This is a genomic window from Prauserella alba, from assembly GCF_024171735.1.
Lineage (GTDB): Bacteria > Actinomycetota > Actinomycetes > Mycobacteriales > Pseudonocardiaceae > Prauserella > Prauserella alba.
In genome coordinates this window covers 1896286-1953956 of sequence record NZ_JAMTCH010000003.1, presented here as the reverse complement: position 1 = coordinate 1953956, position 57671 = coordinate 1896286, and the positions used below count along the sequence as shown (strand labels likewise).

The window sequence follows — 57671 nt, the reverse complement described above, 5'->3', positions numbered from 1 at the left end:
CAGCAGGCGCTGGACCGCGCCGGACTGGCCGACTCGGTGGAGAACAAGGGACGGGAGGCCACCGTCGCCGCGCTGACCACGGCGGGCGTGCTGCGTGGCCTGCGCCAGCCGTGGACCGAACGGGGCTTCGTGTGAACGCGGGTGACCAGATGACCGCAGACTCCGGCAACGGCGTGACCGGCGACGACGTGGTCGTGGCCCGGCCGCGGCGGACCGCGTGGATGGGCATCGCCCTCGGTGTCGCACTGCTGGCCGTGTTCACGGTCGTGGCCGTGTTGCTGCGCGGATCCGACAGCGGGGCGATCTTCCACCTCAGCGACCAGATCGCGATGGTGTTCGTGGGTCTGTTGCTGGGGCTGGCGTGCGCGTCGTTCGGCACACCCAAGGTGCGCGCCGACTCCCGCGGGATCGACGTGCGCAACGTCGGCACCACCCGGCATTTCGACTGGGATCAGGTGCTGTCGGTGAGTTTTCCCGACGGTGCCTCGTTCGCCCGCCTGGAACTGCCCGACGACGAGTACTACCCGTTGCTGGCTGTCCAGGCCGTCGACCGGCACCGCGCCGTGACGGCCGTACGCGGGCTGCGCCGACTGCACCGAAACGCCTGGGAGGACTGACCCGCGGCGGGCCGCCCGTGGGGCGACCGGCCGCGGGGACGACCCGCCGGGGTCAGAGTTCGACGTCGACCACGACGGGTGCGTGGTCGGACGGGCTCTTGCCCTTGCGTTCCTCACGGTCGACGTAGGCGTCCGTGACGGCGCCGGCGAACGCGGCGTCGGCGTGGACCAGGTCGATCCGCATGCCCTTGTTCTTGGGGAACGCGAGCTGGCGGTAGTCCCAGTAGGTGTACGGGTGGTCGTACTTCAGCGGCCGGGGCACGACGTCGGTCAGGCCGGCGTCCCGCAGCGTGGCGAGGGCTTTGCGCTCGGGCTCGGTAACGTGCGTCGATTCGGCGAACAGGGCGATGTCCCACACGTCGTCGTCGGTGGGGGCGATGTTGAAGTCGCCGAGGACGGCCAGCGGCCGGGCCGGATCCGCCGCGCTGTCGGCCACGACGGTGTCGTGCAGGGCGGCGAGCCAGTCGAGTTTGTAGTCGTAGTGCGCGTGGCCGGGTTCGCGGCCGTTGGGGACGTACACCGACCAGACGCGCACGCCACCGCACGTGGCACCGACCGCGCGGGGCTCGACGGCGTCGTCGTAGGCGGGCTGGCGGGGCAGATCGCGCACGACGTCGTCGAGGCCGACCTTGGACAGGATCGCCACGCCGTTCCAGCGGCCGGTGCCGTGGGAGGCGACGTCGTAGCCGAGCTCGCGCACCTGCTCGGCGGGGAACGCGTCGTCGGTGCACTTGAGTTCCTGCAGGCACAGCACGTCCGGCCGGGCCGAGTCGAGCCAGGCGAGCAGCCGGGGGAGGCGGGCGGTGACCGAGTTGACGTTCCAGGTGGCGATCCGCATGCGGGCAGCCTCGCACAACGAGATAAACGTATAACGACCTATACGGCATCGCCGTGGTCATCGCCTCGCTTTCTCTCTCCCCTCTCGCTCGCGTCGAAAAAGCCGCTCGGACGAAGGGAGCGGCGGCCCCGGGCGGGTCGTCACCGGGTACCGGTCCGGCGGCGGCCCGGGACGTCGCCGCGGGTGTCGCCGGCTACAGGGCCAACAGGCCCGCCACCACCTCGTCGACCCGGTTCGCCACGACGTGGGGACGTTCGGCCAGGGGAGTGAGGCCGCCTTCGAGCCGCGAGGCGAACCCCGCCAGCAGTCCGGCCTTCACCGCACCGTGCGTGTCCCACGAGTGCACGGCCACCAGTGCGGTGTCGCCGGGTGCGGCTCCGGCCTGTTCGCACGCCCAGTGATACACGCGTGCAGGCGGTTTGAACGAGTGCAGGGCCTCGGTGGACAGGACACCGCGCACCTTACCGCTCGACCCGTGTCTGTCGAGAATGGACTCGAGAACGCCTGCGCCGCCGTGGGTGAAGCCGTAGGCGGGCACGTCCGCCTCGGCGAGCAGCGTGAACGCGGTTTCCGCCTCGGGATGCAGTGGCAGGTCCGCGAAGCCGTCGAGAATGTGGGCGATCGCGTTGTCGCTCAGCGTGTGCCCGGACGTGATCGCCAGCTGTGCCGCCGCGATCGTACGGAACGGCGGTGCGTCGCCGGCGAGCGTGTAGGCCATGCCGTCGCGCAGGGTGCGCGCGAAGAACAGCTCCAGTTCGTGTCCCGGCCTGCCGGCCTCGACGAACCGCTCGCGCAGCGGCTCCAGCTGCACGAGTGTCTCGAACACGTCGAACAGCACGACCGACGGCCGCCTCGGCGCAGCGCGTGTCATGCCGGCCAGCGTACGTCGCGGGAACGGGCCGGGCATCCGGTTCGGCCCGCGTTCGGGTTCCGACGTTCGGCCCGCGTTCGGGCCGGGAGCGCGGGCCCGACGTTCGGGTCACGCCGACGCGTGGCCCCTGACCAGGGTGTCGGCGGTCCGCCATACAGTGGTGACCGTGGCTGACCCGTCGACCTACCGGCCCGCGCCCGGCAGCATTCCGGACGAACCGGGTGTGTACAAGTTCCGCGACGACCGTCGCCGCGTCATCTACGTCGGCAAGGCGAAAAGCCTGCGCAGCAGGCTGAACTCGTACTTCGCCGACCTCGCGGGACTGCACCCGCGCACCCGGCAGATGGTCACCACGGCCGCGAACGTCGAATGGACCGTGGTCTCCACGGAGGTCGAGGCGCTCCAGCTCGAATACAACTGGATCAAGGAGTTCGACCCGCGGTTCAACGTCCGCTACCGCGACGACAAGAGCTACCCGGTCCTGGCGGTGACGCTGCACGAGGAGTTCCCGCGGCTGCACGTCTACCGCGGTCCGCGGAAGAAGGGCGTGCGGTACTTCGGCCCGTACGCCCACGCGTGGGCCATCCGCGAGACGCTCGACCTGCTGCTCCGCGTGTTCCCGGCCCGTACCTGCTCGAACGGGGTGTTCCGGCGGCACGCTCAGATCGGCAGGCCCTGTCTGCTCGGCTACATCGACAAGTGCTCCGCTCCGTGCGTCGGCCGGGTCACAGCCGACGAGCACCGCGCGATCGTCGACGATTTCTGCGACTTCCTCGCCGGCAGCACCGACAAGATGGTGCGCAGGCTCGAGAAGGCGATGGCGGAGGCCTCGGACGAGCTGGAGTTCGAACGCGCCGCGCGACTGCGCGACGATCTCTCCGCACTGCGCCGGGCGATGGAGAAGCAGGCGGTCGTGTTGGGCGACGGCACCGACGCCGACGTCGTCGCGTTCGCCCACGACGAGCTGGAGGCGGCCGTCCAGATCTTCCACGTCCGCGGCGGCAGGGTGCGCGGGCAGCGCGGCTGGGTCATCGACAAGGTAGAGGAGATGGACGTCGCAGCGCTGGTCGAACAGTTCCTCAGCCAGTTCTACGCCGAACAGCTCGACCTGGCCCGTGAGGCGCCGGGTGGCGGCGGGCCGACGGTGCCGCGCGAGGTGCTGGTGCCCGAACTGCCCGCGGACGCCGAGGCCATGACCGACTGGCTGTCGGAGCTGCGGGGTTCGCGGGTTCGCCTGCGGGTGCCGCAGCGCGGTGACAAACGTGCGCTCGCCGACACGGTGGAGCGGAACGCGAAGGAGGCGTTCGCGCAGCACAAACTCCGCAGGGCGGGGGACCTCACCGCGCGGTCGGCGGCGCTGCAGGAGCTGCAGGAACACCTCGCCCTCGACACGGCGCCGCTGCGGATCGAATGCGTCGACATCAGCCACACGCAGGGCACCGACGTCGTCGCATCGCTGGTCGTGTTCGAGGACGGCGTGCCGCGCAAGAACGAGTACCGCAGGTTCGCGTTGCGAGAGGCCGCCGACGAGGGCGATGTCGCCGCGATCGCCGAGGTCGTGCGGCGCCGCTTCGCCCGCTACCTCAAGGAGACCGCAGGCAACGGCGAGGCGTACGGCGGCGGCGAGGCATCCGGCGACGCGGCAGGCGCGGACGCGGCAGGCGGCGCCGGCGGGAACGCGGGCCCACCGGCGGAGCTCGCCACCGGTGCCGTGTCCGGGGACTCCGACGGCCCGCCGGGGATCGACCCGGAGACGGGCAAGCCGAAGAAGTTCGCCTACCCGCCGAACCTGCTGGTCGTCGACGGTGCCGGACCTCAGGCGACCGCGGCGGCCGACGTACTCGCCGAACTCGGCATCACCGACGTGGCCGTCGTCGGCCTGGCGAAACGCCTCGAAGAGGTCTGGCTGCCGTCCGACGACGAGCCGGTCATCCTGCCGAGGACCTCGGACGCGCTGTACCTTCTGCAGCGGGTGCGCGACGAGGCACACCGGTTCGCCGTCCGGTATCACCGGGAGAAGCGCGGTAAACGGGTGCAGGCCTCCGAGCTGGACGGCGTGCCGGGACTCGGGCAGACGAGGAAGTCGGCCCTGATCAAGCACTTCGGTTCGGTGAAGAAGCTCAAGCAGGCCAGCGTCGACGACATCGCGCAGGTGCCGGGCTTCGGGAAGCGGACCGCCGAGGCCGTGCACACGGCGCTCGCAGGGGGACAGAGTACGGAGCGAGGGGAGTCAGACCAGTGAACAGTGCCGCAGCCGACAGAGCCGATGCGGCCGACGAGGACGGCCGGGGCTCGGGCATGGAGGTCGCGGTCGTCACCGGGTTGTCCGGGGCGGGCAGGAGCACGGCGGCGAAATGCCTGGAGGACCTGGGCTGGTTCGTCGTGGACAACCTGCCGCCGGAACTGATCTCGACCATGGTCGAGCTCGGTGCGCAGTCGAGGGGGGCGATCACGAAGGTCGCGGTCGTGATGGACGTGCGCTCGCGGGCGTTCACCGACGATCTGGCCTCGGTCATCAAGGGTCTGGACATGCGGGGGTACAAACCGCGGGTCCTGTTCCTCGAAGCGACCGACGCGGTCCTGATCCGGCGGTTCGACCAGGTGCGGCGGGGACACCCGATGCAGGGCGACGGCAGGCTCGTCGACGGCATCGGCGCCGAGCGGGCACTGCTGGAACCACTGCGTGCCGAGGCGGACCTGCTGCTGGACACCTCGTCGCTGTCGGTGCACGACCTGCGCGCCAAGATCGAGGACGCGTTCGGCAGCGAGGCGTCGGCGCAAACCCGGGTGACGGTGCTCTCGTTCGGCTACAAGTACGGTCTGCCGATGGACTCCGACCTCGTGATGGACGTGCGGTTCCTGCCGAACCCGTTCTGGATCCCCGAGCTGCGGGACAACAGCGGCCTGGACACCGAGGTGCGCAACTACGTGCTCGGTCAGGAGGGTGCGGAGGAGTTCCTCGACCGCTACCAGGACCTGCTCCGGCTGATCGGTGCCGGCTACAAGCGTGAGGGCAAGCGCTACCTGACGCTCGCGATCGGCTGCACCGGTGGTAAGCACCGCAGCGTGGCGATCTCGGAGGAACTCGCGAACCGGTTGTCCAAAGAGGATGGCACGGCCGTGAAGGTGGTGCACCGGGACCTGGGCCGGGAGTGAACACGGAGATGCGCGCGGTCGCCCTGGGCGGGGGTCACGGTCTGCACGCCACGTTGACGGCGTTGCGGCGGCTCACCGACGACGTCACGGCGGTCGTCACGGTCGCCGACGACGGCGGATCCTCGGGCAGGCTGCGCCGCGAGCTCGGCCTCCTGCCACCGGGCGACCTGCGGAAGGCCCTGGCCGCACTGGCCGCGGCGGACGACGGTGGCGCGCGGTGGGCCGACGTGTTCCAGCACCGGTTCGGCGGCAGCGGTGCGCTGACGGGGCACGCGGTCGGCAACCTGCTGCTGGCCGGGTTGTTCGAGGTGCTCGGTGATCCGGTCGCCGGGCTCGACGAGGCGGCCCGGCTGCTCGGCGTCTCCGGTCGAGTGCTGCCGATGTCGACCGACCCGCTCGACATCGAGGCCGAGGTCACCGGCCTCGAACCCGACGGGGCGGTGAGCCGTATCCGCGGGCAGGTCGCCGTCGCCAGCACCCCGGGGCAGGTCCAGCGCATCACCCTGCACAGCGTGGTGCCTGCCGACAGCCCGGGAGCGGGTGCCGGCGTGACGCCCGCGGTGACGCCGCCGCAGGCGTGCCGGGAGGCCGTCGAGGCCGTGCTGTCCGCCGACGTGGTGTTCCTCGGTCCCGGATCGTGGTTCACGAGCGTGCTGCCGCACCTGCTCGTGCCCGAGCTGCACGACGCGCTCGTGAAGACGTCCGCGACGAAGATCGTCATTCTCAACCTGGTGCCGCAGCCGGGGGAGACGGCGGGCTTCTCACCCGAACAGCACCTGGACGTACTCTTCCAGCACGCTCCCCGGCTCGGGGTGGACGCCGTGATCGCCGACCGCGACTCGGTGCCGACGCCGGCGCGGCTGCATTCGGCGGCCGCGGCGCTGGGCGGGCGTGCGCATCTGGCGTCGATCGCCACCCCCGGAGCGGTGGGGCGGCACGATCCGGATGCGCTGGCCGGTTGTGTGCGAGACGCGCTCGGTGCGACGAGTGCGAAGGAGGGGCTCTCATGGCGATGACCGCTGCGGTCAAGGACGAACTCAGCCGGCTCGAGCTGACCAAGGTGAGCCCACGGCGGTCCGAGGTGGCGGCCATGCTGCGGTTCGCGGGCGGACTGCACATCGTGGCGGGCCGGGTCGTCGTCGAAGCGGAGCTCGACACCGGCTCGGTGGCCCGCAGGCTCCGCAAAGAGGTTCACGAGCTGTACGGGCATCAGGCCGAGGTGCACATGATCACCTCGGGTGGGCTGCGCAAGGGCAACCGCTACGTGGTGCGCGTGGTCAAGGACGGGGAAGGGCTCGCGAGGCAGACCGGCCTGATCGATCAGCGAGGGCGCCCGGTGCGCGGACTGCCTGCGCCCGTGGTGTCGGGCGGGATCGCCGACGCCGAGGCGGCCTGGCGCGGGGCCTTCCTGGCGCACGGCTCGCTGACCGAACCGGGGCGCTCGTCGTCGCTCGAGGTCACCTGCCCCGGGCCGGAGGCGGCACTGGCGCTCGTCGGCGCGGCCCGCAGGCTCGGCATCCAGGCCAAGTCGAGGGAGGTGCGGGGAGCCGACCGGGTCGTGGTCAGGGACGGCGACGCCATCGGCGCGCTGCTGACCCGCCTGGGTGCACATTCGAGCGTGCTGGCGTGGGAGGAGCGGCGCATGCGCCGTGAGGTGCGCGCGACCGCGAACCGCCTCGCCAACTTCGACGACGCCAACCTGCGCCGGTCGGCACGGGCCGCCGTGGCCGCGGCCGCGCGGGTGGAGCGGGCCATGGAGATCCTCGGCGAGGACGCCCCCGACCACCTGCTCACCGCGGGCAGGCTGCGGGTGTCCAACCGGCAGGCCTCACTCGAAGAACTCGGCCAGCTCTCCGACCCGCCGATGACGAAGGACGCCGTCGCGGGCCGGATCCGCAGGCTCCTCGCCATGGCGGATAAGAAGGCGGCCGATCTGGGTATCCCCGACACGGAGTCGGCCGTGACCGCGGAGATGCTCGACGAGGAAGTGTGAATTCGGTGACGTTACCCGGGCCCCGCGACGACCGTGATCTCGTAACGTAGCGGTTGCACGGTCGCGCTACGGCCGGAAACGCGGCGCCCCGACGCTCGGGGGCGAACGGTTCGTACCTCATCCCGGGAATCCGCCTGCCGCGGAACACGATCGGGTTCGACGAAAGGGGGCATCACGTGCACGCGACCGGGACCGGCGCCGACAGCACCGAACTGGCCGTCTCGCCCGAACTCGGGACGTGGCTGGAACACCGCTCCGGACGAGCAGGCGACTGGACGGCGGCGGACCTCGTGGCCGCCAAACGCGGGCGCACCGTGAGCGTGGTCATCCCGGCCAGGGACGAGGAGGAGACGGTCGGTGCGATCGTGCGGACGATCCGTGCCGCGCTCGTCGAGCGGGACCCGCTCGTCGACGAGATCCTCGTCGTCGACTCGCACTCGCAGGACGCGACGGCCCACGTCGCCGCGGAGGCGGGTGCCGCCGTGGTCGCGCAGGACGACGTGCTGCCCACGCTGCCGCAACACCGTGGCAAGGGAGAGGCGCTGTGGAAGGGCCTCGCGGCCACCAGCGGCGACCTGGTGGTGTTCGTCGACGGCGACCTCTACGACTTCACCGCCGGTTACGTGACCGGACTGCTGGGCCCGCTGCTGACGCGCTCGGACGTCGACTACGTGAAGGGCTTCTACCACCGTCCCCTCGCCGGGGAAGGGGGCCGCGAGGTCGACGGCGGCGGCCGCGTCACCGAGCTGGTCGCGCGGCCGCTGCTGAACATGTTCTGGCCGGAACTGTCCGGGTTCGTGCAGCCGTTGGCGGGCGAGTACGCGGGCAGGCGTGCGGTCCTGGAAGCCATTCCGTTCGTCACGCACTACGGCGTCGAGGTCGGTCATCTCATCGACCTGGTCGAATGGCGAGGACTCGATGCGCTGGCACAGGTGGATCTGGGCGTCCGCACGCACCGGCACCAGACCACGCAGGCGCTGGGCCGCATGTCCGCGCAGATCATCCTGACGATGCTGGACCGGTTGAAACGGTACGGCAGGCTGTCGATGGCGGTACCGCCTGCGACGTTGCTGGCCCAGTTCCAGCGCAGCGTGGCGGGCCCGGACACCGGTGTCGAACGGGACCTGGTGCTGACCGATCTGACCCTCGAGGAGCGCGATCCGCTCGCGGGCGTCGTCCACGACACCGGCGACGGTGCGGACTCCGGCACGGCGCCTGCCGTGTCGGAATCCGGCCGTGCCCTGCGCAGGACGGCCTGACCCGCGGGCCGGATGACCGGCTCCCGAGCTCCGGACACACCAGTGGGTCGGCGGCACGCCCGGGGGCCTGCACGAGACACCGGGGCCGGGTTGCTAGCTTCCTGACGTGCTCGCTCCCGCGCTGTTGAAGCGCCGTGCTCTCGACCTCGGCCGCCACCACTGGCTCTTCCTCGTCGTGTTCGTCGCCGGCCTCGGGCTGCGCGCCGCCGCGTGGCTGGCGTACCCGCCCGCGTTGCTGTACGGCGACTCGTTCCGCTACCTCGACAACGTCGGCACCCACAACCCGACGGGTCTGCACCCGATCGGCTACGACCTGTTCGTCCTCGAACCGGTGCTCGCGGTCGGCGGACTGGGACTCGTGTCGTTCCTGCAGCACGTCGCGGGACTGGCCTGCGGTATCGCGCTCTACGCACTGGCACGCCGGCTGGGCGTGCGCCGGAACTGGCTGGCCGCGCTGGCCGCGGCACCGGTCCTGCTCGACGCCTACGAGGTGCAGATCGAGCAGATGATCATGTCGGACGTCTGGTTCCAGGTCATCCTGGTCGCGCTGCTGTGGCTGCTGCTCGGCACGAAGCGCGGTGGACAGCCGCCGGTGTGGGCGACGGCCGTGGCGGGTGTGCTGTTCGGCGTCGCCGTCGTGTTCCGCATGGTCGCGTTGCCGCTCGCGCTGCCCGCCGTGGTGTTCCTGCTCATCGCGGGTGGTGTCTGGCGGCGCTGGGGCACGTGGGCGGCGTGGCGGACGATTCTGGTCAGGGTTGCCACGCTGCTGCTGCCGTTCGCCCTCGTCGTCGTGGGCTACGGCGCGTACTACGCGAGCTGGGCCGGCCACTTCGCGCTGAGCCCGTCGACCGGCAACGTGCTCTACGCCCGCGGTGCCGTCGTGGCCGACTGCCAGAACCTGGAGCTCTCGGAGCGGCTGCGCACGGCGTGCCCCGACGAGCCGCTGGGCGAGCGGCTCGGCAGCGACCAGTACGCGCACATGGGCGCCAACGCCGAGTGGCGAGCGCAGTGGCCGGAGGGCACGAACATCGTCGCGATCCAGCAGGACTTCGGCAAGGAGGTCATCCGGCAGCAGCCGTTCGACGTCGCCGTCGCCGTCATGACCGACTTCCTCAAGGGCTTCCGGGGCTGGCGGGTCGACACGCCGGGTGACGTGTCGGTCACACGGTGGCACTTCCAGCCGACGTACCAGTTCTACAACCACGAGGAGAAGAGCCGGGAGTACGCACTCCGTTACAGCGGCGAGGAACCGGAGTCCCGGCCGACGCTGGGGCGGGCGCTGCGCTGGTACCAGCTGTTCGGCGGCTTCACCCCGGGCAACGTGCTGGGCGTGGCGCTGCTGCTCGCACTGGCCGCCGGGTTCGGGGTGACCCGCAGGGCGCGGGCCAGTGGCCTGCGGTCGGCGATGCTGTTGCCCGCGGGCATGGCGCTCGTGTCACTCGGCGGTGCCGCGGCGTTCGAGTTCTCGTGGCGCTATCAGCTGCCCGGCATCACGCTGCTGCCGCTGGCGGGCGTGCTCGCACTGACGGCGCTGCTGTGGCACCGGAAGCGGCGTGACGAGGGACCGGTCGGCGCGCCTGCGCCCGACGACGGGCCCGGTCACGGCGCCGGGCAGTGGCATCCCGGCGGCAACGGCCGGGTCGGTCCGGGTGACGGAAGCGGCAACGCGGCCGCGAACGGCAACGGCGCCGTGGACGGCGACGGTGCGGCCGGCGGCAACGGCAACGGCAACGGTCACCGTGAACCGGTGCACGGGGCATCCGGCGAGCCAGGAGGCCCGTCCCCTGCGGGCGGGACCGGCCGTGGCGGCGCTCCAGCCGACAACACTCCAGCCGACGACACTCCCGCAGGCGACGTTCCCGCGGACACCGGCTCCGACCGGGGCGATCCTCCGTCTCCGGAGCGGTCCTCGCCGGTCGGGTAGGCGGCGGCGTTCGGTGGGCACCGGGGCCACGGTTCCCCGCCCGGAACCGTGCGGCCCGGCTGCCTTAACCTCACACCGTGCGAGCTGACGAGACGACCGCCGACGCCGACGAGGGGCTCGCGCGCCGGCTGAAGGCACTCGCGTGCACCGCGCCGCTGCACGACCTGGACGCCCGCAAGTCCAAGCTCGACTGGGCCGACGCGACCGTCTACCAGATGGCGGAGATCGGGCTCCACACGATCGACCAGGTCACGATCGCGATGGACTTCGACACCGGCGCCGACCACCAGCAGGTCACCCGCAGGCTGTTGCCGTTCATCGCGGCCCAGGCACCGGATCGCACGGCCGACGAGCACGCGCGCGTGGCGCGATGGGTGCTCGACAACCTGATCAACGTCGGCACCACCGACCGCGGGTTCCGCCGCGTGTACGGGGCCGTCGACGCCGACGGGGCGTACCGGCGGCGTGCGTTCGACTTCAAGCTGCTCGTCGAGCTGGCCGCATCGGACGGTGAGGTCTACCTCCGCGCGACCGACGAGGCGATCAACGTGCTCGTCGGTGCGCTGGACACCGACGTCGAATCGGCCCACGTCGCCGCCGAGGTCAAACTCGAGAACCTGATCACGCGCGGCAGGCTCGCCGACGCGAAGCTCGCCGCGGAGCAGGCGCGCTACCGCACCGTCCAGTACGGCGAGATCCTGCGCGCCAAGCTCGACGCGACTCGTCGTGACGTGCGTTCGGTCGACTGGGAGCGCGAACTGCCCGAACTGCTCGACTCCGCGCTGACGCACATCGAGTCCCGGTTCCGCGCGGAGACGGCGATCCTGAAGAACATCACGGCAGCCAGGGACGAGGCGGAGGATCCCGACCACAAGCGCCGTGCCGCCGAGCTCGTCGACATCGTGGCGGACTGCATTCGCAGGCACACCCAGCTGCAGAACCGGTTGCAGGCGGCGGGCGCCGTGTTCCGCGCCGAGCAGGACCGGCAGCAGTTCTCCGGACCCGCCCAGCGCTCCGCGGTCGACGTGTTCGGGCAGTTGCTCACGCCGACCCTGGACCTGCCGTTGTCCGATGCCCTCGCGCCGGTCGAGGCCTACTTCCGCGCCGGGGCCGGCACCACGGTGCCGAGCGTGCCGTCACTGCCGTCGCTGGTGTCGCTGCTGCTGCGGCCCGCACCGGAACGCGACCACGTGGTCGGTGAGGTACCCGATCCGGAGCTGCAACCGGCCGACGACGTCGACGCGTTCACCGACGACCAGTGGCGGCAGGCCGATGCGCTGCTGGATCTGCCCGAGGTGCCGCGGCGGCTCTCGGGTCTGCTGGAGGAGGCCCGCACCGCCGATCCGGCGGTCGCGCGGCTGGTCGCACTGCGCGCCGTGCACGCGTACGGCCCCGAGGTCGGCGGCGCGCTGCGGCAGTCGCAGCAGTCGGTGCTGCTGGCCGTCGACGACGGCGCCGAGCTGGACGACCCCGAGATCGGCGGTGCCGACCTGTTGCTGATGTCCGCGGCCGTCGACGGCGACCCCGGCGACCCCGGCGACCCCCGTGGCGAAGAGACCGGTGGCGACACCGGCACCGGAGCCGGTGGACTCGCCGGTGGCGGCGAGGACCCGGTGGCGACCGACGCCGACGGCGTGGAGCGCGCGCCCGACCTGTTCGACGACACCGAGTCCATCGAGGAGGCTGCACTGTGAGCACGGGACATGCGTCGGCCGACGCCGAGGCGGCGGCGCGACTGCTCGCGTTCGGCATGCGGCCCAAGCTCGTGCCGGGACGGGACGTGGTCTACGCCGACCTGGTGCGTCGCTACGGCGAGGACAGCGCGTTCAAACAGCTCACCCACGCCGTGGCCGCCGGGCTGGGCCTGATGGTGCTCGAGGTGAACGCACAGGCCGGTGCGGTGCTGGCCGCCACGGACGAGTCGGTCTTCGAGATCAAGATGGACAGCTACGCGCGGCAGTCGAAGATCAGGGAACGGCGCGACACGGAGAAGGTCCTGCACGGGCTCATCCACCTGGCGACGGCGGCGCTGGGCTATCCGCGGCCCGACGACCTGGCCAACGACACCTACATCGGCAGGGTGAGCGTCGAGCAGGTGGACGGGGTCGTGCGGGAGGCGTGCCGGATCCTCGACGAACGGGCCGCGGCGAACACCGATCCGCTCGCCGACGCGCCCGAGCTGGAACAGGCGTGGCGCGCGTACGCGCGCAGGCCCGCCACCGCGGCGACCAAGGACGGCAGGCTCGCCCCGGACACCACGCGCGGGATGGTGACGCGGGCGCTACGGTTCCTGGCCGAGCAGGGATTCCTCGTCGCGGTGAGTTCCGAGCAGGGCGGGACGTACCGGACGACACCGCGTTACCAGGTGCAGGTGCGCGAGCTGGCGGCCGACGCCGCGTTCGACGAGCTGCTCGCACTCGGGGTCGTCGCGGTTCCGGGGGACGGTTCGACGCTCAGGGCGTCGGCCACCGACACGCTGTAGGGGAGTGGATGTACGAGCTGTCGCGGGTGCGCCTGCACTCGGTGGGCCCGAGTGGCGCGCGGTACCAGGACGTCGTGCTGGACTTCTCCGGCGTCGGGGACGTGGTGGCCACGCCGACGCAGGACGCGCTGTTCGGTGCGGGGATCCACCACGCCGAGGCCGGGCCGCCGCGCCGCCCGTCACCGGCGAGTGTGTTGTTCCTGGAGAACGGCGGCGGGAAGTCGGTGCTGATCAAGCTGATCTTCTCGGTCATGCTGCCGGGCAGGCGGCAGGTCGTCGGCACGACCAACACGCGGGTGCTGGAGAAGTTCGTCGGGTCGAAGGACGTCGCGCACGTCGTGCTCGAATGGCAGCACGTCGAGACCGGCGAGCGGCTGATCACCGGCAAGGTCTCCGAGTGGCGCGGCCACGTGTCGTCGTCGGACCCGGCCAACCTGGTCGACTCGTGGTACTGCTTCCGTCCCGGCGCCGACGTCGGCCTGGAGTCACTGCCGCTGACCGCCGAGGGCAAACTGCTGACCGTGTCCGGTTTCCACGGCCGGATGACGTCGCTGCACGGGGATGTGCCGGAACTGCAGCTGTTCTGGACCCGCAGGCACCACGAGTGGACCGAGCGGCTCGACCAGCTCGGCCTGGACACCGAGCTGTTCCGCTATCAGCGCGCCATGAACGCGGGCGAGGGCGAGGCGGCGGACGCGTTCGCGTTCAACACCGACGAGGCGTTCGTCGAGTTCCTGCTGCGTGCGGTGATCACCGAGGACGAGCCGAAGGACCTCGCCGACGTCGTGGTCACCTACGCGGACAATCTCGCCCAGCGCGGCGAGCTGATGACCGAGCGGGACTTCGTGGCCGGTGCCCTGGATGCGCTCACCCCGCTGATCGACGAGGAGAAGCTCGCGGCCGCGGCGAGGAAACTCGCCGGCGAAGCCCGCGCGGAGCTCGAGACGCTCGCCGGTGACGTGGCGGGCAGGAACGCCGCCGAGGCCGAACGACTCGACACGCTGACCGCGCACGCGCAGGAGGTCGCCGACGCCGAACGGCTCGCCGAGGGCGACCACCGGCGCAAGCAGGCCGTACTGACCGAACTGCGCAGGCAGGTCGCCGCGATGTTGCGGGACGAGGCGCAGACCGAGTCCGAACGCATCGACGCCGAACTCGCGGAGGCGAAGACCGTCGCCGAGGCGTGGCGGGAGACCGGGACCGTGCTGACGCACCTGGGCGCCACCCGGAAGGCCGCCGACATCCGCGAGCTCGTCGGCAGCAGGGAGGAGAAGGCGCGGCCCGCGCTGGAGGCGAAGAACGCCGCGGCGACGGCGCTGGCGCGGGGGCTGCTCGGGTTGGCGCAGGAGGCCGGGCAGCAGGCCGACGAGGCCGACCGGCAGGCCACGGACCTGCAGGCCGAGGCAGAGGACGCACAGCGGGAACGGGACGAGGCCACCTCGACGGCCGCGAACCGGCGTGCCGAGGCCGACGGGCTGACCGCTCGGCTGGAGGAGGTGCGGACGGAGATCGCGCAGGCGACCGCCGACGGGCTGGTGAGCCACGGGGCCGACGTCGCCGAGGCGGCACGGACGGCCGTGGCCGAGGGGGAGGAGGCCACCGCGGAGCTGGCCCGCAGGGAAGCCGAGCTGGAGCGGGTGGCCGAGGAGCTCGGCGCCGCCCAGACCGCCGCGCACGAGGCGCAGCGGGAGACGGCGAGTGCGCGCGACCGTGCCCAGTGGGCCGCCGAGGAACTCACGCGCGCGCATCGCCGCACCGACGCGCTCGCCGCCGAGCCGCGGCTGGCCGAGCTGCTCGGCACCGACACCGTCACGCTGGAGACCGACACGCCGGCGGTGCTGGAACGGCTCGCCGAGGCACGCGGTGAGGCCGAACGCGAGCAGACGACGCTGCGGATGGAGGAGTCGCGGGACGAACGCGCGCTGGGCGCACTCGGCTCGGGCGGCCTGTTGCCCGCGCCCGAGGAGCTGCAGGCCGCGCTCGAGGTCCTCGAACAGGCGGGAATCACGGCGTGGTCGGGGTGGCGCTATCTGTCCACGCTCGACGCGTCGACGCGTGCCGGCGCCGTGCAGCGGGCTCCGCAGCTGGTGTCGGGCGTGCTGCTCAACGACCCGGCGCAGCTCGGCCGTGCCCAGGAGGTGCTGACGGAGCATCGCCTCCTGCCGGGCGCCGCCATCGCCGTCGGCACGACCGCGGCGTTGGCCGACCGCGAGCTCGGTGAGGCACCCGGCGTCGCGTTCCTCGTCCCGCCGAACCCGGCGATGTACGACGAGGACGCCGCCGACGCGGAACGCGAGGCCATCAGCCGCCGCCAGCACGACCGTCAGCGCAGGCTCGCCGACCTGGAGGAGTCGATCGGCCGGGACGCCGCGCTGACCTGGAAGCTCACCGCCTGGCGCGAGGACTACCCGCCCGGAAGCATCGCCGTGCTGGCCGAGCGCGCCCAGGAGGCCGAGACAGCACGGGAGACGGCCGAGCGGGGCGCCGAGGAGGCCGAACAGACCGCCGCACGGCTCACCGAGAAGCGCGACGGGCTGCGGGACCGGATACCGGCGTTGCGGACCGAGGCCCGGCGTGCGGAGGACGCTGCGCGCACCCTCGACGAGCTCGCCGGCCGGGCGGGCCGGATGGCGCAGTGGACCGAGGAGGCACAGCGGGCCACGGAGGCGGCCTCGCTCGCCGAACAGCGGGCCGGGGACGCCGCGGCACGGGCGGCCCGGCTGCGGGACCAGGTGGCGGAACACCGGCGCACGGCCGACGGCCACCGGCGCACCGCGACCACCGCACGCGGCGAGCTGGCGGAGGTGCCCGGCGGCGGGTCGGTGGCTGCCGACGAGCCGGTGCCCGGCGAACCGGTCGACGCCCTGCGCCGGGCGTTCACGTCGGCGGCCGAGGCCTACGCCCGGGTCGAGGTGGGTGGTGACCTGCGGGCCGAACTCGAGCAGGCCGAGACCGCCGAATCGGCGGCCAGGGCGGCGCTGGAGAACCTCGACGAGGACGTGCGCGCCCGCGCGGCCGAACTCCTCGACACGCCCGACGGCTCGGACTCGTCGGCCCGCGCCGCTGCGCAGGCGCGCGCGGCGCGGGCCGTGGAGACCCTGGAGGCCGAACGCACCGAGGTGATCGGCAGGCTCGCCACCAGGAAGGCGGAACTGGAACAGCTGCCGTCGCCGTCGGGGCCGCTGGACACGCTCACCCGCCCGCGCGACGTCGACCACGGCCGTGAGCTCATCGACGAGGCCGCCGACGAGGTGTCGGCCGCCGCGCGGGAGTGGGAGGAGCTGCGGCAGCGGCATGCGGCCGCGCAGGCATCGGCCGACGCCGCGAAGCAGAGCGCGTCCGGGTTCCGGTTGCTGGCCGAGTCGCTCGCGCCGTACGTGCCGGCGGGGGAGCCCGCACGGGCGTTCGACGGTGACGTGGAGGAGGCGCAGGCGCGCGCGACCGAACTCACCGGACGGCTCACCGCGGCGCAGCAGCAGGTCGACGAGGCCGCGGCGCGGGTGAGGGCCGCCGCCGACACGCTGGCCCAGTACGCCACGGAGAAGCGGTTCGAGCAGCTGGACACGCCGGTGCGGCAGCAGGTCGTGTCGGTTCGCCGCGACAGCCTGCCCGAGCACGCCGAGGAGTGGGCCGAGGCGCTACGACCGCGACTGCGGACGCTCACGGACGACCTCGCGCAGATCGACCGTCACCGCTCCGGCATCGTCACGCGGCTGCAGAGCATGGTCGAGGGCGCGATCCGCACGCTGCGCTCGGCGCAGCGGGTGTCGCGCCTGCCCGACGGTCTCGGCGACTGGTCCGGTCAGGAGTTCCTCCGCGTCCGGTTCACCGAGCTCGACGACGCCGACCTGGCCACGGCCCTCGGCGAGGTCGTCGACGAGGCTGCCGCGGGCAAGACCGCCGACGGCAGGGACGTCAAACGCGACGGGCTGTCGCTGCTGCTGCGCGGGGTGCGCGCGGCGGTGCCGAAGGGCTTCCGCGTGGACATGCTCAAACCCGACTCGGTCCTGCGTACCGAACGCCAACGGGTTTCGGAGATCCGCGACGTGTTCTCCGGTGGTCAGCAGCTCACCGCGGCGATCATCCTGTACTGCACCCTCGCGGCGCTGCGCGCCAACAACCGCGGTCGGATGCGGAATCCGCACTCGGGTGTGCTGTTCCTCGACAATCCGATCGGCCGGGCCTCGGCGGGTTATCTGCTGGAGCTGCAGCGCGCCGTGGCGAGCGCACTGGGCGTGCAGCTCGTCTACACGACCGGGCTGTTCGACGCGGGGGCGCTGGCGGAGTTCCCGCTGATCGTGCGGCTGCGCAACGACGCCGACCTGCGTGCGGGCCGCAAGTACCTGTCGGTCGACGCGACGATGCGCAGCCGACTGGACGAGTTGCCCGACCCCGACGGCACGGCCCGGCTGACCTCGACCCGGGTGTACACGAAGTCGGCCGCGGGCTGAGCCGCGGGCCGGTTCCCGTCGGGGACTGCTGGTAGACACGAGCCGTGACTCCGACGATGACCGCGGCCGAGCGGCGGGCCCGCCTGGCGCGGCGGCATGCCCTGAGTGAGCCCGCGGGCAGCGTCGCGGCCGTGGCCGACGGCCTGGTCGCGCTGCACGCCACGGACCCGGCGACCGTGTATCTGTCCGCGGCGGCGCGGCTCGCCGGGCCGGGCACCGGTGGTCACGCCACCGCCGACGCGGTGGACGCCACCGACGCCATCAACGCCGTCGATGCAGCGGACGCCGCCGACACGGCCGACGCCGTCGACGCGGTGGATCGCGCGTTGTACGAGGAGCGTTCGGTACTGCGGATGCTCGGGATGCGCCGCACGATGTTCGTCGTCGGCCGCGGGGTGGCGCCGCTGGTGCAGGCCGGATGTGCCGTCGACATCGAACGCACGCAGCGGAGGCTGCTGTTACGGCACCTCGAACAGACCGGTGTGCCGGACCTCGAACGCTGGTTGGCCGACGTCGAGGGGGCCACCGTCGCGGCCCTCCGGGCGCGGGGTACGGCGCGGGCGGCCCAGCTGGCCGAGGACGAACCCCGCCTGCGCACGGAGATCGTCATGGCGGCGGGCAAGCCCTACGAATCGACCGGTTACATCACCAACCGCGTGCTCTTCCTGCTGGCGGCCGCCGGTCGCATCGTGCGCGGCAGGCCGGGCGGATCGTGGCTGTCGACGCAGTACGAATGGTCGCCGGTCGAGGACTGGTTGCCCGGCGGCATCCCGGCGGCCGACCCGGAGGAGGCGCGCGGTGCGTTGCTGGGCCGCTATCTGCACGCCTACGGGCCCGCGCGGGAGGCCGACATCCGATGGTGGACCGGGTGGACGGCCGCGCAGGTCCGCCGCGCGCTGTCGGCCGTCGGCGCCGCGACGGTGGACGTCGACGGCGCGCCCGCGTTCGTGGCCGCCGACGACGTCGAACCCGCACCCGATCCGCGCCCGTGGGCCGCGCTCCTGCCCGCACTCGATCCGACGCCGATGGGGTGGACGGACCGCGACTGGTTCGTCGGGCCGCACCGCTCGGCGCTGTTCGACCGCAGTGGCAACATCGGCCCCACGATCTGGTGCGACGGCCGCATCGTCGGCGGCTGGGCCCACCGGCGTGGCGACGGGTCGGCCGGGGGTGAGGTGGTGACACGGCTGCTGGAGGACGTCGGCGCCGAACGGGCGGCGCTGGTGGCCACCGAGGCCGAACGGCTCACGCGGCTGCTGCGTGGCCGGCTGCCCGACGCGGTGGTCGTGCCGCGATTCCGGACGCCGCTGGAACGGGAGTTGAGCGCGTGAACGGCGACTTCTGTCCCGTCGGGGTGGCCGGGCGAGGTGACCCGGGCGATCTTGAACGATTTCTGCAAGGTTCAAGGTGCGCGACGTCTCGCACGGGGTATCCGGGTATGGCCTGGTCGCCACGCTAGGGTGTGGTCGTCCCAAGGATGTGCAAGCCGGCCTTCGAGCCGGGTCGAGAACACTGTGAGGAGAGAGCAGACGTGACGGTTCGCGTAGGCGTCAACGGCTTCGGCCGGATCGGCCGCAACTTCTTCCGTGCCGCGGCGGCCAGCGGCCACGACATCGAGGTCGTCGCCTTCAACGATCTCGGTGACGTCTCCACGATGGCCCACCTGCTCAAGTACGACAGCGTGCTCGGCCGTTACCCGGAAGAGGTCACCACGTCCGACGAGGGCATCGTCGTGGGAGGCAAGACCATCAAGGCGCTCGCCGAGCGCGACCCGGCGAAGCTGCCGTGGGGCGAGCTGGGCGTCGACGTGGTCGTCGAGTCCACCGGGTTCTTCACCAACGCCGACGACGCGAAGGCCCACATCGCGGGCGGCGCCAAGAAGGTCCTCGTGTCCGCTCCGGCCAAGGGCGAGGACCTGACGGTCGTGCTGGGCGTCAACGACGACCAGTACGACGGTTCGCAGACGATCATCTCGAACGCGTCCTGCACCACCAACTGCCTCGGTCCGCTCGCCAAGGTGCTGAACGACAACTTCGGCATCGAAGAGGGCCTGATGACGACGGTGCACGCCTACACGGCGGACCAGAACCTGCAGGACGGCCCGCACAAGGACCTGCGCCGCGCCCGCGCCGCCGCGCTGAACATCGTGCCGACCGGCACCGGCGCAGCCAAGGCCATCGGCCTCGTCCTGCCGGAGCTGAACGGCAAGCTCGACGGTTACGCGCTGCGGGTGCCGGTGCCGACCGGCTCGTCGACGGACCTCACGGTCACGCTGTCGAAGAGCGCGAGCGTCGAGGCCATCAACGACGCCTACAAGGCCGCGGCCGAGGGCCCGCTGCAGGGCATCCTGCGCTACAGCGAGGAGCCCATCGTCTCCTCGGACATCGTCACCGACCCGGCGTCGTGCATCTACGACGCGCCGCTGACCAAGGTGATCGGCAATCAGGTCAAGGTCGTCGGCTGGTACGACAACGAGTGGGGTTACTCCAACCGCCTCGCGGACGCCGTGAAGCTCGTCGGCTCGAAGCTGTCCTGAGCCATGGCGGTCAAGTCCCTCGACGATCTGCTGTCCAGTGGGGGAGTCGCCGGGCGGTACGTGCTGGTCCGGTCGGACCTGAACGTGCCGCTCGACGGCGCCACCATCACCGATGACGGCCGGGTCCGCGCCGCACTGCCGACCATCCGCCGCCTCGCCGAGGCGGGTGCGCGGGTGGTCGTCACGGCACACCTGGGCAGGCCGAAGGGTGCGCCCGACGACGCGTACTCGTTGCGGCCCGTCGCCGCGCGGCTGGGCGAGCTGCTCGGCAGCGACGTCCCGCTGGCCGGTGACGTCGTCGGGCGCGAGGCCCGTGACGTCACGGCGAGTCTGGCCGACGGTCAGGTCGCCATGCTGGAGAACGTCCGCTTCGACCCACGGGAGACGAGCAAGGACGCCGACGAGCGTGGCGCCTTGGCCCGGGAGTTCGTCTCGCTGGTGGGTTCCGACGCCGCGTTCGTCTCCGACGGTTTCGGCGTGGTGCACCGCAAACAGGCCTCCGTGTACGACATCGCCCGTGAGCTGCCCGCCTACGCCGGCGGTCTCGTGCTGTCCGAGCTCGAGGTGCTGCGCACGCTGACCGGCGACCCGCAGCGGCCGTACGCCGTCGTGCTCGGCGGCTCGAAGGTGTCCGACAAGCTCGCGGTCATCGAGGCGCTGCTGCCGAAGGTCGACCGGCTGCTGGTCGGCGGCGGCATGTGCTTCACGTTCCTGGCCGCACAGGGCCAGGGCGTGGGCAGCTCGCTGCTGGAAGCCGAGATGGTCGACGTGTGCAAGCGGCTGCTGGACGAGGCGGGCGACAAGCTCGTACTGCCGGTCGACGTGGTCGCCGCCGACGCGTTCTCCGCCGACGCCGCGACCCGTACGGTGGCGGCCGGCGAGATCGAGGACGGCTGGATGGGTCTCGACATCGGCCCGGAGTCGGTGCGTCAGTTCGCCGACGCCGTCGGCTCGGCGAAGACGGTGTTCTGGAACGGCCCGATGGGCGTGTTCGAGATGGAGCCGTTCGCGGGCGGCACCCGCGGCGTCGCGCAGGCCATCGCCGACGGCGACGCCTTCAGCGTCGTCGGCGGCGGCGACTCGGCGGCCGCGGTGCGGCTGCTGGGGCTGCCCGAGGACGGGTTCTCGCACATCTCCACCGGCGGTGGAGCCTCGCTGGAGTACCTGGAGGGCAAGGACCTGCCCGGCGTGGCCGTCCTGAGCGAGTGACACGCGGAACCCGACGCATGCTGATGCGTGCCGAGGGCGCCGTGGCCGCACGGTCCGGTGCCCTCGGCACGGTTGCATCCCCATTCCACTGGTGGTCCACCCCAACACCCCATCGACCCCTGGAGGTGCAGGTATGACGACGCGCAAGCCGCTCGTCGCCGGCAACTGGAAGATGAACCTCAACCACCTCGAGGCCATCGCCCTGGTGCAGAAGATCGCCTTCTCCTTGCCGGAGAAGTACTACTCCAAGGTCGACGTGGCGGTCATCCCGCCGTTCACCGACATCCGCAGCGTGCAGACGCTCGTCGACGGCGACAAGCTGTTGCTCACCTACGGGGCCCAGGACGTGTCGCAGCACGCGTCCGGTGCCTACACCGGCGAGGTGTCGGCGTCGATGCTCGCCAAGCTCGGCTGCACCTACGTGGTGGTCGGGCACTCGGAGCGGCGGGAACACCACGACGAGACCGACGAGGTGGTCGGCAAGAAGGTGCGAGCTGCGCTGAAGAACGACCTGACGCCGATCCTGTGCGTCGGCGAGGCCCTTGAGGTCCGGGAGGCCGGTGATCACATCTCCCACACGACCACCCAGCTCATCGAAGCCCTCAAGGGTCTGAAGACCGAGCAGGTGGCCGACGTCGTGGTGGCGTACGAGCCGGTGTGGGCGATCGGCACGGGCCGGGTCGCGACGCCGGCCGACGCGGAGGAGGTGTGCGCCGCCCTCCGCAGCGCGTTGACCGAGAAGTACGGTGCCGACCTCGCCGCCGGGGTGCGCGTCCTCTACGGTGGTTCGGTGAAGTCGGGCAACATCGCCGAACTCGTCGCCTGTGAGAACGTGGACGGTGCGCTCGTCGGCGGTGCCAGCCTCGACGGCGACGAATTCACGAAACTCTGCGCGATGGCCGCCGGAGGCCCGCTACCCTGACCGCGTGTGGCACCCGCTACTCTGGGTGCCTTCGCCGCCCGCAGTAGACAGAGGATGACATGCAACTGTTCCTGCAAATCTTGTTGGTCGTGACCAGCGTTCTGCTGATCATCGCGGTGTTGCTGCACCGTGGCCGCGGTGGGGGGCTGTCGTCCTTGTTCGGTGGCGGGATGCAGGCCAGCCTGGCCGGCTCGAGCCGGGCCGAGTCGAACCTGGACAAGGTCACGATCGGGCTCGCCGCGGTCTGGCTCATCGCCATCGTCGGACTCGGCCTGCTCCTCAAACTCTGATCGGTCGCGTGCGTAGCGCACGCCGGGTTACTGGTGGGTGAGGTTTGATGGTTGGCGGTAACGCGATCCGGGGGACGCGTATCGGCGCGGCCGGTCCGTCGAGCGAATCCGAGCGTGGCGAGACCGCGCCGCGGAGCGTCGTGTCGTACTGGTGCGCCAACGGGCACGAGTCGCGGCTGTCGTTCGCGCTCGACGCCGAGATCCCGGACGAATGGGACTGTCCGAAGTGCGGCCTGCCGGGTGGGCAGGACGTGCAGAACCCGCCGTCGGCGGGCCGGACGGAGCCGTTCAAGTCGCATCTGGAGTACGTGAAGGAACGGCGCAGCGACGAGGAGGGCGAAGCGCTCCTCGAAGAAGCACTGGAGAAGCTGCGTCAGCGCCGCGGCAGGGCGTGACCCGGCCTCGGGGGCAGAACTCGATACCGGCGGCGGCCTCGATACCGGTCGCGGCGCCGACGCGGCCCGCGTGCGACACCGGGGAGGCTGAAACGGCCGCGAGGCCGGTAGTCATGCGTTCGCCGGCGACGGAATCCCGTCGCCGGCGAACGCATGTGTCACGGACCGCATGCGTCCCCACGTCCCCCGGCCCGGTGACCACGTATCGAGTCACCGACCTGCCCGTTTCGTAGTTGTGCCCGCCGTGTCGTTGCGCCCGCCGTGTCGTTGTGCCCGCCGTGTCGGGGACGGGGCAGCGGGAGGAAGCCGCGAGGCGCGGCTACGAAGCTGCGGACGCCTCCACTGGCTCGTTATCACCCACCGGAGCGACGGGGTAGCGGGCGGTGACGCAGAACCCGCCGTCGGCTGTCGGTGCCGACTCGACGGTGCCGCCGAGCATCCTGGCGCGCTCGGCCAGCCCCGTCAGTCCGAACCCACCCGAGGGCAGCGGACCGCTGTCGGCGGCCCTCGCGGGCGGATCGTTGCGGACCTCCACCAGTAGCGCTTCGTCGTCGGCCGACACCTTCACCAGGGTCGTCGCTCCCGGGGCGTGCTTGCGCACGTTGGTGAGCGATTCCTGCACCGTCCGGTAGGCGGCCGCCGACACCCGGTCAGGCACACCCGCGGGAAGCGTGTCGAGTTCGAGTTTCACCGGTACCTGACAACCGTGCACGAGGTCGGGGATCTCGCAGACCTTCGGCGACTGCTCGTCCTCGGCCGATCCCGACCGGAGGAGGCCGACCAGGCCGCGCAGCTCTTCGAGTGTGTGCGTGCTCAGCTCCCGGATCGTGCGTGCGGTCCGCTCCGCATCGCCGCCCGGTGCGGCCGCGGTGAGTACACCGGCCTGCATCGCGATGAGCGTGATGTTGTGTGACACCACGTCGTGCATCTCCCTGGCCAGCCGGGTGCGTTCCTCGGTTCGGACCATCTCGGCGTGCAGTTTGCGCTCGCGGTCCCGGCTCGCGGCCAGTTCGGCCAGGCGCGTGGCGAGTTGTTGCCGGGCGCCGATGAGCAGCCCGATCGCCAGCGGCATACCGGCGACGACCGTGCTGTAGATGATGTCGAGCGCGTGGAGTTGCCAGCTCAGGGCGACGAACTCGTCCAGCGGCCACAGGATGAAGCGGCACATCCAGACGACCCAGGCGCCGACCCAGACCTGCCAATGGGTCTGTTTGCGAGTGGCCAGGAACCCGAGCGCCATCATGGCGGCGACCTGCGCCCAACCCGCCATGAACCCGGGCGCGGCGAGCAGCAGCACGGTGAAGGGGAACCAGCGGCGCAGCAGGAGTGCACCGCAGCTGAGTGCCGACAGATACACCGAGTAGGTCGGTGCGTCGTCGGGAACGACGAGCCACACGTCCAGAACGGCGATCAGGAACACCGAGGCGTCGATGACGGTGCTCCGGACCGCGGTGCGGCTCCACAAGGTTGACAGCGAATTCTTGATGGCGGAGAACGCGAGGCGTACGCGGTGTGCCACGGAGCGCGGGCCCTGAAGCGAGACGTCAGGGAGAAACGTTCCCTCTGTGGTCATGGTCGAGACCTCTCGTCTTGTGGACCTCACCATGAGAGAACATCCTGCCCCGCAGTGTCTCCCTATTCGAGAAAAAGTGTGCGGATGTTAACGCAACGCGCATAAGTTTTTTGTGTGACGCCACCTGGGCGTGCAGGCGGCCTCACGCCTGCGGGTGGTTTTCCTGTACGCGCTGTGACCAGGGAAGTTCCGCCGCGGCCTCGGTGTCGAGCAACCACAGCGTCCTGGCGGTTCCCCGGGCGCCCGCGACCGGAAGCTCGACCTCACCCACGCCGCGGTGCGCCGCAGCGACCGCGTCCGCCTTCGCGGCCCCGGCGGTCACCAGCCACACCTCGGTGGCCCGCCGGATCGCAGGGAACGTCAGTGACACCCGGGTCGGTGGCGGTTTCGGGCAGTCCCGCACCGCGACCACGGACCGCTCGGCCTCGTGTGCAGCGGGGGTGTCCGGGAAGATCGACGCGGTGTGCCCCTCGCCGCCGAGGCCGAGGAGCATCACGTCGAACGCCGGGACGTCACCAGCCGTGGCCACCGTCGCTGTCGCCGTCGCCTCCGCCGCCGTGGCCAGAGCCTGCGCGTAGGCCGCCGCGGCGGCGTCCGGATCGTCCCCGAACTCGCCGTCGGAGGGTGCCATCGCGTGCACCCGCGCGGGGTCGACCGGCACGTGGTCGAGCAGCGCCTCACGAGCCTGTTTCTCGTTGCGCTCGGGGTCGCCGGCCGGGACGAACCGTTCGTCACCCCAGAACACGTCGAGCCGTGACCAGTCGACCGCGTCCCTGGCGGGGGAGCGGCGCATCTGCTCCAGGATCGCGATACCCGTGCCGCCACCGGTGAGGACCACCGACGCCGAACCACGGGCCGCCTGCGCATCGGTGAGTGCCGTGATCAGCCGCGCGGCCGTGGCCGCGGCCAGCACGGCGGCATCGGAATGCACGACGACGTCGCCTGCCTGCGAGGCGGAGGTGCTCATGCCCGGTCCTTCCCGGTGTCGGTGGCCGAAGCCTGGGACGTCTTCGAGGTCTTCGGCGTCGTGGAGGTCTTCGGTGACGTGGAGCCGGTCGACGTCCGCGATCGGGTCGAGGACGTGCCCCTGGCCGACGATCCGCCGGTCTTCGACGAGGCCCTGGACTTCGATGCCGTCTTCGAACCGGTCGCCTTCGACGCCGTGCTCTTCGAAGCCGATGTGCTCTTGGCCGATGTGCTCTTCGCCGAGGACTTCGCCGAGGACTTCGTCGAGGACGCCGTCCCGGTGCCTTGCTTCGCCGCGGTGCTGCCCGAGGCGGAACTCCGGCTCCGGGCGCCCGACAACTTCGCCAGACCCCGCAGCGACGCCTCGTACACGGCGTCCGAGTCGAGCCGCCGCAGCTCTTCGATCAGGCAGTCCCGGTTGTCCCGACGGTGCAGGGCCACCTTGCGCATCGGCTGGCCCGGCTGCGTGAGCGTGCCGGTACGCCCGTCGGGACGCTCGATCGAGACCGGGCCCGACGGACGATCCAACGTGACGGACACGATTCCCTGCGCGCTCGAGGTCTTGTTCCGCTTGACCGGCACGTCGAGATACTCGGCCAGCCAGCCCGCGAGCAGTTCCGTCGACGGCGAATCCGCCTCCCCGGTCACCGTCGCGCCCGTCACCTGCTCGTACGGCGGCAGGTCGAGCGCCCCGGCCAGCTGCGCCCGCCAATGCGTCAAGCGCGTCCAGGCCAGGTCGGTGTCGCCGTCGGTGTACGCCTTGGAGCGGGCCAGCAGCGACCGGATGGGGTTCTTGTCCGCAGCCGAGTCGGTGATCCGGCGCTGCGCCAGCTTGCCCAGCGGGTCCTTCATCGGCGACTTGGGACCGTTGCTCGGCCACCACGTGACGATCGGTGCGTCCGGCAACAGCAGCGGCACCACCGCACTCTGGCCCTGACTCGCCAGCGGACCGTACAACCGGAGCACCACGACCTCGCTCGCGCCGGCGTCGCCGCCCACCCGGATCTGACCGTCGATGCGCGGCGCCGCCGTGCGGACACCTTTCGCCACGACGATCACGCGGGACGGATGCTCCCGGCTCGCCTCGTTGGCCGCGTCGATCGCGTCCTCGAGCTGCTCGTCGTCCTCGGCGACGATCACGAGCGTCAGCACTCGGCCCAGCGCCACCGCGCCGCCCCGTTCCCGCAGCTCGACCATTTTCTTGTTCAACTGCGACGTCGTCGTCGACGGCAGATCGATGATCACGGGCGCCTCCAGTGTTTTGCGGGACGCCCGCACCCGGACGGCACCCCGCGATCGGGGGCTGCGCAAGGGTGGATCACGGGCGCCTCCAGTTGCGGCCGGTGCGCTCGAGGACGTGGTCCGCCGACGGCGGTCCCCAGCTGCCCGGCGCGTAAAGCTCGGGACTGCCCCGCTCCGCCCAGTGCTCGAGGATCGGATCGAGGATCTTCCACGACAGCTCGACCTCTTCGTTCACCGGGAACAGCGACGGTTCGCCCAGCAGCACGTCCAGGATCAGCCGCTCGTAGGCCTCCGGGGAGCTCTCGGTGAACGAATGGCCGTAGCCGAAGTCCATCGTGACGTCGCGGACCTCCATGGTCGTGCCCGGCACCTTCGACCCGAACCGCATCGTCACGCCCTCGTCCGGCTGCACCCGGATCACGAGTGCGTTCTCACCGAGCTCCTCGGTCGAGGTCGAGTCGAACGGCAGGTGCGGTGCCCGCTTGAACACCACGGCGATCTCCGTCACGCGCCTGCCCAGCCGTTTGCCGGTGCGCAGGTAGAACGGCACGCCCGCCCACCGGCGGTTCTGAACCTCCAGCGTCACGGCGGCGTAGGTCTCGGTGGTCGACTCCTTGCGGAACCCGGCCTCCTGGGCCAGCCCCGGCACCTTCTTGCCGCCCTGCCAGCCGCCCGAGTACTGCCCGGCCGCGGTCGTCTCGTCGAACGGGCCGACCGGTTTCGTCGCACCCAGCACCTTGACCTTCTCGGCCCGCAGCGCGCCCGGTTCGAACGAGACCGGTTCCTCCATCGCCGTGAGCGCGAGCAGCTGCAGCAGGTGGTTCTGGATCACGTCGCGTGCCGCGCCGATGCCGTCGTAGTACGCCGCACGCCCGCCGAGGCCGATGTCCTCGGCCATCGTGATCTGCACGTGGTCGACGTAGTGGGCGTTCCACAGCGGTTCGAACAGCTGGTTCGCGAACCGCAGCGCCATGATGTTCTGCACCGTCTCCTTGCCGAGATAGTGGTCGATGCGGAACACCGACTCCTCGGGGAAGACGTGGTTCACCACGGAGTTGAGCTCCTGGGCACTGGCGAGGTCGTGGCCGAACGGCTTCTCGATCACGACGCGGCGCCAGGTGTCCTCGTCGCAGTCGGCCAGCCCGCTCCGGGAGAGCTGCTTGGTCACGATCGGGAACGCCCACGGCGGGATCGACAGGTAGAACGCCGTGTTGCCGCCCGTGCCGCGTTCGGCGTCCAGGTCGTGCACCGTCTGCGCCAACCGGTCGAAGGCGTCGTCGTCGTCGAACGTGCCCTGCACGAACCGGATGCCTTCCGCGAGCCGGTTCCACACCGACTCGCGGAACGGCGTCCGCGCGTGCTCGGCCACGGCGTCGTGGACGACCTCACCGAAGTCCTGGTTCTCCCATTCGCGGCGGGCGAACCCGATGAGGGAGAACCCCGGAGGCAGCAACCCGCGATGGGCCAGGTCGTAGATCGCGGGCATGAGCTTCTTGCGGGACAGATCGCCCGTGACGCCGAAGATCACCAGACTGGACGGCCCGGCGATACGGGGGAGGCGTTTGTCTCTGGGGTCGCGGAGCGGATTGGTCCAGCTACGCGTCATCGATCGAGCTCCTGTACGGCACGCATGACTTCCGCCAGACCCGCCGCCCGGTCGGTCAGGTGCAGCCGCAGCACCGGTCTGCCGTGGTCGGCCAGCACCTGGCCGTCACCGAGCGCCTGAGCCAGCTGGAGCGTGCCCAACGTGTACGGCCGGTCGGGGACCTGCAGATCCTCCTCGGAGGCACCGGTGATCTGCAGGAACACCCCGTTCTGATGGCCGCCCTTGTGGTATTGGCCCGTGGAGTGGAGGAACCGCGGGCCCCAGCCGAACGTGGTCTGCGTACCGGCGCGCTTGGCGATCTCCGACCGCAGCAACGCCGCTGACGCATCGTCCAGCCGGTCGAGGTAGGCCTGCACGGAGAGGTAGCCGCCGTCGGGCACCGTGTCGGTGAACTCCCGCAGCATGTCGGCCAGCGAGCCTTCGGCGCTCGTGCCGGTGGAGGCGTAGACCTCCACCGCGCCCGACACCGCAGCGGGGGCCGAGGTGGCGTGCAGCGCGTCCGGGTCGTCGAGCAGCGAACGGGCGGCCTTCTTGGCGGCCTCGACGTCGGGCTGGTCGAACGGGTCGATCCCGAGCAGCCTGCCCGCGACCGCGACGGCCCACTCCCACAGCAGGAACTGCGCCCCGAGTGGGCCGTCCGCTGCGATGCGTGCACCGTCGCCCGCCGGGCCGATCGCCACGGGAGTGGCGTCGGCGCCCGCGTCGCCGAACCCGGGGGCGTCCGGGCCTTCGACGACGACCGGCAACAACCCCGTGCCCTGCTTGCCCGTCGACTCGGCGATGAGCTGTTCGGCCCAGTCGCCGAACCCGGTGATACCCGATCCGGTGTCGGCGAGCACCAGCTTCTCGGCACCGCCCTCGTGGGCCGCGCCGAACGCTGCCGCGAGCCGCAGCGCCGGGTTCTCCGACGTGTCGGCGGCCACGGTGTCGGCGACCAGTGCCGCCTGGTCGAGCAGCCGCGCGACGTCCGCACCGGCCAGGCCCGCTGGTACGAGGCCGAACGCCGTCAGCGCCGAGTACCGGCCGCCCACGTGCGGATCGGCGAGGAACACCTTGCGGCACTGGTCCAGTTCCGCCAGCGGCGACCCCGGATCGGTCACCACGACGATGTGCCGTGCCGGGTCGAGACCCTCCTCCGCGAAGGCGGCCGCGAACACCCGTCGGTGGCTGTCGGTCTCGACGGTCGTGCCCGACTTCGACGACACCACGAGCACCGTGCGGTCCAGGTCGCCGGCGAGCGCGTCGGCGACCTGAGCGGGATCGGTGGTGTCGAGCACCGTGAGCGGCACGCCCGCCGTGGCGGTGATGACCTCCGGTGCGAGCGACGAACCGCCCATCCCCGCCAACACCACGCGGTCCACGCCCTCCGAGCGCAGATCGTTGCGCAGGGCTTCGATCTCACCGATCAGCGGACGCGAACTGCGGTGCAGCGCGGTCCACGACAGCCGGATCGACGCCTCGGACTCGGCGTCCGAACCCCACAGCGTGGCGTCCTGGGCGGCGAGTTTGCTCGCCACCCCGTCGGCCACGAGCTTGTCGAGCAGCGGTGCCGCAGCGGCCTCGAGTGCGGGATCGACGGTGATCCCGATCTGTTGAGCGCCCATCTCCGCGTCTCAGCCCTTCGCCTTCTCGAGCTGGCCCGACACGGTGTCGAGCAGCTCGCCCCACGACTTGTCGAACTTCTCCACGCCCTCGTTCTCGAGCGTGAGAAAGACGTCGGTGATGTCGATGCCCGCTGCGGAGAGCTCGTCGAACACCGCCTGGGCCTGTTCGGCCGTGCCCGACACCGTGTCGCCGGTGACGTTCGCGTGGTCGGCCGAGGCCTCCAGCGTCGACTCCGGCATCGTGTTGACCGTGCCGGCGACGACGAGCCCGTCGACGTAGCGCGTGTCGGAGTAGTCCGGGTTCTTCACACCGGTGGAGGCCCACAGCGGCCGCTGCGGGTTGGCGCCCGCGGCCTCGAGCGCCCGCCACCGCTCGGAGGAGAACAGCTCCTCGTAGGCGGCGTAAGCGAGCCGGGCGTTGGCGATGGCGGCCCGGCCGCGGAGGCCGAGTGCCTCGTCGGTGCCGATGGCCTCGAGGCGTTTGTCGATCTCGCTGTCCACACGGGACACGAAGAACGAGGCGACCGACTGGATGGCCGACAGGTCGTGACCGTTGGCCTTCGCCTGCTCCAGGCCGGCGAAGTAGGCGTCGATCACGGCGCGGTAGCGCTCGACCGAGAAGATCAGCGTGACGTTGACGCTGATGCCCTGGGCGAGCGTCTTCGTGATGGCGGGCAGCCCCTCCTCGGTGGCAGGGATCTTCACCAGCACGTTCGGCCGGTCGACCGTCTTCCACAGGTCGGCCGCCTCGGCGACGGTCTTGTCGGTGTCGCGCGCCAGACCCGGGTCGACCTCGATCGACACGCGGCCGTCGACGCCGCCGGTCTCGGCGTACACGTCGCGGAACACGTCCGCGGCGTTGCGCACGTCGGTGGTCGTCAGCTCACGCACGGTCGCGTGCACATCGGCGCCGCGGGCCGCGAGCTCGCGCACCTGCTCGTCGTAGGCCTCACCGTCGGCCAGCGCACCCGCGAAGATCGTCGGGTTGGTCGTGACGCCCACGACGTGCTTGTCGCGGATCAGCTCGGCCAGGTTGCCGGAGTTGATTCGGTCGCGGGACAGGTCGTCGAGCCAGATCGACACGCCGGCCTGGGACAGAGCCGCGAGGTTGGTGCTCATCAGATGATTCCCCAATCCGGTCAGGAGTTCTTGTCCAGTGCGCGGCGGGCCGCGGCGACCACGGCCTCCGCGGTGAAACCGAACTCACGGAACAGTGTCTTGTAGTCGGCGGAGGCGCCGAAGTGCTCGATCGAGACGATCTCGCCGCCGTCGCCGACGAACCGGTGCCACGGCTGGGCGATGCCCGCCTCGACGGCGACCCGCGCCTTCACGGTCGGCGGGATGACGGCGTCGCGGTAGGCCTGGTCCTGGCGGTCGAACCACTCGACACACGGCATCGACACGACACTCGCCGCGACGCCGTCGGCCTCAAGGGTCGCCCTGGCCTCGACGGCCAGCTGAACCTCGGAACCGGTCGCGATGAGCACGACCTCCGGGTTGCCGTTGGACGCCTCGGCCAACACGTAAGCGCCCTTCGCGACACCGTCGGCGTTCGTGCCCTCCAGCACCGGGACGTTCTGCCGGGTGAGGGCCAGCCCCGTCGGGTGCTGGTTGTCCTCGAGCGCGGTCTTCCACGCGGCGGCCGTCTCGTTGGCGTCGGCGGGGCGCGCGACGCTCAGCCCCGGGATCGCACGCAGCGAGGCGAGCTGCTCGATCGGCTGGTGCGTCGGCCCGTCCTCACCCAGCCCGATCGAATCGTGCGTCCAGACGTAGGTGACGGGCGCCTTCATCAGGGCGGCAAGCCGCACGGCCGGGCGCATGTAGTCGCTGAAGATCAGGAACGTCGCACCGTAGGGACGGGTGCCGCCGTGCAGCGCGATGCCGTTGAGGATCGAGCCCATCGCGTGCTCGCGCACGCCGAAGTGCAGGTTCCGGCCGTACGGGTTCATCGTGAACATGTCCGTCGACGCGGACTCCGGGCCGAACGAGTCGGAACCGTTGATGATCGTGTTGTTGCTCTCCGCCAGGTCGGCCGAGCCGCCCCACAGCTCGGGCAGCACGTCGGCGACCGCGTTCAGCACCTGACCGGACGCCTTGCGCGTGGCCACGCCCTTCTCGTCGGGCTCCCAGGTGGGCAGCTGCTCGGCCCAGCCCTCCGGCAGCGACCGGGTGCGCAGCCGGTCGGCGATCTTCTTGCGCTCCGGGTTCTGCGTGGCCCACGTGTCGAAGCGCTCCTGCCACTGGGCGCGCTCGGTCTTGCCGCGTTCCAGCGCCTTGCGGGTGTGGGCGAGCACGTCGTCCTCGATCACGAAGCTGCGCTCCGGGTCGAAGTCGAGGGCCTTCTTCACGGCGGCGACCTCGTCGGCGCCCAGCGCGGCGCCGTGGGCCTTGCCGGTGTCCATCTTCGTCGGCGCCGGGTAGCCGATCACCGTGCGCAGCAGGATGAACGACGGCTTGCTCGACTCGGCCTTCGCCGCGGCGATCGCGTTCTCGAACGCGACGACGTCCTCACCGCCGTCGACGACCTGCACGTGCCAGCCGTAGGCCTCGTAGCGCTTGGCGGTGTCCTCCGACAACGCGACGTTCGTGTCGTCCTCGATGGAGATCTGGTTGTCGTCGTAGATCACCACGAGGTTGCCCAGTTCCTGCCTGCCCGCGATCGAGGAGGCCTCGGACGTGACACCCTCCTCGATGTCGCCGTCGGAGGCGATCACGTAGACGTGGTGGTCGAACGGGCTCTCACCCGCCGGGCTCTCCGGGTCGAGCAGGCCCCGCTCGCGACGGGCGGCCATGGCCATGCCGACCGCGTTGGCCAGGCCCTGGCCGAGCGGCCCGGTGGTCGTCTCCACCCCGGGGGTGTGCCGGTACTCGGGGTGGCCAGGGGTCCTCGACTCCCACTTCCGCAGCTGCTCGAGGTCGGCCATCTCGAGGCCGTAGCCCGCGAGGAACAGCTGGATGTAGAGCGTCAGGCTCGAATGGCCTGCCGACAGCACGAACCGGTCACGCGCGGGCCACTCCGGGTCGGCCGGGTCGTGGCGCATGGTGCGCTGGAACAGCGAGTAGGCCACCGGCGCCAGGCTCATCGCCGTGCCGGGGTGACCGCTGCCGCAGTGCTCGACCGCGTCGGCGGCGAGAACGCGGACGGTGTCCACGGCGCGGGTGTCGACATCGGCCCAGTCGGCCGGGTAGTTCCGGCGCAGCAAGGGGTTGTTCTCCGCGGTCGAGGCGTTTTCCGACACTAGAACTCGGCTCCTGATCGTCTTTGGTTGAAGCTGTTTTTCGGTGCGCGCCGCGCGTCGGCGGACGCTGTGTTGTCGCGGTGTGTTGTCGCGGTGACGCTGTGTTGTCGTGGTGACGTTGTCCGTGGTCGTGGTGAGCGGGTTGTCGTGACGACATTGTCGTCGTCGCCGGCGGTCGACGTCGTCGTGGTCGGTGGACGCCGTGGCCGACCCGCCGTGCCCACCGGGTCGTGGTGCTTCCACACCGGCCGCCTCCGCACACACCACGCCGTGCTTTCCGGGCTCTGTGTCCCTCTGCCCGGACGTTCCTCTTCCCGGACGCTGTGGTGCTCGTTGTCCGGACGCTGTAGTGCCCCGTCGAGCGCTGCGACCGCGTGGACGCCGACACCGCGATCTTAATCGATCAGGCGCCGTATGCCCATGGTGCTCGCCGGGCGGGTGCCGGCCGGGTGGCCGACGCCGGTCAGCGTAATCTGCCCGCTCCGGGGGCGCGCCCGGGCGCGCCGCGACACGGGCGGTGTGACCCGAGAGGCGTCCCGCGGGCCGCGGATGTGACGTGCGCTGCGCCCCGGGGTGCCGTGCGCCGGGGCCCGGCGGGCCTCTACTACCCTTTGTCACGGAAACGGCCGATCCGCGGCTGTCACGGCGTCCGCGCCGTCACGGTCCGACCCGAATCTGACGCAGGGAGCGACATGTCGTTGGTGCACGCTGCGCATCCGCCACATGGGCGCAGTGGTCACACCAGCGCCGGCAACAACAACGTCGACGGTGCCGACCCGGCCGGAGGCGCAGGGGCCGGCGCCGACGGTGGGCCGTCGGGTGGCAGGCGTGGCGTGCGCGGTGTCGTCGCCGCCTATGCGGCCCTGGCGAAACCGCGTGTGATCGAGCTGCTGCTCGTCACCACGATCCCCGCGATGTTCCTGGCAGGCCGGGAGATCCCGAACCCGTGGCTGCTGCTGGCGACCCTCGTCGGCGGCACGATGGCCGCGGGTAGCGCCAACGCGCTCAACTGCGTCGTCGACGCCGACATCGACAAGGTCATGAACCGCACGAAGAAGCGGCCGCTCGTGCGGGACACGGTCCCGCGCACGAACGCGCTGATCTTCGGCCTGGTTCTCGGTGCGGCGTCGTTCGCGCTGCTCTACGCCACGGTAAACCTGCTGGCCGGGCTGCTCGCGATCGCGACGATCCTGTTCTACATCTTCGTCTACACGCTCGGGCTGAAACGGCGGACGCCGCAGAACGTCGTGTGGGGCGGAGCCGCGGGATGCATGCCCGTGGTGATCGGCTGGGCGGCGGTGACCGGCACCGTCGAATGGCCGGCCTTCGTCATGTTCGGCGTCATCTTCTTCTGGACGCCGCCGCACACGTGGGCGCTCGGGATGAAGTACCGCGAGGACTACGAGCGCGCCGGCGTGCCGATGCTGCCCGTCGTCGCGAGCCCGCTGCACGTCGCTAAGCAGATCGTCATCTACTCGTGGGTCATGGTCGGCTGGACGCTGCTGCTCGTGCCCGCCACGAGCTGGCTCTACGCGGCCTTCGCCGGGTTGGCCGGTGCGTGGTTCCTCTTCTACGCCCACAGCCTGTACGCCGGCGTCAAGCGCGGCCGCGAGACGAAGCCGATGGCGCTGTTCCACCGTTCCAACACGTACCTCATGATCGTGTTCGTCGCGCTCGCCGTCGACGCCGCGATCGGCATGCCGGTGCTCGGCCTGCCGTTCTGAGTTCTCTATCGCGCCACTGCAATCGGTCGGGCAGGGGGCGCCCGCGTGTCGCGCGTTCGGTGCCGAGGCGTGTCCTGGCGCCCTGAGCGGCGCTGGCGGGCGGGTGGGTTATTCACGCCGCCTCCCGGGAATTCATGCGCGGTCGCGGTCGTTGAACCTCGGCCGACCCTCCCCACGTCCGAAAGGCGCCGCCCTTGTCCGTGTCCGCCGACGATCGGGCCACCGAAACCGGTAAGACCACCGCGATCGCCGAGGAGCAGGAATACGTCACCGGTCTGTACGCCGCGCTGGACGCCGAGCGTGAGCTCGTCACCCGCCGGTTGGCCGACAGTCTCCGCGCCGTCGACGACGGCGAACCACAGGCGCAGGCCGAACGCGAGGCCGCGACGGCGACCTACAGCGACCGCATGGCGCAGCTGAAGTCGGTGGAGCAGGGCCTGTGCTTCGGCCGGCTCGACTTCACCGACGCGCGGCTCGCCCGCGGTGATGTCGAATCGCCGCTGTACATCGGCAGGCTCGGCCTGTTCGACGAGTCCGACGACTACCGGCCGTTGCTGATCGACTGGCGGGCCCCGGTGGCCCGCCCGTTCTACCTGGCCACCGCCGCGTCGCCGGACGGCGTGCGCAGGCGCAGGCACCTGCGCACCCTGACGAGGCGGGTCGTGGGCGTCGACGACGAAGTGCTCGACCTGGGGGCCGAGGGCGACAGCGACCATCTCGGGCTGGCTGGCGAGGCCGCCCTGCTGTCCGCGCTGGAGCAGCGGCGTACCGGCGAGATGAGCGACATCGTCGCGACCATCCAGGCCGAGCAGGATCGCATCATCCGCGCCGACATGGGCGGTGTGCTGGTCGTTCAGGGCGGCCCCGGAACCGGCAAGACCGCCGTCGCACTGCACCGGGCCGCGTACCTGCTCTACACCTACCGGAGGCAACTGACCACCCGCGGCGTGCTGGTCGTCGGTCCGAACAGCACGTTCCTGCGCTACATCGGCCAGGTGCTGCCGTCGCTGGGGGAGACCGGGGTGCTGCTGGCCACGGTCGGCGAGCTGTATCCCGGCCTCGAAGCGGTCGGCACCGACAGCGCGGGCGCCGCGGAGATCAAGGGACGCGTCGTCATGGCGGATGTGCTGGCACAGGCCGTGCAGGACCGGCAGACGGTGCCGGATGACGTGATGCGCATCGACGCCGAGGACAACGACGTGCTGACGCTGGACCGGCGCACGTGCGAGTGGGCGCGGGAGAAGGCGCGGGCCACGCTCAAGCCGCACAACGTGGCGCGCCGCGTGTTCGTCGACACGCTGCTCGACGCGCTCGCGGAACAGGCAGTGGCGCGGCTCGAGTCCAGCGTGCTCGACGACGTCCCGGAGGTCCCGCTGACCGAGGACGAGGCCGACGACGGCGTGCTGCTCGACGAGCGTGACTACGCGACGATCCGGCAGGAGCTGACCGAGGATCGCGCGGTGCGCGCGGCGCTGCACGCGCTGTGGCCCAAGCTGACGCCGCAGGAACTGCTCGCCGACCTGCTGACCGATGCCGACCGGCTGGCGTCGGCCACCGAGGCCTCGTTGCCGGCCGCCGAGCGGGACGCGCTGCTGCGCAGCCCCGGCTCGTGGTGGACGCCCGGCGACGTCCCGCTGCTCGACGAGTTGGCCGAACTGCTCGGCGAGGACGACACCGAGGCCAGGGAGCGGCGGGAACGGCGGGAGCGGGAGGAGCGTGCCTACGCCGAGGGTGTGCTGCACGTGCTCGAACAGGACGACGAGATCCTCGACGAGGACCAGATCCGGGTGCGTGACGTTCTCGACGCCGAGATGATCGCCGAGCGGCAGGAGGCCCGCAGCAACCTGACCGCCGCCCAGCGGGCCGCGCAGGACCGGACGTGGACGTTCGGGCACGTCATCGTCGACGAGGCGCAGGAACTGTCGGCCATGGACTGGCGAACGCTCATGCGGCGCTGCCCGAGCCGGTCGATGACGCTGGTCGGCGACGTGTCGCAGACCGGTTCGCGCGGTGGCACGTCGTCCTGGGGGCAGGTGCTCTCGCCGTACGTCGGCGATCGCTGGCGGCTGCGGGAACTCACCGTGAACTACCGCACGCCCGCCGAGGTGATGGACGTGGCGGCCGGGGTGCTCGCGGCGATCGACCCCGAGCTGCGGGCACCGCAGTCCGTGCGCGACACCGGGGTGCGGCCGTGGCAGTGCCGTGCCGACCGCAACGCCCCGGCGCCCGTGCTGAAGTCCGTTGTGGACGGCGAACTGGCCGAAGTGGACGGCGGCACGGTCGCCGTGGTCGTGCCCGAGACGCTGGCGGATGTGACGTTCGACTCGGTTCCGGCCGACGCCGAGCGCGTGTCGGTGCTGACCGTCGGCAGGGCGAAGGGGCTGGAGTTCGACTCGGTCGTCGTCGCGGCACCGGACGAGATCATCGCCGAGTCGCCGCGCGGCCTGAACGACCTGTACGTCGCGCTGACACGGGCGACGAGGCGGCTCGGGATCGTGCACACCGGGCCGGTGCCCGCCGCGCTCGAGCCCGCGGTGTCAGGTGCGGAAACCGCCCGGTGAGCGGGCGGCTAGGGTAGGCCCATGCGCAAAGCTGGCAAGATCCTGATCGCGGCGGCCGCCGCCACGGCGCTCGCGGCGTGCTCGCCGTCCCTGGAGGAACCGACCGACCAGCCGGCGGGTGAGCAGAACTCGCACACGCCCGCACCCGTGTCGGTGTCCGAGAGCGCCGCTTCCGACAGCGCCGACGGTGGCGGGCACACCGGCGGGGGCGACGGCGGCGCCACGTGCGCGGCCGACGACGTCACGGTCGACACCGCGGCGGGCGAGCCGCAGGTCCAGATCCCGCGTGACTGCGCGGCCCCGGCACAGGTCCTCACCCGCGACCTCACATCCGGGTCCGGTGCGGCCGCGACTCCACAGTCGACGGTGCAGCTGGACTACACCGTGTTCGGCTGGTCCGACGGCAGCGTCGCCGACAGCGGTACCGCGTCGATCGACCTGTCCGCGCCCGCAGGGGAGATCGAGGGCTGGTCGCAGGGCCTGGACGGCGCCCGGCAGGGCGGCGAACGGCTCATCGTGCTGCCGCCCGACCTGGGCTACTCCGAGCAGAGCGGGAACCCGCTCGCCGGCCAGAACCTCGTCGTGGTGGCCGAGATCACCGGTATCGCCTGACCCGGACCGCCCGCCCCGCCGCGAACCCGCCCCCAGCGACGCCGGAAGGTGCCGCTGGGGGCGTCGTACGTCCGGGGGCCGTCACGGGATGAGCAGCACCTTGCCGGTGGTGCGGCGGCCCTGGAGATCCTCGTGGGCGGTGCGCGCGTCGACCAGCGGGTACCGCGCCCCGACCCGGACGTCGAGGGTTCCCGCCGCCACGGCGGAGAACAGCTCGCCCGTGCGCCACGTCAGTTCGTCGCGGGTGGCGACGTAGTCGGCGGCCGTCGGGCGTGTGAGGTACAGCGAGCCGCCGGAGTTGAGCACCTGCGGGTCGATCGGCGGCACCGGGCCGCTGGAGGCGCCGAACAGCACGAGCATGCCCCGCCTGCGCAGGCACCGCAGGCTCGCCTCGTACGTGCTCGCGCCGACGCCGTCGTACACGACCGCCACGCCGTCGCCACCGGTCAGCTCGTCGACCGCCGCGGCGAAATCGCGGTCGGTGTAGCGGATCACCTCGTCGGCGCCCGCCTGCCGGGCGAGTGTCTCCTTCTCCGCCGTCGACACGGTCCCGATCACGCGGGCGCCCTTCGCCTTGGCGAGCTGGATCAGCAGCAGCCCCACTCCGCCCGCGGCCGCGTGCACGAGGATCGTCTCGCCCTCGGCCACCGGGTACGTCGAGTTGACGAGGTAGTGCGCGGTGACGCCCTGCAACATCACGGCCGCCGCCGTCTCGGCCGGCACCGCGTCGGGCACGGGGACGGCCACGTCGGCGGGCACGAGTGCCCGCTGTGCGTACCCACCGGGATGTCCCTGCCACGCCACCCGGTCGCCCGGGGCGAGGCCGGCGACCCCGGAACCGACCTCCGCCACCGTGCCCGCACCTTCGAGTCCCGGGGTGTAGGGCAGCTTCATCGGGTAGACGCCGGCGCGTTGGTACGTGTCGATGTAGTTGACCCCGGCGGCGGCGACGTCCACCAGCACCTCGCCGGGGCCGGGGGAGGGCACCTCGACGTCGGCGGGTGTGAGGACCTCCGGACCTCCGGTCCGCTCGATCCGGATGGCTGTGGGCATGCGGGTTCCTCCTCGGTGAGGTTCGTTCGGTCGTGACGGCTCCGACCCTAGAGCCCGCGCCATGATCGTGACGTGCAGCGCGTCCCGGTCCGCGCGGACGGGAGCGGCCCCTACACTGTCGCCGTGGCTGAGACCGAGAGCACCGAGCAGACCAAGGCCGAGCCGACCAAGGCGCACGTGTCCGCCGCGCGCGGCTTCGTGGCCGAGCACGGCGCGCCGACGAGGGCCGTAGTGGAGCGGATCGGGCGCCTGGGCGCCCGTGTCGTGCTGGTCGGCGCGGACGGCGCCATGGGCGACGTGGTCGTGCCGAGTACGGAGACAGGCACGGCGCTCGTCGAGGCGATCGACGATCTCGAAGCCGCCGCATGGGATTCGGACACCGTGAACTCCACGGTGATCGGTGCGGAGCACCGGCGCACGATGGCCGGTCCGCGCGCTCGCGCGTGACCGTAGCGAAGCGCACGGCTCTGCTGGTCGGCTGTGGGCGTGTGCCGCAGGGTGACGGGGACGAGCACGCCGTCCCCGACGCCCTCTCCGGCGTCGGCGTCGACACGCGGTGGGCCGTCTGGGACGACCCGGCCGAGGACTTCGCGGCCGCCGACATCGTGATCCCGCGTTCGACGTGGGACTACACGGAGCGGCGCGACGAGTTCCTGGCGTGGTGCGAGTCGGTGCCGGGGCTGGCGAACCGGGCGAGTGTGGTCCGCTGGAACACCGACAAGGCCTACCTGCTCGACCTGGCCGCCTCCGGCGTCGACATCGTTCCCACCGAGCTCGCCGCACCGGGAGAGACACCGCAGTGGCCGCGCACGGACTTCGTCGTGAAGCCGTCCGTCGGCGCCGGGTCGCGCGGTGCGGCACGGTTCACGGCCGCGGGCCACGACGCGGCGACACGGCACCTGCGCGCGCTGCACGACAACGGCCACACCGCCGTCGTCCAGCCGTACCAGCCGGCGGTCGACAGCGAGGGCGAGACGGCGCTGGTGTTCTTCGGCGGCCAGTACTCGCACGCGTTCACCAAGGGACCGATGCTCAGCGGTGCGAACCTGCACGAATCGGGCCTGTTCGTCACCGAGAAACTGACCACCGCCGCGCCGGGGGCGTCATGGCGGGCGCTCGCGGAGGACGCCCTCGACGCGGCAGCCGCGCGGCTCGGCCTGCACCGCACGGAGCTGTTGTACGCCCGGGTCGACGTGGTGCGCACCGCTTCCGGCGAGCCCGCGCTTCTGGAACTGGAGGTCAGTGAGCCGAGCCTGGGGTTCCGGCAGGCCGACGCCGACGCGCCCCTGCGGTTCGCGTCGGCGGTCCGGGCCGCGCTGATGTGACCGGCCGCCGATGTGACCGGCCGCTGATGTGACCGTGCGGGGCGGCCCGCCGGACCGGCGAAACCACCCCGCACTCGCGGTGTCAGGCGGCGACGCGCTTGGCGGCGAGCCGCTCGGGCTTGGGCCAACGGACGCCCCGGACCCAGCCGAGTTTCTCGAAGATCCAGATCAGCCGGGCCGAGATGTCGAGCTGACCGCGCAGCACCCCGTGCCGGGCGCACGTCGGGTCGGCATGGTGGGAGTTGTGCCACGACTCGCCCATGGACAGGATCGCCAGCGGCCAGAAGTTGGAGGCCTTGTCGCGGCTGGTGAACGGACGTTCGCCGACCATGTGGCACACCGAGTTGACCGACCACGTCACGTGGTGGGAGAAGGCGATGCGGACGAGCCCGGCCCAGAAGAACGCGGTCACCGCGCCCCACCAGGACCAGGTCACCAGGCCGCCGATGAGTGCGGGCAGGCCGAGGCTGGCCACGATCCACAGTGCGAAGAACCGGTTGACGATCTTCAGGTCCTCGTCGGCGAGCAGGTCCGGCGCGAACCGCTGGTAGTTCGTGACGTCGCGCTTGAACATCCACCCCATGTGGGCGTGCCAGAAGCCGCGCAGCAGCGCACCGGGGGACGTGCCGAACAGCCAGGGCGAGTGCGGGTCGCCTTCCCGGTCGGCGAACGCGTGGTGCCTGCGGTGGCTGGCGACCCAGAAGATCACCGAACCCTGCACGGCCATGCTGCCGGCGATGGCGAGCGCGATGCGCAGCGGGCGGCCGGTCTTGAACGCGCCGTGGGTGAAGTAGCGGTGGTAGCCGACGGTCACGCCGAGCGTGCCGATCGTGTAGAAGCCCACAGCGAGGCCGAGGTCGAGCCAGCTCAGTCCCCAGCCCCAGGCGAACGGGATCGCGACGATCAGCGCGGCGAACGGGATGAGCAGGAACGTCTTCAGCACCAGCATTTGCCCCGTGGTGCGGGTCTCACCGAGGAGGGGCTTCGGTCCGGACGTTCCGGATGGGGCTTCCGGCGCCTGTTCGGCAGTGCTCATGGGGAGGTGCGACCTCGTCTCGATGCGGTGGCAGGGGAGTGGGACGGTCTGGCGCTCGCGGCGGAGGCGGGCGTTCGGGCCGCCGGTGGGCGGCACCGGGTCGGAGAATACCGGCCCGCCCTGGGGTCATGGGTACGTCGGCGGTGACAGGTGACGAAACCTACGCCACCGTCGGTGTGGGCGTGGCGTGAACAGCGCCGTGTACGGCCGGGGCCATGTCGGCGGGTCAGCGGGACGGGGTGTCGTGGGCGGGCTCGGCCGTCGCGCTGTCCGCCGGGTCCGCGGATGCCACGACGGCGGCGGGGCGGTGGCTGACGGCGGGGCCGCGGTCACGGGCGGCGCACCAGAGCGCGGACACGGCGACGATGACGGCGGCGGAGCCGAGGACGTGGAACGACACGAGCTCCTCCGGTACGCCGAGCAGGTACTGCACGCTGCCGAGTGCACCCTGTGCCAGCGAGACGGCCCAGACGACCGCGTACCGGCGCCGCAGGGCCGCGGAGGGTGGGTTCTGTGCGCGGTGGCGCCACGCGGCGGCCCCGAGCGCGGCGAGCATCGCCAGGAACACGACGAGCAGCCCGCCGTGGATGAAGGAGAGCGTCTCGATGGGTGCGCCGAACCGTGGGGTTTCGGGGTCGCCCCCGTGCGGTCCTGCGCCGGTGACGGTGGTGCCGGCGGTGAGCAGCGCGGCCAGGGAGACGACCAGCGCCTGCATCAGCGGCCGGTGTCGTGGGGGCAGGACCGGCCGTGGCGCGTCGTCGCCTTCGTCGAGGGCGTACAGCAGCTGCGTCGCGAGCCAGACGAGGACGGCGGAGACGAGGAAGTGGATCGCGACGGTCCACCACAGCAGACCGGCCATCACGGTGAGACCCCCGATGACGGCCTGGGCGACGACGCCGCCGGGCATGGTCCACGCCAGCTTGACGAGCCGGGAGCGGCCAGGGTGATCGAGCTTGATGCGCCAGGCCATGATCACGCAGAGCGCGGCGACGATGCCGACGATGCCGGTGAGCAGGCGGTTCCCGAACTCGATCCACTGGTTGAACATCTCGTACTCGGGATGCTCGACCGGGAACATGCTGCCGGGGAAGCACTGCGGCCACGTGGGGCAGCCGAGGCCGGAGCCGGTGACGCGCACGACCGAGCCGGTGACGCCGATGCCACCCTGCGTGATGATCGCGGCGATCGCGATGGTGCGTTGCACGGCACGGGACGGGTACGGCAGGCGGCCGACGAGCGAGGAGAACCGCTCCACGAATGCGCTCACACTACGCAGTGTAAGAGGTGGCGCGAAGCGCTTCCGTTTGGGCGGTGGGGACTGGTGATGCCCCCAAGGGCACCTTGGGTGCGTTCAACGCCACGGATCTTCCCCTCGCATCCGCCATGGCGTATGCGTGCCCTACCGGCGTCATGGATCGCAGCGAGGGGCACCTTGGTTGCACTGACTGCAACCAAGGTGCCCCTGGGGGCGGTGATGCGAGGCGGGGTCAGGTGAGTTTCGTGGTTCTCGTGGCGATCGCCGCGGCGAGGGCCGCCCAGACGGCCAGCACGGCGCAGGATCCCGCGGAGAACGTGCCGTCGACGAGGGCGGCGTGCAGGCCCTCCGCGAGCGCACCGGAGGGCAGGATGCCGACGACCGTCGCGTAGGCCTCCGGCAGGGCGGACGGCACCATGAGGATCCCGCCGGCGAGCAGCAGGACGAACCAGACGATGTTCGCGAGCGCCAGGACGGCCTCGGCTTTCAGCGCGCCGCCGAGCAGCACGCCGAGTGCGCCGAAGCACAGCGTGCCGAGCACGAGCGCGGCGACGGCGAAGGCGATGCCCGCAGCCGACGGCGACCAGCCGAGCAGCGCCGCGACGCCGCCGAGGATCAGCACCTGCAGCGTGACGACGACGAGTGCGGCCACGAGCCTGCCCGCGACGAGCAGCCACCGTGGCAGTGCGGTGGCGGCGAGCCGTTTCAGTACGCCGTAGCGCCGGTCGAAACCGAGCGCGATGGCCTGGCCGGTGAAGGCCGAGGACAGTACGGCCAGTGCGAGGATCCGCGGGGTGATCCAGTCGACGCGGTCCATGTCGGCGAACTCGCCCGCGGGCAGCACGTCGAGCAGGCTGAGCCCGAGGAGCAGGGCGAGCGGGATGAGGAGCGTGAGCAGGATCTGCTCGCCGTGCCGCAGTGTCAGCGCCGTTTCGACGCGCGCGTGGGCGGCGAGCATGTGCCCGAGCCGGCCGCGGCCGGGTGCGGGTGTGAAGGTGCCGGGGGCGAAGCGGGACGTCGTCATGTGCGCAGCTCCCGTCCGGTCAGTTCGAGGAAGACCTCTTCGAGGTCCCGCCTGCCGACGTGCAGCTCCTCGGCCAGCACGCCCTGCTGGGCGCACCAGGAGGTCACCGTGGACACGACCTGCGGGTCGACGTGCCCGATGACGCGGTAGGAACCGGGGCTCGATTCTCCGGCGACGTAGCCCTCGGGCAGTGCGGCGGCGAGCAGGCGGGTGTCGAGGCCGGGCCGTGCGCGGAACCGCAGCTGCGCGTCCTCGGCGTGTTCCGCCGTGAGTGCGCTGGGCGACCCCTGGGCGATGACCGTGCCGTCGTCGACGATCACGACGTCGTCGGCGAGGGACTCGGCTTCCTCCATGAGGTGGGTCGTCAGCAGCACACTGACGCCGTCGGTGCGGAGCGCGGCGAGCAGTTCCCACACGAGTCTGCGGGCCTGCGGGTCCATGCCCGCGGTGGGTTCGTCCAGGAACACGAGTTCCGGTCTGCCGATGAGGGCGCAGGCCAGTGACAGTCGTTGCTGCTGGCCACCGGAGAGGCGTTTGAACGGGGTGCGGCGCGCACTCCCGAGGCCGAGGACGTCGAGCAGCCAGGCCGGGTCGAGCGGTTCGGCCGCGCAGGCTGCGACGAGGCGGAGCATCTCCTCGGCGTGCACACCCGGGTAGGCGCCACCGCCCTGCGGCATGACACCGACCCGCGGCCGGAGGGTGGCCCCGTCGCGTGCCGGGTCGAGGCCGAGCACCCGCACGGTGCCCGCGTCGGGGGTGCGGAACCCTTCGCAGATCTCGACGGTGGTCGTCTTACCCGCACCGTTGGGGCCGAGCAGGGCGAGGATCTCACCTTTCGGCATCTTCAGATCCAGCCCGTCGACGGCGGTGACCGATCCGAAGCGCTTCACCAGACCGGTGATCTCGACGGCCGCAGCATTCACGAACGTCAAGGGTACGGCGTGCGGGCGGCGCGCTCGCGTCGCCCTGGCGCGGTTCGCCCGGTCAGGGTCTGCCGCGCGGTGCGCCGTCGCGGGGTGCGGCGCCGCTCGCCTCCGGTGGGTCACCGGTACCGGCCGTCGTGCCTGCGGCGTCGGCGGAGCGCGACGGGCTTGCGCGGTGCCGTCGGCGGGCCGGGCCCGCTTGCGGGTGGAACAGGTCGTCGGGGTCGGTACGGGCGAAGAGCACGGCAGGCGCTCGCCACCACAGCAGCGCCAGCGCGCCGAGTACGACGAGCCCGCCCGCGAAGTAGGCCTGCGGCAGGGTGTAGAGGCGGCCGTCGAACGGACTGCCGTTCGGCGGGATGAGTACGGCCAGTGCCACGCTCATCCCCGTGGCGAGCACGCGGAACCGGGACGTGCCCGCCGATGCGGCGAGCGGGATGATCGCCCACAGCAGCCACCACGGCTGCATCGCGACGTGCAGGAGCATGAACGCGCCCACGGAGACGCCGAGGCCGATCATCGGCCGGTACCGCCAGTGGAGGCTGTCCCACAGGAACTTGACGGTGATCGCACCCGCTGCCAGGTAGCTCAGGATGGCGAGCACGGCGATGATGCCCGCCGTGTGGTTGCCGAGGCCGAGCGTGACGCCGAGCACACCCCCGAGCTGGCCGATCTCGGCCGTGGGGGCGATCCAGTTCCAGAGCTTCGTCGGGGTGCTCAGGCCGTTGACCCAGCCGTAGTCGAGCCCGACTGCGTAGGTCACCGCGGTCATGACGACGGCGCAGATCACGAGCATGCCGGCGGCGGCCTTGAGCAGGTCCTTGATGCCGCCGTACCAGCGCCGGGCGATCATCACGCCGAAGAACCCGAGCGCGACGATCGCGTGCAGCTTGACGGTGGCGGCGACGGTGATGATGGCTGCCCCGGCCACGATGAACCGGAGTTCGCCCTTGGCCAGCGGCGGGGGCGAATCGCCGCGGACGCGGTACGGCAGGCGCCGGAGTCCCACTTCGAGGCCGAGCAGCATGAGGCCGATGCCGAGGGCGTCGTTGTGGGCGCCGCCGACGATGTGGAACAGCACCAGCGGGTTGGCCACGCCGAGCCACAGTGCGGTGCTCGGCGGGACTCCGAACCGGTCCGCGAGGCGCGGCAGTACCCAGACGACGATGCCGAGTCCGGCGAGGGTGAGCAGGCGGAACAGCAGGATGCCGCCGGAGACGTGTTCGCCGGTGATCCCGGTGATCCAGCTGCCGATGCGCAGGAACAGCGGTCCGTACGGGGCGGGGGTGTCGCGCCAGATGTTGGCGACGCCGACCACGAGCGGGTCGTCGTTGCCGAGGGCCTCGGGGCCGACCTCGTAGGGATCCATCCCGCGGGTGAGGACCTCACTCTGGCCGAGGTAGACGTACGGGTCCCGGGTGAAGATCGGCGGGATCACCACCAGCGGGGCGATCCACAGCAGCAGGGTGCGGTGCAGCTCCCGCTTGCCGACGATGCGCTTGCGGCTGGGGCGTGCGAACCGGCCGAGCAGCAGCCAGCCGGCGATCAGCATGATCATGCCGATGAACGCCAGCGCCAGCGACACCGTGGGGATCCGCGCGAAGAGTCGCAGCACCGGCAGCGTGTTCACCGGGTTGAGCACGGGGGCAGCGCCGGCCCCGAGGGACCCGAACGCGAGCATCAGCGAGCCGAAGGTGCCGAAGCTCTGGACGAGCCGGACCGACCGTCGCTCGTCGGCGGTCAGCGGCTCGCGCTCGCCCGGATGCGCGGGCGAGCGTGCGGGCACCCAGACACTGGAGGCGGTCAGCGGGGATTGGCGGGCTCCGGAACCGCCGGTGTCCTGTGCCGGCGCGGCATCGTCCTCGTCGCCGGGTCGCCGCCTGCGTCCCCCGCCGAATGCCACGGGGCCCCTGCCGAATGCCACGCCGAGAGACTAGCGGTGCGCAGCGTCCCGCCGACCGGTGGTGGGCAGGCCCTGGTCCTGCGGTGCCGCACGTGGGCCGCCGGCCGTCTCCGAGGGCCGCCTCGGGACGTGCGACACAACCACGCGTCGCTGTGCCCGTGAGGGGGCAGTGCCGTGAGACGCGGTGCGGTGGTCGGGCTGCCGGGAGGGGCCCGAATCCTCCCTTCGCTCCGACGCTGCCTCCGGTGTCGCTGCCGGTATGGCGGGGTGCGCGCCTCGTTCCGTGACTCCGGTCACTGCCGGTGAGGCGCCTTTGCCTGCCGCGGGGAAATAAGACACAATTATGTTGTGAAAAACGACGGCAACCAGGACCAGCAGGGTGGCACCGCGCCACCGGCGCATCCGGGTTCCGTCACGGCACCGGTGCCGCCGCCGGGTTCGGACGGCGGTACCCGGGGCGAGGTCGCCCGGGTCCTGCTCGAGCAGGGTCCGATGACCGCGGCCGCGGTGGCCGAACAGCTCGGTATCAGCCCGACGGCGGTGCGCCGGCATCTCGACGCGCTGCTGGCCGATGCCGAGGCCGAGACCAGGGAGGCGTCGCGACGTGGCCGGAGAGGGCGTGGCAGGCCCGCGAAGCTGTTCCTGCTCACCGAGCAGGGCAGGGCGCGGTTCGGGCACGCCTACGACGACCTTGCGGTCTCCGCGATCCGGTTTCTCGCCGAGCACGTGGGTGAGGACGCGGTTCGCGCGTTCGCCGAGCGGCGCGTGGCGGCGCTCGTCGATCCGTACCGGGAGCAGATCTCGAACGAGGGTGCTCCCGCGGACAAGGCGGAGGCCCTGGCCACCGTCTTGACCAGGGAGGGTTACGCTGCGTCGACCAGGCAGGTCGGCGCGGGCGGTCCGGACACCGGCGGCTCGGCCTCTTCCGAGGGTGATCCCTCGGAAGGGGGCATCGGAGTCTCCGGTACCGGAGCGCAGCTCTGCCAGCACCACTGCCCGGTGGCCCACGTCGCAGCGGAGTTCCCGCAGTTGTGCGAGGCCGAGACCGAGGCTTTCGCCCAGTTGCTCGGCACGCACGTGCAGCGACTGGCCACCATCGCGCGCGGTGATGCCGCGTGTACGACGCACGTGCCCGGCCCGGCGCCGGGTCACGAAGCACGAACTCCGAATGGAGGGACGACCGCATGACTGCCGCTGCCGAGCAGCGCAATCCCACCACCACGCCGTTGAGCCAGGAAGAGACCATCGAGTCTCTCGGTAATTACGCGTTCGGCTGGGCGGACCCGGACACGGCGGGCGCGAGCGCTCGCCGTGGCGTCGACGAGGATGTCGTATCGGACATCTCGGAGAAGAAGTCCGAGCCGGAGTGGATGCGCGACGCACGCTTGAAGGCCCTGAAGCTCTTCGAGCGCAAGCCGATGCCCAACTGGGGCGCGGACCTGTCGGGGATCGACTTCGACAACATCAAGTACTTCGTGCGTTCGACCGAGAAGCAGGCCACCAGCTGGGAGGACCTGCCGACGGACATCAAGAACACCTACGACAAGCTCGGCATCCCCGAGGCGGAGAAGCAGCGCCTCGTCGCCGGCGTCGCCGCGCAGTACGAGTCCGAGGTCGTCTACCACCAGATCCGTGAGGACCTGGAGGCCCAGGGCGTGCTGTTCCTGGACACCGACACGGCGCTGCGCGACTACCCGGAGCTGTTCAAGGAGCACTTCGGCTCGGTCATCCCGGCGGGCGACAACAAGTTCTCCGCGCTGAACACGGCCGTGTGGTCCGGTGGTTCGTTCATCTACGTGCCGAAGGGCGTGCACGTCGACATCCCGCTGCAGGCCTACTTCCGCATCAACACGGAGAACATGGGCCAGTTCGAGCGGACGCTGATCATCGTCGACGAGGACGCCTACGTGCACTACGTCGAGGGCTGCACGGCGCCGATCTACCAGTCCGACTCGCTGCACTCGGCGGTCGTGGAGATCGTGGTGAAGAAGGGCGGCCGTTGCCGCTACACGACGATCCAGAACTGGTCGAACAACGTCTACAACCTGGTGACCAAGCGCGCCAAGGCCGAAGAGGGCGCCACCATGGAGTGGGTCGACGGCAACATCGGCTCCAAGGTGACCATGAAGTACCCGTCGGTGTTCCTCATGGGCGAGCACGCCAAGGGCGAGGTCCTCTCGGTCGCGTTCGCGGGCGAGGGCCAGCACCAGGACGCGGGCGCGAAGATGGAGCACCTTGCACCGCACACCTCCTCGACGATCGTGTCGAAGTCGGTGGCGCGCGGCGGCGGCCGTACCTCGTACCGGGGTCTGGTGAAGGTGGCCAAGCGGGCGCACCACTCGCGTTCCAACGTGGTGTGTGACGCCCTGCTGGTGGACACGGTCTCCCGGTCGGACACCTACCCGTACGTGGACATCCGCAACGACGACGTCTCCATGGGCCACGAGGCCACCGTGTCCAAGGTGAGCGAGGACCAGCTGTTCTACCTGATGTCGCGCGGCCTCACCGAGGAGGAGGCCATGGCGATGGTGGTGCGCGGGTTCGTCGAGCCCATCGCGCGGGAGCTGCCGATGGAGTACGCGCTCGAGCTCAACCGCCTGATCGAACTGCAGATGGAAGGAAGCGTCGGCTGACATGACGGTTGCTGACAACACCGCAGCCGCGAACGTAGCGGAGGCCGCCGAGGTCACGATCCCGGCGGCCTCCCGCGCGGAGCGTTTCGCCTCGTACGACGTCGAGGCGTTCGAGGTCCCGGGCGGCCGCGAGGAGAACTGGCGTTTCACGCCGATGAAGCGCCTGCGCGGGCTGCACGACGGTTCGGCGCCCGCCACCGGCGAGGCCGAGCTGGAGCTCGAGACCGCGCCGGAGGTGCGAGTCGAGACAGTGGGCCGGGACGACCAGCGACTCGGTCAGGCCGGCGTTCCGAGCGATCGGATCTCGGCTCAGGCGTACTCGTCGTTCGAGAAGGCGACGCTGGTGACGGTGCCCGCCGAGACGAAGGCGTCGGCCCGCACGCTGGTGCGGTTGCACGGCCCCGGTGAGGGCAAGACCGCCTACGGGCACGTGCAGCTTCGAGCCGAGCAGTTCGGCGAGGCGACGGTCGTGCTGGACCACGTCGGTTCCGGCACCTATGCCGACAACATCGAGTTCGTCCTCGGTGACGGGGCGCAGCTGACGGTCGTGTCGGTGCAGGACTGGGCCGACGACGCGGTCCACGTCTCCGAGCAGCACCTGAAGCTGGGCAAGGACTCGCGACTCAAGCACATCGTGGTCACGCTCGGCGGCGACCTGGTGCGCGTCAGCCCGACGGCTACGTTCGCGGGCCCCGGCGGTGACGTCGAGATGCTCGGTCTGCACTTCGCCGACTCGGGCCAGCACCAGGAGCACCGGCTGTTCGTGGACCACGCGGTGCCGCACTGCAAGTCCAACGTGCTGTACAAGGGCGCGTTGCAGGGCGACGGCGCACACTCGGTGTGGATCGGCGACGTGCTCATCCGTGCGGCGGCCGAGGCGACCGAGACGTTCGAGCTCAACCGCAACCTGGTGCTGACCGAGGGCGCGCGCGCCGACTCGGTGCCGAACCTGGAGATCGAGACCGGTGAGATCTCGGGCGCGGGGCACGCGAGCGCCACGGGCCGGTTCGACGACGAGCAGCTGTTCTACCTCCAGGCGCGCGGTCTGCCGGAGGAGGAGGCCCGCAGGCTCGTCGTGCGCGGGTTCTTCCACGAGATCCTCATGAAGATCGAGGTCCCCGAGGTGCGCGAACGGCTGGAGGCGGCCATCGAGGCCGAGCTCGAAGCCATCGGCGTGTAACACGGCCGGACCATCACTGACGACTTTCGAACGCCGAAGAGAAACGAAGAAGGCATGGCCACACTGGAAATCAAGGATCTGCACGCCGACGTCGTGACCGACGAGGGCAACAAGCCGATCCTCAACGGCGTCAACCTGACCATCCGCTCGGGTGAGACCCACGCGATCATGGGCCCGAACGGCTCGGGCAAGTCGACGCTGTCGTACGCGATCGCCGGTCACCCGAAGTACGAAGTGACCTCGGGCGAGGTGCTGCTGGACGGCGAGAACGTCCTGGAGATGAGCGTCGACGAGCGTGCTCGCGCGGGCCTGTTCCTCGCGATGCAGTACCCGGTCGAGGTGCCGGGCGTGTCGATGTCGAACTTCCTCCGCTCGGCCGCCACCGCGGTGCGCGGCGAGGCCCCGAAGCTGCGGCACTGGGTCAAGGAGGTCAAGGACGAGATGGGCCAGCTGGAGATCTCCCCCGAGTTCGCCGAGCGCAGCGTGAACGAGGGCTTCTCCGGCGGTGAGAAGAAGCGCCACGAGATCCTGCAGATGGCGCTGCTGAAGCCGAAGTTCGCCATCCTCGACGAGACCGACTCGGGGCTCGACGTCGACGCTCTGCGCACCGTCTCGTCGGCGGTGAACGAGTACAAGTCGAACAACGAGGTCGGCGTCATGCTGATCACGCACTACTCGCGGCTGCTCAAGCACATCGAGCCCGACTTCGTGCACGTGTTCGCCGGCGGCAAGGTCGTGCAGTCCGGCGGCAAGGAGCTGGCGGACGAGCTCGAGGCCGACGGTTACGTCAAGTTCACGACGGAAGCCGCGGTCTGACACGTCACTCGCGGTCTGCCGGCGGCGGTGAGAGCACCGCTCCGGCAGGCCCGGACCGAAGGGAGCCGGCGATGACCACCACGGATTCACTGCCTGTGGACGTCACGGCACTGCGAGCCGATTTCGCCATCCTGTCGCGCACCGTCCGCGACGGGAAACCGCTGGTGTACCTCGATTCCGGGGCGACGTCCCAGCGGCCCGCGCAGGTGCTCGACGCCGAGCGGCGGTTCGTGGAGACGTCGAACTCCGCGGTGCATCGTGGGGCGCATCAGCTGTCCGAGGAGGCCACCGACGCTTACGAGGGCGCTCGCGCGACGATCGCGTCGTTCGTCGGGGTCTCGCCGGGCGAGGTCGTGTTCACCAAGAACGCGACCGAGGGCATCAACCTCGTCGCCTACGCGATGAGCAACGCCGCCACGGCGGGCCCGGAGTCGGAGCGGTTCGCCGTCGGGCCGGGCGACGAGGTCGTCGTCACGGAGATGGAGCACCACGCGAACCTGGTGCCGTGGCAGCAGCTCTGCCAGCGCACCGGGGCGACGCTGAAGTGGTTCCCGGTCACCGAGGAGGGCAGGCTCGACCTGTCCGGGCTGGACTCGATGATCACCGAGCGGACCAAGGTGGTCGCGTTCGCCCACCAGTCCAATGTGCTCGGGACGGTGAATCCGGCCGAGCCGCTGGTGCGGCGGGCCCACGAGGTCGGCGCACTGGTCGTGCTCGACGCCTGCCAGTCCGTGCCGCACGGCGTGTACGGGCAGGGAGCCGTCGACTTCGGCGCGCTGGGCGTCGACTTCGCGGTGTTCTCGGGGCACAAGATGCTGGGCCCGTCGGGCATCGGGGTGTTGTACGGGCGGCGGGAGCTGCTCGAGGCGATGCCGCCGTTCCTGACCGGCGGGTCGATGATCGAGATCGTCCGCATGGAGGGTTCGACGTTCGCGCCGCCCCCACAGCGTTTCGAGGCGGGGGTGCCGATGACCTCGCAGGCCGTCGGGCTCGCCGCGGCGGTGGACTATCTGAACGGCGTGGGCATGGACCGCGTTGCCGCGCACGAGCACGCGCTCGCCGAGCGGGCGCTCGCGGGCCTGTCCGGGATTCCCGGAGTGCGGATCGTCGGGCCGGCCGACACGGTCGACCGCGGTGCGACCGTCGCGTTCGTCGTCGACGGGGTGCATCCGCACGATGTGAGCCAGGTGCTCGACAGCCTGGGCATCGCGGTGCGCGTGGGACACCACTGTGCGTGGCCGCTGCACCGGGCTTGCGGGGTGCCTGCGACGGTGCGCGCGTCGTTCTATCTGTACAACGAACCCGCCGAAGTGGATGCGCTGGTCGCGGGGGTCCGTGAGGCGCAGCGGTTCTTCGGTGCGGAACCCGAGGCGCAGGCCGCCTCCGTCGGCGGCGGTCAGGAGCAGGAGAAGGGCAGGCTGTAGGCATGCAGCTCGAGAGCATGTACCAGGAGATCATCCTGGACCACTACAAGAACCCGCATGCCCGCGGTCTGCGCGAGCCGTTCGACGGCGAGTCGTTCCAGGTCAACCCGACCTGCGGCGACGAGGTGACCCTGCGCGTCAAGGTCACCGACGACGGCAAGATCGAGGACGTGTCGTACGAGGGCCAGGGCTGTTCGATCAGCCAGGCCTCCACGTCGGTGCTGACCGACCTGGTGATCGGCCGCAGCGTCGACGAGGCGATGACGACGATGGACGCGTTCAGCGAGTTGATGCAGGGGCGCGGCCAGGTCGAACCGGACGAGGACGTGCTCGAGGACGGCATCGCGTTCGCCGGTGTGGCGAAGTATCCTGCGCGGGTGAAGTGCGCGTTGCTGGGATGGATGGCCTTCAAGGACGCACTGGCCCGCACATCGAACGGCGTGGAGGCCGTGTGAGCGACAATGGAGTGTGCGCAGCACCGCTCACCGAGGCCGACTCCCGCAAGATAGAGGTGGAAGCATGACCGAAGCCGGCACGCAGCAGGAGCGAGAGGGCCGCACCGCGGCCGACCTCGACCAGGAGGCGCAGGCAGCCGATGCGCCTTCGGCGGGGGACGTCGCCAAGGTCGAGGACGTCGAGGAGGCCATGCGCGACGTGGTCGACCCCGAGCTCGGCATCAACGTCGTGGACCTGGGTCTGGTGTACGACATCCGGGTGGAGCCGGACAACACGGCGACCATCGACATGACGCTGACGTCGGCGGCCTGCCCGCTGACGGACGTGATCGAGGACCAGACGGCGTCGGTGCTGAAGGGCTCCGGCAAGCTGGTCGACGACTACCGGATCAACTGGGTCTGGATGCCGCCGTGGGGCCCGGAGAAGATCACCGACGACGGCCGCGAACAGCTGCGCGCCCTCGGCTTCACGGTCTGAGACGTTCGGCGGCCTGATTCGACATCGCGTGCCGGACACCCGCTCATGGGTGTCCGGCACGCGTGTTTCGTGGGGTCGTGGCCGGCTCGTCCCGCGGATGACGGATGGGGTTCGGGCCGACGGGGTCGGTTGTTCCGACAACGGCGTTCCGGTCGGGGCGCCGAGGTCACAGCGCCGAGACCACAGCGCCGAGGTCACAGCGCCGAAGGTCACAGTGAGGCGTCGAGTGCCGCGAGGAGGCTGTCGGCCCGGCCGTCGGCGTTCTCGCTGCGCAGTTCGTTGGTGACGAAGGAGAATCCGAGGCTCTCCTGTGGCCACGCGCCGTGGCGTCCGCCGCCGGCTCCGGAGTGGCCGAACGCGCCCGCGGACCGTGTCGTGGGGCCGTAGGTGCCGATGGGGTCCTGAAGTTCGTAGCCGAGGCCGAACCTCAGCGGTCGATCGTTGACGGCGTCGACGCCTTCGGACCACGTGCGGGTGGCCCGGGCGAGCGCGTCCGGGGCCGCGATGTGGCCGCAGGCGAGGTGGTCGTAGAGCCGCGCCATCGACAGGGCGGTACCGGTGGCGCTTCCGGCGGCCAGTTCGGCGCGGCGGTAGGCGGCCGAGTTCATCCGCTCGTCCGAGTCGAGCAGGCCCGCGTACATGCGTTCGACGATCTTCCGGCGTTCCGGGTCGTCGAGGAATGTGCTGATCGCGTACCCGGGTGCGCGCTGCAGCCGTGCCGTGCGGCCGTCGAGGGACTCGGGTGTGCCTAGGTGGAGGTCCAGTCCGAACGGTGCGGCCAGGACCTCCCGCACGAGGGTGCCGACGGAGCGGCCCGTCGCGCGGCGCAGCAGCTCGGCGACGAGGTGGCCGTAGGTCAGGGCGTGGTAGGCGACGCGCGTTCCCGCTGTCCACAACGGAGCCTGGGCAGCCAGTAGCGCGGCGCAGGCTCCGTTGTCGAGCATGTCGTGCTCGCCGTCCACATAGGGCAGACCGGCGGTGTGTGCCAATACCTGGCCGATCGTGGCGTCGGCGGTGAACTCGGGCCACAGGTCCCGGACGGGTGCGTCCGGGTCGAGAACGTCGAGTGCCGCGACGACGGTGGCGACGACGCCCTTCGTCCCGGAGAACAGGACGCACAGGGTGTCGTCGCGCCACGGCACGGCCGACGCCGGGTCGGCGAGGCCGCCCCACAGGTCGACCACCGCCGTGCTGTCGCGCACGACGGAGAAGGAGGCACCGCCGCGCGCGTCGGCGAGCACGTCGGCGAAGGCGTCCCGCACGGGTTCGAATCCCGGCGCGACCGAGCCGTGGACCGTCATCGTCACATCCTCGGCGTGTTGGCGAGCAGTTCGCGCGTGTATTCGTGCGACGGGAAGTCGAGCACCTCGTCGACCGTGCCGGATTCGATGACCTCGCCGCCGCGCAGCACCGCGATCCGGTCGGCGACGTGCCGTGCCAGCGCGATGTTGTGGGTGACGAACAGCATCGCGGTGCCCAGTTCGCGCCGCAGTTCGCAGAGCAGATCGATGATCGTGGCCTGCACGGACACGTCTAGTGCGGACGTCACCTCGTCGCACAGCAGCACGTCGGGCGTGGTCACCAGGCCGCGGGCGATCGCGGCGCGCTGCCGCTGGCCGCCCGAGAGCTCGTCGGGAAGCCGCTCTGCGAGCGCGGGGTCGAGGCGGACCCGTTCGAGCGTCTCGGTCACGCGTGCCCGTCGCGCCGCGGCGTCGAGATCCGTCAGGGTCCGCAGCGGCAGTTCCACCGACTGCGCGATCGTCTTGCGGGGGTTGAGCGACGAGTAGGGGCTCTGGAACACGTACTGCACCGAGCGCAGCTGCTCTGCGGTGCGCTGCTGCGTCGAGGCTGCCAGCGGCGCTCCTGCCAGCGACACCGTGCCGGCGTGCGGTTCACCCAGTCCGGCCACGCACTGCGACAGCGTGGTCTTGCCGGAGCCGGACTCGCCGAGGAGCATCACGCATTCGCCGGCGCGCACGTCGAGGGAAACGTCGCGCAGCACGTGGTGATCACCGTAGGAGACGGACAGGCCGGACACGGACAGGACGGGCCTGCGGCCCCGGTCGCCGCGGGCCCCGGCGGATGCGGGGCCGTCCGATGCCGATGCGCCCGATGCCGATGCGCTCGTGGGTGAGGCGCTCGTGGGTGAGGTGACCGAGCCGGAGGTGTCGGTGGCGCCCGTGCCGTCGAGGTGCGGCACCGCGGTGACGAGTTCGCGCGTGTAGGCGTGCGAGGGGGAGCGGAGCACCTCGTCGGCGGAGCCGTACTCCACGACCTCACCGTTGCGCAGTACGGCGACCCGGTGGGCGATCGTCGCGACCACGGCGAGGTCGTGCGTGATGTAGAGCGCGGCGGTGTCGTGCTCGGTGGTGAGTGCGGCGACGGTGCGCAGGACCAGCGTCTGCGTGGTGACGTCGAGTCCCGTGGTCGGCTCGTCGAGCACCACCACGCTCGGCCGGCATGCGAACGCCATCGCGATGCCGACGCGCTGTTGCTGGCCGCCGGACAGTTCGTGCGGGTACCGCCGCCGGTAGCTCTCGTCGTCCGGGAGCCCGACCTCGGCCAGGACCTCGGCGATGCGCGCGGACCGCTCGGCGTCGGACGCGCCGTAGCCGTGTGTCTCGAGCACCTCGCCGATCTGCTTGCCGATGCGCAGGGCCGGGTTCAGCGAGGCGGCCGGGTCCTGGGGGATGTAGGCGACGGTGCTGCCGCGCAGCTGTCGCCGCTCGCGGTCGCCGACGTCCAGGACGGACACCGGGTCGGCGGCACCGGACTGCAGCGAGATCGCGCCGCCGGTGTGGACGAGTCCGCGGCGGAAGTGGCCGAGCGCGGCCAGCCCCGCAGTGGTCTTTCCGGAACCGGACTCGCCGACCAGTGCCAGCACCTCGCCGGGGGCTATCTCGTAGGAGACGCCTTTCAGTACGGGGTGTCCGGCGACGGTGTCCACGCGCAGGTCGCGGGCGGCGAGCGTGTGCGTCAGCGTGGCGGGTGCGGTCATGCCGAGGCCTCCTTCGCTGGGTGCGGCTCTCCGGATTTCGACGTGCCCGCGGCCGCCGAGGCGAGCGAGTCGGTGATCAGGTTGGTGCCGACGGTGAGCACCGCGATCGCGAGCACGGGCAGCAGCACGCCCCACGGTTCGACGACCAGTGCGATGCGGTTCTCGTTGATCATCAGGCCCCAGTCGGCGGTCGGCGGCTGGATGCCGAGGCCGAGGAACGACAGCGAGGCGACGTAACCGATGGAGTAGGTCAGCCGGAGGCCGAGTTCGACCATCAGCGGGCCCGTGATGTTGGGCAGCACCTCGCGCAGCAGGATGCGCCGTCGCGGCATGGCGTACATGCGGGCGGCCCGGATGAAGTCCGCGTCCTTGACCGCCACCGTGGACTGTCTGGCCACGCGGGCGACGCGCGGCGCGTGGGTGATGCCGATGACCAGTACCAGCAGCCAGCCTTCGGGGCCGATCATGGCGATCGCCAGGAGCGCGAACACCAGCTGCGGGAACGACAGCAGCACGTCGCTGCCGCGCATGATCAGCGAGTCGAGCCAGCCGCCGCTGTAACCGGCGAGCATGCCGAGCAGTGCTCCGAGTACGAGGCCGAGCGCGGTGGCCAGCACCGCGTAGACCAGCAGGGTCAGGCCGCCGGCGAGGAACCGGGTCAGCACGTCGCGGCCGAGGCCGTCGGTGCCCGCGATGCCGCCGGACTGGAAGGGCTTGCCCGCGAAACCGGTCGTGTCGTGGCCCGTCAGCCAGGGCCCGACCCAGGGGCCCAGCACGGCCACGGCGACGACGACCGTGGTCAGCGTCAGACCGATCTTCGCCTGGGGCAGCGACAACGCGCGCCGCAGCAACGTGGGCTGTGTGGTCGTCGCGGTCATCGGGCCACCTCCGCGCGCAACTTGGGGTTGGTCATGATGCCGACGATGTCGGCGATCAGGTTCACCACGATGTAGACGCCGGCGATGAGCAGCGTGATCGCCTGGACGACCTCGACGTCGCGGTTGTTGACCGCGTCGATGAGCGCCTGCCCGATACCGGGGTAGCGGAAGAGGAACTCGACGACCACGACGCCGCCCGCGAGCCAGGCCAGCTGGATCG

The 57671-nt window shown here is 71.2% G+C and carries 48 protein-coding genes (2 of these 48 only partly in view); 29 read left to right on the top strand and 19 right to left on the bottom strand.

The genetic code is table 11. The annotated features are described in order from the left end of the window. Both ribH and LY12_RS08940 read left to right on the top strand, forming a co-directional pair. Window positions 1-135, top strand: the final stretch of a protein-coding gene (gene ribH / locus LY12_RS08945) for a 6,7-dimethyl-8-ribityllumazine synthase (RefSeq protein WP_253854743.1). The gene continues 375 nt to the left of window position 1, outside the view; only the last 135 of its 510 coding nucleotides appear in the window; the start codon falls outside the window, past its left edge; the stop codon is at window positions 133-135. A gap of 14 nt (window positions 136-149) precedes the next feature. Further along, on the top strand, window positions 150-617 hold the full coding sequence (locus LY12_RS08940; RefSeq protein WP_253854742.1) for a PH domain-containing protein: 468 nt from the start codon (window positions 150-152) through the stop codon (window positions 615-617). Window positions 618-669: 52 nt separating this feature from the next. Here the strand turns inward: LY12_RS08940 and LY12_RS08935 are convergent, their stop codons facing one another. Both LY12_RS08935 and LY12_RS08930 read right to left on the bottom strand, forming a co-directional pair. Next, window positions 670-1455 carry an exodeoxyribonuclease III gene (locus tag LY12_RS08935; protein WP_253854741.1) on the bottom strand — a complete coding sequence of 262 codons (786 nt, stop codon included), beginning with the start codon at window positions 1453-1455 and terminating at the stop codon, window positions 670-672. 193 nt (window positions 1456-1648) lie between these two features. Beyond that, window positions 1649-2326: an HAD family hydrolase gene (locus LY12_RS08930; RefSeq protein ID WP_253854739.1), complete on the bottom strand. Its 678-nt coding sequence runs from the start codon at window positions 2324-2326 to the stop codon at window positions 1649-1651. Window positions 2327-2492: 166 nt separating this feature from the next. Here LY12_RS08930 and uvrC point away from each other — a divergent pair, with 166 nt between their 5' ends. The 15 genes from uvrC (at window position 2493) to LY12_RS08855 (ending at window position 22943) form a co-directional block, all read left to right on the top strand. After that, a complete protein-coding gene (gene uvrC, locus LY12_RS08925) occupies window positions 2493-4568 on the top strand; it encodes an excinuclease ABC subunit UvrC (protein WP_253854737.1) in 2076 nt (691 codons plus the stop codon). Between the two features lie 56 nt (window positions 4569-4624). Beyond that, the gene (rapZ, locus tag LY12_RS08920) at window positions 4625-5482 is read left to right on the top strand and encodes an RNase adapter RapZ (protein WP_253855016.1); all 858 of its coding nucleotides are present in this window, start codon (window positions 4625-4627) and stop codon (window positions 5480-5482) included. An 8-nt stretch (window positions 5483-5490) separates the two neighbouring features. Beyond that, entirely contained in the window at window positions 5491-6498 is a 1008-nt protein-coding gene (locus tag LY12_RS08915) for a gluconeogenesis factor YvcK family protein (RefSeq protein WP_253854735.1), read from the top strand. Continuing rightward, window positions 6489-7475 (top strand): DNA-binding protein WhiA, encoded by a 987-nt coding sequence (gene whiA / locus LY12_RS08910; protein ID WP_183786988.1) that lies wholly within the window; start codon window positions 6489-6491, stop codon window positions 7473-7475. The genes LY12_RS08915 and whiA overlap by 10 nt, the downstream gene beginning before the upstream one ends. A 176-nt stretch (window positions 7476-7651) precedes the next feature. Next, on the top strand, window positions 7652-8734 hold the full coding sequence (locus LY12_RS08905; RefSeq protein ID WP_372493467.1) for a glucosyl-3-phosphoglycerate synthase: 1083 nt from the start codon (window positions 7652-7654) through the stop codon (window positions 8732-8734). Between the two features lie 106 nt (window positions 8735-8840). Next, window positions 8841-10658, top strand: coding sequence for a hypothetical protein (locus tag LY12_RS08900; protein ID WP_253854733.1), 1818 nt, complete (start codon window positions 8841-8843; stop codon window positions 10656-10658). A 77-nt stretch (window positions 10659-10735) separates the two neighbouring features. Beyond that, window positions 10736-12352: a hypothetical protein gene (locus LY12_RS08895; RefSeq protein ID WP_253854731.1), complete on the top strand. Its 1617-nt coding sequence runs from the start codon at window positions 10736-10738 to the stop codon at window positions 12350-12352. 56 nt (window positions 12353-12408) lie between these two features. Further along, window positions 12409-13140, top strand: coding sequence for a hypothetical protein (locus LY12_RS08890; protein WP_301302467.1), 732 nt, complete (start codon window positions 12409-12411; stop codon window positions 13138-13140). 8 nt (window positions 13141-13148) lie between these two features. Beyond that, window positions 13149-17591: a coiled-coil domain-containing protein gene (locus tag LY12_RS08885; protein ID WP_253854727.1), complete on the top strand. Its 4443-nt coding sequence runs from the start codon at window positions 13149-13151 to the stop codon at window positions 17589-17591. Between the two features lie 44 nt (window positions 17592-17635). Beyond that, window positions 17636-18922: a winged helix DNA-binding domain-containing protein gene (locus LY12_RS08880; protein ID WP_372493466.1), complete on the top strand. Its 1287-nt coding sequence runs from the start codon at window positions 17636-17638 to the stop codon at window positions 18920-18922. Between the two features lie 200 nt (window positions 18923-19122). Further along, on the top strand, window positions 19123-20127 hold the full coding sequence (gap, locus tag LY12_RS08875) for a type I glyceraldehyde-3-phosphate dehydrogenase (protein ID WP_253854724.1): 1005 nt from the start codon (window positions 19123-19125) through the stop codon (window positions 20125-20127). 3 nt (window positions 20128-20130) lie between these two features. Further along, window positions 20131-21336: a phosphoglycerate kinase gene (locus tag LY12_RS08870; protein WP_253854722.1), complete on the top strand. Its 1206-nt coding sequence runs from the start codon at window positions 20131-20133 to the stop codon at window positions 21334-21336. Between the two features lie 133 nt (window positions 21337-21469). Continuing rightward, window positions 21470-22258 carry a triose-phosphate isomerase gene (tpiA, locus tag LY12_RS08865; RefSeq protein WP_253854720.1) on the top strand — a complete coding sequence of 263 codons (789 nt, stop codon included), beginning with the start codon at window positions 21470-21472 and terminating at the stop codon, window positions 22256-22258. Window positions 22259-22317: 59 nt separating this feature from the next. After that, entirely contained in the window at window positions 22318-22548 is a 231-nt protein-coding gene (gene secG, locus LY12_RS08860) for a preprotein translocase subunit SecG (RefSeq protein ID WP_253854718.1), read from the top strand. Between the two features lie 47 nt (window positions 22549-22595). Next, window positions 22596-22943 carry an RNA polymerase-binding protein RbpA gene (locus LY12_RS08855; protein ID WP_183651390.1) on the top strand — a complete coding sequence of 116 codons (348 nt, stop codon included), beginning with the start codon at window positions 22596-22598 and terminating at the stop codon, window positions 22941-22943. A gap of 319 nt (window positions 22944-23262) precedes the next feature. Here LY12_RS08855 and LY12_RS08850 read toward each other — a convergent pair whose 3' ends face one another. From LY12_RS08850 to tkt, 7 genes are all read right to left on the bottom strand, one after another. Then, window positions 23263-24516 (bottom strand): sensor histidine kinase, encoded by a 1254-nt coding sequence (locus LY12_RS08850; protein WP_253854716.1) that lies wholly within the window; start codon window positions 24514-24516, stop codon window positions 23263-23265. A 142-nt stretch (window positions 24517-24658) separates the two neighbouring features. Next, window positions 24659-25483 carry a 6-phosphogluconolactonase gene (pgl, locus tag LY12_RS08845; RefSeq protein ID WP_253854714.1) on the bottom strand — a complete coding sequence of 275 codons (825 nt, stop codon included), beginning with the start codon at window positions 25481-25483 and terminating at the stop codon, window positions 24659-24661. Next, window positions 25480-26727, bottom strand: coding sequence for a glucose-6-phosphate dehydrogenase assembly protein OpcA (opcA, locus tag LY12_RS08840; RefSeq protein ID WP_253854711.1), 1248 nt, complete (start codon window positions 26725-26727; stop codon window positions 25480-25482). Before opcA ends, pgl begins: the two co-directional genes overlap by 4 nt. A 73-nt stretch (window positions 26728-26800) precedes the next feature. Beyond that, the gene (gene zwf, locus LY12_RS08835) at window positions 26801-28330 is read right to left on the bottom strand and encodes a glucose-6-phosphate dehydrogenase (RefSeq protein WP_253854709.1); all 1530 of its coding nucleotides are present in this window, start codon (window positions 28328-28330) and stop codon (window positions 26801-26803) included. After that, window positions 28327-29934, bottom strand: a complete 1608-nt coding sequence (locus tag LY12_RS08830; RefSeq protein ID WP_253854706.1) for a phosphoglucose isomerase-related protein — start codon at window positions 29932-29934, stop codon at window positions 28327-28329. Before LY12_RS08830 ends, zwf begins: the two co-directional genes overlap by 4 nt. 9 nt (window positions 29935-29943) lie before the next feature. Continuing rightward, a complete protein-coding gene (tal, locus tag LY12_RS08825) occupies window positions 29944-31053 on the bottom strand; it encodes a transaldolase (RefSeq protein ID WP_253854704.1) in 1110 nt (369 codons plus the stop codon). 20 nt (window positions 31054-31073) lie between these two features. After that, window positions 31074-33173 carry a transketolase gene (gene tkt, locus LY12_RS08820; protein ID WP_253854701.1) on the bottom strand — a complete coding sequence of 700 codons (2100 nt, stop codon included), beginning with the start codon at window positions 33171-33173 and terminating at the stop codon, window positions 31074-31076. 692 nt (window positions 33174-33865) lie between these two features. Here tkt and LY12_RS08815 point away from each other — a divergent pair. The 3 genes from LY12_RS08815 (at window position 33866) to LY12_RS08805 (ending at window position 38070) form a co-directional block, all read left to right on the top strand. Then, the gene (locus LY12_RS08815) at window positions 33866-34897 is read left to right on the top strand and encodes a heme o synthase (protein ID WP_253854699.1); all 1032 of its coding nucleotides are present in this window, start codon (window positions 33866-33868) and stop codon (window positions 34895-34897) included. A 194-nt stretch (window positions 34898-35091) separates the two neighbouring features. Beyond that, window positions 35092-37458 carry an ATP-binding domain-containing protein gene (locus LY12_RS08810; RefSeq protein WP_253854697.1) on the top strand — a complete coding sequence of 789 codons (2367 nt, stop codon included), beginning with the start codon at window positions 35092-35094 and terminating at the stop codon, window positions 37456-37458. 21 nt (window positions 37459-37479) lie between these two features. Next, entirely contained in the window at window positions 37480-38070 is a 591-nt protein-coding gene (locus LY12_RS08805; protein ID WP_253854695.1) for an FKBP-type peptidyl-prolyl cis-trans isomerase, read from the top strand. Between the two features lie 81 nt (window positions 38071-38151). On the opposite strand, the gene LY12_RS08800 is transcribed toward LY12_RS08805, so the two are convergent. After that, the gene (locus LY12_RS08800; RefSeq protein ID WP_253854693.1) at window positions 38152-39123 is read right to left on the bottom strand and encodes a quinone oxidoreductase family protein; all 972 of its coding nucleotides are present in this window, start codon (window positions 39121-39123) and stop codon (window positions 38152-38154) included. A gap of 123 nt (window positions 39124-39246) precedes the next feature. On the opposite strand from LY12_RS08800, the gene LY12_RS08795 reads away from it, so the two are divergent. After that, on the top strand, window positions 39247-39570 hold the full coding sequence (locus tag LY12_RS08795; RefSeq protein ID WP_253854691.1) for a hypothetical protein: 324 nt from the start codon (window positions 39247-39249) through the stop codon (window positions 39568-39570). Beyond that, on the top strand, window positions 39567-40448 hold the full coding sequence (locus LY12_RS08790; RefSeq protein ID WP_253854689.1) for an ATP-grasp domain-containing protein: 882 nt from the start codon (window positions 39567-39569) through the stop codon (window positions 40446-40448). The genes LY12_RS08795 and LY12_RS08790 overlap by 4 nt, the downstream gene beginning before the upstream one ends. 82 nt (window positions 40449-40530) lie before the next feature. On the opposite strand, the gene LY12_RS08785 is transcribed toward LY12_RS08790, so the two are convergent. The 5 genes from LY12_RS08785 to mptB all read right to left on the bottom strand — a co-directional run bounded on the left by LY12_RS08785 (window position 40531) and on the right by mptB (window position 46493). Continuing rightward, window positions 40531-41484: an acyl-CoA desaturase gene (locus LY12_RS08785; protein ID WP_253854687.1), complete on the bottom strand. Its 954-nt coding sequence runs from the start codon at window positions 41482-41484 to the stop codon at window positions 40531-40533. 226 nt (window positions 41485-41710) lie between these two features. Beyond that, window positions 41711-42751 (bottom strand): COX15/CtaA family protein, encoded by a 1041-nt coding sequence (locus tag LY12_RS08780; RefSeq protein WP_253854685.1) that lies wholly within the window; start codon window positions 42749-42751, stop codon window positions 41711-41713. Between the two features lie 220 nt (window positions 42752-42971). Then, window positions 42972-43763: an ABC transporter permease gene (locus tag LY12_RS08775; protein ID WP_253854683.1), complete on the bottom strand. Its 792-nt coding sequence runs from the start codon at window positions 43761-43763 to the stop codon at window positions 42972-42974. Next, on the bottom strand, window positions 43760-44686 hold the full coding sequence (locus LY12_RS08770) for an ABC transporter ATP-binding protein (protein ID WP_253854681.1): 927 nt from the start codon (window positions 44684-44686) through the stop codon (window positions 43760-43762). Before LY12_RS08770 ends, LY12_RS08775 begins: the two co-directional genes overlap by 4 nt. Before the next feature lie 61 nt (window positions 44687-44747). Continuing rightward, complete coding sequence (gene mptB / locus LY12_RS08765) at window positions 44748-46493, bottom strand: polyprenol phosphomannose-dependent alpha 1,6 mannosyltransferase MptB (RefSeq protein WP_372493486.1); 1746 nt, start codon at window positions 46491-46493, stop codon at window positions 44748-44750. Between the two features lie 444 nt (window positions 46494-46937). Between mptB and LY12_RS08760 the strand changes: the two genes are divergently transcribed. The 7 genes from LY12_RS08760 (at window position 46938) to LY12_RS08730 (ending at window position 53575) form a co-directional block, all read left to right on the top strand. After that, a complete protein-coding gene (locus tag LY12_RS08760) occupies window positions 46938-47777 on the top strand; it encodes a helix-turn-helix transcriptional regulator (RefSeq protein ID WP_372493465.1) in 840 nt (279 codons plus the stop codon). Continuing rightward, window positions 47774-49222, top strand: coding sequence for a Fe-S cluster assembly protein SufB (gene sufB, locus LY12_RS08755; protein ID WP_253854679.1), 1449 nt, complete (start codon window positions 47774-47776; stop codon window positions 49220-49222). The genes LY12_RS08760 and sufB overlap by 4 nt, the downstream gene beginning before the upstream one ends. 1 nt (window position 49223) lies before the next feature. Next, window positions 49224-50402, top strand: coding sequence for a Fe-S cluster assembly protein SufD (sufD, locus tag LY12_RS08750; RefSeq protein ID WP_253854677.1), 1179 nt, complete (start codon window positions 49224-49226; stop codon window positions 50400-50402). Window positions 50403-50456: 54 nt separating this feature from the next. Further along, the gene (sufC, locus tag LY12_RS08745) at window positions 50457-51218 is read left to right on the top strand and encodes a Fe-S cluster assembly ATPase SufC (RefSeq protein ID WP_253854675.1); all 762 of its coding nucleotides are present in this window, start codon (window positions 50457-50459) and stop codon (window positions 51216-51218) included. Between the two features lie 71 nt (window positions 51219-51289). Continuing rightward, a complete protein-coding gene (locus LY12_RS08740) occupies window positions 51290-52642 on the top strand; it encodes a cysteine desulfurase (protein ID WP_253854673.1) in 1353 nt (450 codons plus the stop codon). 2 nt (window positions 52643-52644) lie between these two features. Further along, window positions 52645-53097 (top strand): Fe-S cluster assembly sulfur transfer protein SufU, encoded by a 453-nt coding sequence (sufU, locus tag LY12_RS08735; protein WP_253854671.1) that lies wholly within the window; start codon window positions 52645-52647, stop codon window positions 53095-53097. 64 nt (window positions 53098-53161) lie between these two features. Further along, window positions 53162-53575 carry a metal-sulfur cluster assembly factor gene (locus tag LY12_RS08730; RefSeq protein WP_253854669.1) on the top strand — a complete coding sequence of 138 codons (414 nt, stop codon included), beginning with the start codon at window positions 53162-53164 and terminating at the stop codon, window positions 53573-53575. 209 nt (window positions 53576-53784) lie between these two features. On the opposite strand, the gene LY12_RS08725 is transcribed toward LY12_RS08730, so the two are convergent. The 4 genes in view from LY12_RS08725 to LY12_RS08710 are tightly spaced (at most 2 nt apart) and all read right to left on the bottom strand, a layout consistent with a single transcriptional unit that may run on beyond the window. Further along, window positions 53785-54876 carry a serine hydrolase domain-containing protein gene (locus tag LY12_RS08725; protein WP_253854667.1) on the bottom strand — a complete coding sequence of 364 codons (1092 nt, stop codon included), beginning with the start codon at window positions 54874-54876 and terminating at the stop codon, window positions 53785-53787. A gap of 2 nt (window positions 54877-54878) precedes the next feature. After that, on the bottom strand, window positions 54879-56573 hold the full coding sequence (nikE, locus tag LY12_RS08720; RefSeq protein ID WP_253854665.1) for a nickel ABC transporter ATP-binding protein NikE: 1695 nt from the start codon (window positions 56571-56573) through the stop codon (window positions 54879-54881). Further along, window positions 56570-57451 (bottom strand): ABC transporter permease, encoded by an 882-nt coding sequence (locus LY12_RS08715; RefSeq protein WP_253854663.1) that lies wholly within the window; start codon window positions 57449-57451, stop codon window positions 56570-56572. The genes nikE and LY12_RS08715 overlap by 4 nt, the downstream gene beginning before the upstream one ends. Further along, window positions 57448-57671: the final stretch of an ABC transporter permease gene (locus LY12_RS08710; RefSeq protein ID WP_253854661.1), read on the bottom strand. It continues 733 nt past the right edge of the window; only the last 224 of its 957 coding nucleotides appear in the window; its start codon lies off the right edge, out of view — the gene reads right to left on this strand; it ends in the stop codon at window positions 57448-57450. The genes LY12_RS08715 and LY12_RS08710 overlap by 4 nt, the downstream gene beginning before the upstream one ends.

What these genes read in the sequence shown, in the direction of transcription:
- LY12_RS08940 (WP_253854742.1), top strand. Translation starts at nt 150, where the DNA reads ATGACCGCAGACTCCGGCAACGGCGTGACCGGCGACGACGTGGTCGTG.
- LY12_RS08935 (WP_253854741.1), bottom strand. Translation starts at nt 1,455, where the DNA reads ATGCGGATCGCCACCTGGAACGTCAACTCGGTCACCGCCCGCCTCCCC.
- LY12_RS08930 (WP_253854739.1), bottom strand. Translation starts at nt 2,326, where the DNA reads ATGACACGCGCTGCGCCGAGGCGGCCGTCGGTCGTGCTGTTCGACGTG.
- rapZ (WP_253855016.1), top strand. Translation starts at nt 4,625, where the DNA reads ATGGAGGTCGCGGTCGTCACCGGGTTGTCCGGGGCGGGCAGGAGCACG.
- LY12_RS08915 (WP_253854735.1), top strand. Translation starts at nt 5,491, where the DNA reads ATGCGCGCGGTCGCCCTGGGCGGGGGTCACGGTCTGCACGCCACGTTG.
- whiA (WP_183786988.1), top strand. Translation starts at nt 6,489, where the DNA reads ATGGCGATGACCGCTGCGGTCAAGGACGAACTCAGCCGGCTCGAGCTG.
- LY12_RS08890 (WP_301302467.1), top strand. Translation starts at nt 12,409, where the DNA reads ATGCGGCCCAAGCTCGTGCCGGGACGGGACGTGGTCTACGCCGACCTG.
- LY12_RS08885 (WP_253854727.1), top strand. Translation starts at nt 13,149, where the DNA reads ATGTACGAGCTGTCGCGGGTGCGCCTGCACTCGGTGGGCCCGAGTGGC.
- LY12_RS08870 (WP_253854722.1), top strand. Translation starts at nt 20,131, where the DNA reads ATGGCGGTCAAGTCCCTCGACGATCTGCTGTCCAGTGGGGGAGTCGCC.
- tpiA (WP_253854720.1), top strand. Translation starts at nt 21,470, where the DNA reads ATGACGACGCGCAAGCCGCTCGTCGCCGGCAACTGGAAGATGAACCTC.
- secG (WP_253854718.1), top strand. Translation starts at nt 22,318, where the DNA reads ATGCAACTGTTCCTGCAAATCTTGTTGGTCGTGACCAGCGTTCTGCTG.
- LY12_RS08855 (WP_183651390.1), top strand. Translation starts at nt 22,596, where the DNA reads ATGGTTGGCGGTAACGCGATCCGGGGGACGCGTATCGGCGCGGCCGGT.
- LY12_RS08850 (WP_253854716.1), bottom strand. Translation starts at nt 24,516, where the DNA reads ATGACCACAGAGGGAACGTTTCTCCCTGACGTCTCGCTTCAGGGCCCG.
- pgl (WP_253854714.1), bottom strand. Translation starts at nt 25,483, where the DNA reads ATGAGCACCTCCGCCTCGCAGGCAGGCGACGTCGTCGTGCATTCCGAT.
- zwf (WP_253854709.1), bottom strand. Translation starts at nt 28,330, where the DNA reads ATGACGCGTAGCTGGACCAATCCGCTCCGCGACCCCAGAGACAAACGC.
- LY12_RS08830 (WP_253854706.1), bottom strand. Translation starts at nt 29,934, where the DNA reads ATGGGCGCTCAACAGATCGGGATCACCGTCGATCCCGCACTCGAGGCC.
- tal (WP_253854704.1), bottom strand. Translation starts at nt 31,053, where the DNA reads ATGAGCACCAACCTCGCGGCTCTGTCCCAGGCCGGCGTGTCGATCTGG.
- LY12_RS08815 (WP_253854699.1), top strand. Translation starts at nt 33,866, where the DNA reads ATGTCGTTGGTGCACGCTGCGCATCCGCCACATGGGCGCAGTGGTCAC.
- LY12_RS08805 (WP_253854695.1), top strand. Translation starts at nt 37,480, where the DNA reads ATGCGCAAAGCTGGCAAGATCCTGATCGCGGCGGCCGCCGCCACGGCG.
- LY12_RS08800 (WP_253854693.1), bottom strand. Translation starts at nt 39,123, where the DNA reads ATGCCCACAGCCATCCGGATCGAGCGGACCGGAGGTCCGGAGGTCCTC.
- LY12_RS08785 (WP_253854687.1), bottom strand. Translation starts at nt 41,484, where the DNA reads ATGAGCACTGCCGAACAGGCGCCGGAAGCCCCATCCGGAACGTCCGGA.
- LY12_RS08775 (WP_253854683.1), bottom strand. Translation starts at nt 43,763, where the DNA reads ATGACGACGTCCCGCTTCGCCCCCGGCACCTTCACACCCGCACCCGGC.
- sufB (WP_253854679.1), top strand. Translation starts at nt 47,774, where the DNA reads ATGACTGCCGCTGCCGAGCAGCGCAATCCCACCACCACGCCGTTGAGC.
- sufD (WP_253854677.1), top strand. Translation starts at nt 49,224, where the DNA reads ATGACGGTTGCTGACAACACCGCAGCCGCGAACGTAGCGGAGGCCGCC.
- sufC (WP_253854675.1), top strand. Translation starts at nt 50,457, where the DNA reads ATGGCCACACTGGAAATCAAGGATCTGCACGCCGACGTCGTGACCGAC.
- LY12_RS08740 (WP_253854673.1), top strand. Translation starts at nt 51,290, where the DNA reads ATGACCACCACGGATTCACTGCCTGTGGACGTCACGGCACTGCGAGCC.
- sufU (WP_253854671.1), top strand. Translation starts at nt 52,645, where the DNA reads ATGCAGCTCGAGAGCATGTACCAGGAGATCATCCTGGACCACTACAAG.
- LY12_RS08730 (WP_253854669.1), top strand. Translation starts at nt 53,162, where the DNA reads ATGACCGAAGCCGGCACGCAGCAGGAGCGAGAGGGCCGCACCGCGGCC.
- LY12_RS08725 (WP_253854667.1), bottom strand. Translation starts at nt 54,876, where the DNA reads ATGACGGTCCACGGCTCGGTCGCGCCGGGATTCGAACCCGTGCGGGAC.
- nikE (WP_253854665.1), bottom strand. Translation starts at nt 56,573, where the DNA reads ATGACCGCACCCGCCACGCTGACGCACACGCTCGCCGCCCGCGACCTG.
- LY12_RS08715 (WP_253854663.1), bottom strand. Translation starts at nt 57,451, where the DNA reads ATGACCGCGACGACCACACAGCCCACGTTGCTGCGGCGCGCGTTGTCG.